45 protein-coding genes (1 of these 45 cut by a window edge) are annotated in these 45,395 nt (G+C 72.7%); 9 read left to right on the top strand and 36 right to left on the bottom strand.

What is annotated here, in order from left to right; all coding sequences use genetic code 11:
- Window positions 1–95: 95 nt before the first annotated feature.
- A complete protein-coding gene (locus tag VR894_RS06420) occupies window positions 96–812 on the top strand; it encodes a response regulator transcription factor (protein ID WP_324650513.1) in 717 nt (238 codons plus the stop codon).
- Window positions 809–2,227 carry a HAMP domain-containing sensor histidine kinase gene (locus tag VR894_RS06415; protein ID WP_324650512.1) on the top strand — a complete coding sequence of 473 codons (1,419 nt, stop codon included), beginning with the start codon at window positions 809–811 and terminating at the stop codon, window positions 2,225–2,227. The genes VR894_RS06420 and VR894_RS06415 overlap by 4 nt, the downstream gene beginning before the upstream one ends.
- A 9-nt stretch (window positions 2,228–2,236) precedes the next feature.
- On the opposite strand, the gene VR894_RS06410 is transcribed toward VR894_RS06415, so the two are convergent.
- The 13 genes from VR894_RS06410 to VR894_RS06350 all read right to left on the bottom strand — a co-directional run bounded on the left by VR894_RS06410 (window position 2,237) and on the right by VR894_RS06350 (window position 18,557).
- Window positions 2,237–3,790 carry an FMN-binding glutamate synthase family protein gene (locus VR894_RS06410; protein ID WP_324650511.1) on the bottom strand — a complete coding sequence of 518 codons (1,554 nt, stop codon included), beginning with the start codon at window positions 3,788–3,790 and terminating at the stop codon, window positions 2,237–2,239.
- Between the two features lie 64 nt (window positions 3,791–3,854).
- Window positions 3,855–4,916, bottom strand: a complete 1,062-nt coding sequence (locus VR894_RS06405; protein WP_324650510.1) for an ABC transporter ATP-binding protein — start codon at window positions 4,914–4,916, stop codon at window positions 3,855–3,857.
- On the bottom strand, window positions 4,913–5,713 hold the full coding sequence (locus VR894_RS06400) for an ABC transporter permease (RefSeq protein WP_324650509.1): 801 nt from the start codon (window positions 5,711–5,713) through the stop codon (window positions 4,913–4,915). Before VR894_RS06400 ends, VR894_RS06405 begins: the two co-directional genes overlap by 4 nt.
- Window positions 5,710–6,462 (bottom strand): molybdate ABC transporter substrate-binding protein, encoded by a 753-nt coding sequence (gene modA / locus VR894_RS06395; protein ID WP_324650508.1) that lies wholly within the window; start codon window positions 6,460–6,462, stop codon window positions 5,710–5,712. The genes VR894_RS06400 and modA overlap by 4 nt, the downstream gene beginning before the upstream one ends.
- Window positions 6,459–6,869, bottom strand: a complete 411-nt coding sequence (locus tag VR894_RS06390; RefSeq protein WP_324650507.1) for a TOBE domain-containing protein — start codon at window positions 6,867–6,869, stop codon at window positions 6,459–6,461. Before VR894_RS06390 ends, modA begins: the two co-directional genes overlap by 4 nt.
- A gap of 176 nt (window positions 6,870–7,045) precedes the next feature.
- Window positions 7,046–7,831 (bottom strand): respiratory nitrate reductase subunit gamma, encoded by a 786-nt coding sequence (narI, locus tag VR894_RS06385; protein WP_324650506.1) that lies wholly within the window; start codon window positions 7,829–7,831, stop codon window positions 7,046–7,048.
- A complete protein-coding gene (narJ, locus tag VR894_RS06380) occupies window positions 7,828–8,526 on the bottom strand; it encodes a nitrate reductase molybdenum cofactor assembly chaperone (RefSeq protein WP_324650505.1) in 699 nt (232 codons plus the stop codon). Before narJ ends, narI begins: the two co-directional genes overlap by 4 nt.
- Complete coding sequence (gene narH, locus VR894_RS06375; protein ID WP_324650504.1) at window positions 8,523–10,388, bottom strand: nitrate reductase subunit beta; 1,866 nt, start codon at window positions 10,386–10,388, stop codon at window positions 8,523–8,525. Before narH ends, narJ begins: the two co-directional genes overlap by 4 nt.
- Window positions 10,388–14,125 (bottom strand): nitrate reductase subunit alpha, encoded by a 3,738-nt coding sequence (locus tag VR894_RS06370; RefSeq protein ID WP_324650503.1) that lies wholly within the window; start codon window positions 14,123–14,125, stop codon window positions 10,388–10,390. The genes narH and VR894_RS06370 overlap by 1 nt, the downstream gene beginning before the upstream one ends.
- Window positions 14,122–15,354 (bottom strand): MFS transporter, encoded by a 1,233-nt coding sequence (locus VR894_RS06365; RefSeq protein ID WP_324650502.1) that lies wholly within the window; start codon window positions 15,352–15,354, stop codon window positions 14,122–14,124. The genes VR894_RS06370 and VR894_RS06365 overlap by 4 nt, the downstream gene beginning before the upstream one ends.
- A 149-nt stretch (window positions 15,355–15,503) precedes the next feature.
- The gene (gene mobA, locus VR894_RS06360) at window positions 15,504–16,082 is read right to left on the bottom strand and encodes a molybdenum cofactor guanylyltransferase (protein WP_324650501.1); all 579 of its coding nucleotides are present in this window, start codon (window positions 16,080–16,082) and stop codon (window positions 15,504–15,506) included.
- Complete coding sequence (gene glp / locus VR894_RS06355; RefSeq protein ID WP_324650500.1) at window positions 16,076–17,299, bottom strand: gephyrin-like molybdotransferase Glp; 1,224 nt, start codon at window positions 17,297–17,299, stop codon at window positions 16,076–16,078. Before glp ends, mobA begins: the two co-directional genes overlap by 7 nt.
- Before the next feature lie 10 nt (window positions 17,300–17,309).
- Complete coding sequence (locus tag VR894_RS06350; protein WP_324650499.1) at window positions 17,310–18,557, bottom strand: ThiF family adenylyltransferase; 1,248 nt, start codon at window positions 18,555–18,557, stop codon at window positions 17,310–17,312.
- A 122-nt stretch (window positions 18,558–18,679) separates the two neighbouring features.
- Between VR894_RS06350 and moaC the strand changes: the two genes are divergently transcribed.
- Together moaC and VR894_RS06340 are read left to right on the top strand one after the other, a co-directional pair.
- Complete coding sequence (gene moaC / locus VR894_RS06345; protein ID WP_324650498.1) at window positions 18,680–19,165, top strand: cyclic pyranopterin monophosphate synthase MoaC; 486 nt, start codon at window positions 18,680–18,682, stop codon at window positions 19,163–19,165.
- Complete coding sequence (locus VR894_RS06340) at window positions 19,162–19,398, top strand: MoaD/ThiS family protein (RefSeq protein WP_324650497.1); 237 nt, start codon at window positions 19,162–19,164, stop codon at window positions 19,396–19,398. Before moaC ends, VR894_RS06340 begins: the two co-directional genes overlap by 4 nt.
- 60 nt (window positions 19,399–19,458) lie before the next feature.
- On the opposite strand, the gene moaA is transcribed toward VR894_RS06340, so the two are convergent.
- The 3 genes from moaA to VR894_RS06325 are packed head-to-tail and all read right to left on the bottom strand — an operon-like array spanning window position 19,459 to window position 21,382.
- On the bottom strand, window positions 19,459–20,481 hold the full coding sequence (gene moaA / locus VR894_RS06335) for a GTP 3',8-cyclase MoaA (RefSeq protein ID WP_324650496.1): 1,023 nt from the start codon (window positions 20,479–20,481) through the stop codon (window positions 19,459–19,461).
- Window positions 20,478–20,906 carry a molybdenum cofactor biosynthesis protein MoaE gene (locus VR894_RS06330; RefSeq protein ID WP_324650495.1) on the bottom strand — a complete coding sequence of 143 codons (429 nt, stop codon included), beginning with the start codon at window positions 20,904–20,906 and terminating at the stop codon, window positions 20,478–20,480. The genes moaA and VR894_RS06330 overlap by 4 nt, the downstream gene beginning before the upstream one ends.
- On the bottom strand, window positions 20,906–21,382 hold the full coding sequence (locus tag VR894_RS06325) for a MogA/MoaB family molybdenum cofactor biosynthesis protein (protein WP_324650494.1): 477 nt from the start codon (window positions 21,380–21,382) through the stop codon (window positions 20,906–20,908). Before VR894_RS06325 ends, VR894_RS06330 begins: the two co-directional genes overlap by 1 nt.
- Before the next feature lie 91 nt (window positions 21,383–21,473).
- Between VR894_RS06325 and VR894_RS06320 the strand changes: the two genes are divergently transcribed.
- Both VR894_RS06320 and VR894_RS06315 read left to right on the top strand, forming a co-directional pair.
- Window positions 21,474–22,697: a hypothetical protein gene (locus tag VR894_RS06320; RefSeq protein ID WP_324650493.1), complete on the top strand. Its 1,224-nt coding sequence runs from the start codon at window positions 21,474–21,476 to the stop codon at window positions 22,695–22,697.
- A gap of 52 nt (window positions 22,698–22,749) precedes the next feature.
- Window positions 22,750–23,037, top strand: coding sequence for a WXG100 family type VII secretion target (locus VR894_RS06315; protein WP_324650492.1), 288 nt, complete (start codon window positions 22,750–22,752; stop codon window positions 23,035–23,037).
- Window positions 23,038–23,070: 33 nt separating this feature from the next.
- Here VR894_RS06315 and VR894_RS06310 read toward each other — a convergent pair whose 3' ends face one another.
- Both VR894_RS06310 and VR894_RS06305 read right to left on the bottom strand, forming a co-directional pair.
- Window positions 23,071–23,946: a DUF4031 domain-containing protein gene (locus VR894_RS06310; RefSeq protein WP_324650491.1), complete on the bottom strand. Its 876-nt coding sequence runs from the start codon at window positions 23,944–23,946 to the stop codon at window positions 23,071–23,073.
- Window positions 23,947–23,950: 4 nt separating this feature from the next.
- Window positions 23,951–24,628, bottom strand: coding sequence for an MgtC/SapB family protein (locus VR894_RS06305; protein WP_416380818.1), 678 nt, complete (start codon window positions 24,626–24,628; stop codon window positions 23,951–23,953).
- A gap of 202 nt (window positions 24,629–24,830) precedes the next feature.
- Here VR894_RS06305 and VR894_RS06300 point away from each other — a divergent pair, with 202 nt between their 5' ends.
- On the top strand, window positions 24,831–25,277 hold the full coding sequence (locus tag VR894_RS06300; RefSeq protein WP_324650489.1) for a hypothetical protein: 447 nt from the start codon (window positions 24,831–24,833) through the stop codon (window positions 25,275–25,277).
- A 96-nt stretch (window positions 25,278–25,373) separates the two neighbouring features.
- On the opposite strand, the gene groL is transcribed toward VR894_RS06300, so the two are convergent.
- The 3 genes from groL to VR894_RS06285 all read right to left on the bottom strand — a co-directional run bounded on the left by groL (window position 25,374) and on the right by VR894_RS06285 (window position 28,274).
- Window positions 25,374–27,002, bottom strand: coding sequence for a chaperonin GroEL (gene groL, locus VR894_RS06295; protein WP_324650488.1), 1,629 nt, complete (start codon window positions 27,000–27,002; stop codon window positions 25,374–25,376).
- Between the two features lie 316 nt (window positions 27,003–27,318).
- A complete protein-coding gene (locus VR894_RS06290; RefSeq protein ID WP_324650487.1) occupies window positions 27,319–27,948 on the bottom strand; it encodes a LytR C-terminal domain-containing protein in 630 nt (209 codons plus the stop codon).
- A 44-nt stretch (window positions 27,949–27,992) separates the two neighbouring features.
- The gene (locus tag VR894_RS06285; protein ID WP_324650486.1) at window positions 27,993–28,274 is read right to left on the bottom strand and encodes a DUF3263 domain-containing protein; all 282 of its coding nucleotides are present in this window, start codon (window positions 28,272–28,274) and stop codon (window positions 27,993–27,995) included.
- Between the two features lie 110 nt (window positions 28,275–28,384).
- Between VR894_RS06285 and VR894_RS06280 the strand changes: the two genes are divergently transcribed.
- Both VR894_RS06280 and VR894_RS06275 read left to right on the top strand, forming a co-directional pair.
- Entirely contained in the window at window positions 28,385–29,056 is a 672-nt protein-coding gene (locus VR894_RS06280; RefSeq protein WP_324650485.1) for a uracil-DNA glycosylase, read from the top strand.
- Between the two features lie 27 nt (window positions 29,057–29,083).
- On the top strand, window positions 29,084–29,899 hold the full coding sequence (locus tag VR894_RS06275; RefSeq protein WP_324650484.1) for an SGNH/GDSL hydrolase family protein: 816 nt from the start codon (window positions 29,084–29,086) through the stop codon (window positions 29,897–29,899).
- Between the two features lie 2 nt (window positions 29,900–29,901).
- On the opposite strand, the gene VR894_RS06270 is transcribed toward VR894_RS06275, so the two are convergent.
- The 15 genes from VR894_RS06270 to VR894_RS06200 all read right to left on the bottom strand — a co-directional run.
- The gene (locus tag VR894_RS06270; protein ID WP_324650483.1) at window positions 29,902–30,390 is read right to left on the bottom strand and encodes a hypothetical protein; all 489 of its coding nucleotides are present in this window, start codon (window positions 30,388–30,390) and stop codon (window positions 29,902–29,904) included.
- On the bottom strand, window positions 30,387–30,749 hold the full coding sequence (locus tag VR894_RS06265; RefSeq protein ID WP_324650531.1) for a response regulator: 363 nt from the start codon (window positions 30,747–30,749) through the stop codon (window positions 30,387–30,389). The genes VR894_RS06270 and VR894_RS06265 overlap by 4 nt, the downstream gene beginning before the upstream one ends.
- A gap of 2 nt (window positions 30,750–30,751) precedes the next feature.
- Window positions 30,752–31,228: a chemotaxis protein CheX gene (locus tag VR894_RS06260; RefSeq protein ID WP_324650482.1), complete on the bottom strand. Its 477-nt coding sequence runs from the start codon at window positions 31,226–31,228 to the stop codon at window positions 30,752–30,754.
- Complete coding sequence (locus VR894_RS06255) at window positions 31,225–31,608, bottom strand: response regulator (RefSeq protein WP_324650481.1); 384 nt, start codon at window positions 31,606–31,608, stop codon at window positions 31,225–31,227. Before VR894_RS06255 ends, VR894_RS06260 begins: the two co-directional genes overlap by 4 nt.
- Window positions 31,605–32,426: a protein-glutamate O-methyltransferase CheR gene (locus tag VR894_RS06250; RefSeq protein ID WP_324650480.1), complete on the bottom strand. Its 822-nt coding sequence runs from the start codon at window positions 32,424–32,426 to the stop codon at window positions 31,605–31,607. The genes VR894_RS06255 and VR894_RS06250 overlap by 4 nt, the downstream gene beginning before the upstream one ends.
- Complete coding sequence (gene cheB, locus VR894_RS06245) at window positions 32,423–33,529, bottom strand: chemotaxis-specific protein-glutamate methyltransferase CheB (protein ID WP_324650479.1); 1,107 nt, start codon at window positions 33,527–33,529, stop codon at window positions 32,423–32,425. The genes VR894_RS06250 and cheB overlap by 4 nt, the downstream gene beginning before the upstream one ends.
- Window positions 33,530–33,604: 75 nt before the next feature.
- Window positions 33,605–35,206 carry a methyl-accepting chemotaxis protein gene (locus VR894_RS06240; protein WP_324650478.1) on the bottom strand — a complete coding sequence of 534 codons (1,602 nt, stop codon included), beginning with the start codon at window positions 35,204–35,206 and terminating at the stop codon, window positions 33,605–33,607.
- Window positions 35,207–35,216: 10 nt separating this feature from the next.
- A complete protein-coding gene (locus VR894_RS06235; RefSeq protein WP_324650477.1) occupies window positions 35,217–36,920 on the bottom strand; it encodes a methyl-accepting chemotaxis protein in 1,704 nt (567 codons plus the stop codon).
- A gap of 12 nt (window positions 36,921–36,932) precedes the next feature.
- Window positions 36,933–38,618, bottom strand: coding sequence for a methyl-accepting chemotaxis protein (locus VR894_RS06230; protein WP_324650476.1), 1,686 nt, complete (start codon window positions 38,616–38,618; stop codon window positions 36,933–36,935).
- A gap of 31 nt (window positions 38,619–38,649) precedes the next feature.
- Window positions 38,650–39,066, bottom strand: coding sequence for a chemotaxis protein CheW (locus VR894_RS06225; protein WP_324650475.1), 417 nt, complete (start codon window positions 39,064–39,066; stop codon window positions 38,650–38,652).
- Complete coding sequence (locus VR894_RS06220; protein ID WP_324650474.1) at window positions 39,066–41,366, bottom strand: chemotaxis protein CheA; 2,301 nt, start codon at window positions 41,364–41,366, stop codon at window positions 39,066–39,068. The genes VR894_RS06225 and VR894_RS06220 overlap by 1 nt, the downstream gene beginning before the upstream one ends.
- Window positions 41,367–41,526: 160 nt before the next feature.
- A complete protein-coding gene (locus tag VR894_RS06215) occupies window positions 41,527–43,065 on the bottom strand; it encodes a methyl-accepting chemotaxis protein (RefSeq protein ID WP_324650473.1) in 1,539 nt (512 codons plus the stop codon).
- A 277-nt stretch (window positions 43,066–43,342) separates the two neighbouring features.
- Window positions 43,343–44,953, bottom strand: a complete 1,611-nt coding sequence (locus tag VR894_RS06210; protein WP_324650472.1) for a methyl-accepting chemotaxis protein — start codon at window positions 44,951–44,953, stop codon at window positions 43,343–43,345.
- A gap of 187 nt (window positions 44,954–45,140) precedes the next feature.
- A complete protein-coding gene (gene csrA / locus VR894_RS06205; RefSeq protein WP_324650471.1) occupies window positions 45,141–45,374 on the bottom strand; it encodes a carbon storage regulator CsrA in 234 nt (77 codons plus the stop codon).
- 10 nt (window positions 45,375–45,384) lie between these two features.
- Window positions 45,385–45,395, bottom strand: the 3' portion of a protein-coding gene (locus tag VR894_RS06200; protein WP_324650470.1) for a hypothetical protein. Its footprint extends 325 nt past the window's final position; only the last 11 of its 336 coding nucleotides appear in the window; the start codon falls outside the window, past its right edge; the stop codon is at window positions 45,385–45,387.

Here is a 45,395-nt window from a genome sequence, read left to right as displayed (position 1 = left end):
GGCGCGCCCGCAACAACTCCGCTCTCGCCGCGAGAGGGGTGGGGCGTTGCGGGGGTTCTCAGGAAACGTTCAGGGTGGAGGCTCAGACTTGGACCATGACGGAGCCATCTGCGCGGCTGCTCGTGGTCGACGACGAGCCCAACATCCGCGAGCTGCTCACCACCTCCCTGCGGTTCGCGGGCTTCGACGTCGTCGCCGCCGCGGACGGGAACGAGGCGATCCGCCAGGCGGTCGACGCGGAGCCGGACCTCATCGTGCTCGACGTCATGCTGCCGGACATGGACGGCTTCACCGTCACCCGGCGGCTGCGCGAGAGCGGCCACCACACGCCGGTCCTCTTCCTCACCGCGCGCGACGACATGTCCGACAAGGTCACCGGCCTCACCGTCGGCGGCGACGACTACGTGACCAAACCGTTCAGCCTCGAGGAGGTCGTCGCCCGGATCCGCGCGATCCTCCGCCGCACGCAGGCGCAGGACCTCGACGACGCGGTGCTGCGGTACGCCGACCTCGAGCTCGACGAGGACGCGCACGAGGTCCGCCGCGCCGGCCGCGTCATCGAGCTGTCCCCCACCGAGTTCAAGCTGCTGCGCTACCTCATGGTCAACGCCGGCCGGGTGCTGTCCAAGGCACAGATCCTCGACCACGTCTGGGAGTACGACTGGGGCGGTGACGGCGCGATCGTCGAGTCCTACATCTCCTACCTGCGCCGCAAGGTCGACGGTCGCGGCAGCGACGGAGACAAGCCGGCCCCTCTCATCCACACCCGCCGCGGTGTCGGCTACATGCTCCGGGACCCCTCGATCACATGAGCCTGCGCGAACGCTGGGTCGCGGTCCCGCTGCGCGGCCGGCTCGTCCTGCTCTTCGTCGTCCTGCTCGGCCTGGGCCTCACCGTCGCGGGCGCGACGACGGCGACGCTCCTGCGTAGCTACCTCCTGTCCCAGGCCGACGAGCAGATCGCCACGGCGGCCCGGAACATCGACGTCGAGACCCTTCGGCGGCTGGACAGCACCGAGGTGCCGGACGCCGGGATGCCGAGCGACTACTACCTGAGGCTGCGGTTCCCCGGCGGTGAGGCCTTCAACGTCGCGGTCGCGTGGACGGTGCAGAGCTTCGGCACCCCGGCTCTGCCCGCCACGGTCGAACGGCCGGGGGACGGGTACACGGTGGGCAGCGACGTCCCCGGCCAGCGGTGGCGCGCGATCACCTACCGCGTCCAGGACGCCCCCGAGGGGACGACGATGACGGTGGCCCTCCCCCTCGCCGGCGCCGACGAGACGCTCGGGCAGGTGGGGGTCGCCATCGTCGTCAGCGGGATCGCGATCGTCCTCCTCGGTGCCCTCCTCAGCTGGTACGCGGTCCGACGGGCACTGCGGCCGCTGCGGGAGATCGAGGACACCGCCGGCGCGATCGCCGCCGGGGACCTGTCCCGGCGGGTCCCGGCGTCCAGCCCGCACACGGAGGTCGGCCGCCTCTCGCACTCCCTCAACACGATGCTCGCCCAGATCGAGCGGGCCTTCGCCGCGCAGGCAGCCTCGGAGAGCCGCATGCGGCGCTTCGTCTCCGACGCGAGCCACGAGCTACGCACACCGCTCGCCACGGTCCGTGGCTACGGCGAGCTCTACCGCATGGGCGCCATCCCCGACGACGAGCTCCCCACCGCCATGGCCCGCATCGAGGGGGAGGCCCGCCGCATGGGCGGGCTCGTCAGCGACCTGCTCCAGCTCGCCCGGCTCGACGAGGGTCGCCGCCTCGCTCGCGAACCCGTCGACCTCGCCGTTCTCGCCCACGACGCCGTCACCGACCTCCGCGCCCTCGCCCCGCAACGGCCGGCGACGCTCGTCCCGCTGGCCGGTGCCGGTCCGGGCGCGACCACGGTGATCGGCGACGAGAACGCCCTGCGCCAGGTGCTGTCGAACCTCACGGGCAACGTCGTCCAGCACACCCCGGACGGGACCCCCGTGGAGGTGGCCGTCGGACGGGTCGCAGGGGACGTCGTCGTCGAGGTCCGTGACCACGGAGCGGGGATCTCCCCCGAGCACGCCGACCGGGTGTTCGAACGGTTCTACCGGCTCGACGACTCCCGTGCCCGCACCTCGGGTGGCTCCGGGCTCGGCCTGGCGATCGTCGCCGCGCTCGTCGCCGCGCACGGCGGCACGGCCCGGGTCCTCCCGACCCCGGGCGGCGGCACGACGGTCCAGCTCACCCTCCCCGCGGCTCGCTGACCGCGCGCCTCACCGCGACGGCGGCGCCGACCCGCCCTGCGGGGCGCCGGACATCAGCACAGCGAGCTCCTCCTGCTGGGCGGCCGACGGCTGCCCCCACCCGGGCCGGTACCCGACGACGTCGCGCAGCGGGTGACCGAGCTGGTTGCCCTGCATCAGCTCCACGTCGTCGACGTCGATGAGCCCCGGGTGCAGGGTGCCGCACGACTCCGCGATCTTGAGCAGGTCACGCCGCAGCGTGCGGATGTACCCGGCTGCGCGCACCGACTTCACGGCCGGGTCCAGCCCGTGCGCCAGCCACGGGTCCTGCGTCGCCACGCCGACCGGACAGCGGTCGGTGTGGCACTTGAGGGTCTGGATGCAGCCGATGGACAGCATCGCCTCGCGGGCCACGGCGAGCAGGTCGCAGCCAAGGGCGAGGGCGACGACGGCGTTGTCGGCGAGCCCGAGCTTGCCCGAGCCGATGAACACGATCCGGTCGGTGAGACCCGCCTCGGCGAAGATCGAGTACACCCGCGGGAAGCCCACCCGGAACGGCAGCGACACCGAGTCGCTGAACGTCAGCGGGGCGGCACCGGTGCCGCCTTCACCACCGTCGACGGTGATGAAGTCCACCCCGCGCTGGCCGTCGGCCATCGCGGCGGCCAGGTCGCGCCAGAACTGCAGGTCACCCACCGCGGACTTGATCCCCACCGGCAGCCCCGTGGCCTGCGCGAGCAGCTCGACCCAGTCCAGCATGCTGTCGACGTCGTCGAACTCCGCGTGCCGGGACGGGCTGATGCAGTCACGGTCCATGGCCACGCCGCGGATCTCGGCGATCTCGGCGGAGACCTTCGCCGCAGGCAGCACACCGCCGAGGCCGGGCTTGGCGCCCTGGCTCAGCTTGACCTCCAGGGCGCGCACGGGCGCACCGGCCACCAGGTCGGTCAGCCGGGACAGGTCGAAGGCGCCCTCCAGGTCGCGGCACCCGAAGTACGCGGTGCCGATCTGGAACACCAGGTCCCCGCCGTGCCGGTGGTGTCTGGACAGGCCGCCCTCGCCGGTGTTGTGCAGCACCCCGGTGCTCGCGGACGCCTCGTTGAGGGCCCGGACGGCGGGTGCGGACAGGGAACCGAAGCTCATCGCCGAGATGTTCACCAGGGACTCCGGGCGGAAGGCCTTGGCGCGTCCACGAGCGGCACCCATGACCTTCGCGCACGGCATCGTGACGTTCTCCCCCGCCGTCGGGTGCGACGCGGGCGCCACCGTGGCGAAGGTCCGGTGCTTGATGATGGGGTAGCCGTCGGTGTGCTCGACGTCGTTGTCGGTACCGAAGCCGAAGTAGTTGTTCTCGCCCTTCGCCGAGGCGTAGATCCACCGGCGTTGGTCCCGGGTGAACGGCCGCTCCTCGTCGTTGCCCGCGACGATGTACTGCCGCAGCTCGGGGCCGATCGTCTCGATCGCGTACCGGGCGTGCCCGATGACCGGGTAGTTGCGCAGGAGCGTCCGGCGGCGCTGCAGCAGGTCGTGCGCCGCGAGCCCGGCGAGGCCGGCGAGCGGCACCAGCGCCCTCGTCCATCTCATGACCACCAGTGTGCTCCGGTCCGCAGGTGCACGCGCGGGCTGCCGCCCCGGGTCGGCCTCCGGGTCACGTCTCGTAGATGTCCACCTCGGCCGCCTTGACGACGAACAGGACGTCCTGACCCACCGCCACGCCGAGGGCGGCCAGCGACGCCGGTGTCACGTCAGCGGCCAGTCGGGTCCCCGAGGCGGTCGCCGCCCGGACGCGCACGAGTGCCCCCTGCTGCTCGAGACCCGTGACCCGCACCGGGAGCACGTTGCGCGGACTGCCGCCGGGAGCGTCGAGGTGGACGGCGACGGCGCGTGGGGAGAACGTGGCGGCCGCGCGGCCCCTCGTCGCCTCCTCGCCACCCGCCAGGCCGTGGAGGACGTCGGCACCGGCGCGGACACCGTCCGGGCCCTCCCGCTCGCCGAGCACGAGGTTGACACCGGCGAGCCGCGCGCCGAACCCCGACCGCGGCCGGCTGAGCACCTCCGTCGTCGTGCCCTGCTCCACGATCCGGCCCGCCTCGAGGACGACGACGTCGTCGGCCAGGGCGAGCACGTCCAGGAGCTCGTGGGTCACGACGACGGCGGTCCGGCCCGCCTCCCGGAGCGTGGTCCGCAGGACCTGGCGGAGCTCGGCCGCGGCGTCGACGTCGAGCGCCGAGAGCGGCTCGTCGAGCAGCAGCAGGTGCGGGTCCGGGGCCAGCGCCCGGGCGAGCGCCACCCGCTGGGCCTGCCCGCCGGAGAGACGCTGGGGGCGGCGGGCGGCGAGCCCGGCGGCGCCGACCTCCTCGAGCCGGGCCTGCGCGACCTCCTGCGCCGCTCGTCGTCCCGCGCCGCGGGCGCGAGGGCCGAAGGCGACGTTGGCGAGGACGTCGAGGTGCGGCAGGAGGAGCGGCTCCTGCGCGAGCAGGGAGATCCGCCGCTCGTGCGGCGGCACCCAGGCCCCCTCGCCGGCGACCCTCCGCCCGGCGACGTGGACCTGCCCGCTGCCCGGCCGCAGCGTTCCCGCGGCGAGGCCGAGCGCCGTCGACTTGCCCGCTCCGTTCGGCCCGACGAGCGCGACGACGCGCCCCTCCCGGACCTCCAGGTCGAGCTCGACGCCGCGCTGGGGGACGCCCGCGCGCAGGACGAGGGCGCTCATCGTGACGCACCCGCCCGGCGCTGGGTGAGGAGGACGATGACGGCCGCGAGCGCCACGAGCACGAGGGACAGTGCGATGGCGGCGTCCGGGTCGGTCTCCCGCTGGAGGTAGATCTCCAGCGGGAGGGTCCGGGTGACGCCCTGGAGCGACCCGGCGAAGGTCAGCGTGGCGCCGAACTCACCGAGGCAGCGGGCGAAGGCGAGCGCGATCCCCGACCCGAGGGCGGGAGCGAGCAGCGGGAGCGTCACCCGGCGCAGCACCGTCGTCGGCCCGGCGCCGAGCGTCGCGGCGACCACCTCGTGCCGGCGGCCGGCCGTCCGCGCCGCGCCCTCGACCGTCAGGACGAGGAACGGCAGGGCGACGAAGGCCTGGGCGAGCACCACCGCCGTCGTCGTGAAGGCGATGTCGACACCGAGCACGTCGAGGTGCCGGCCGAGGAGCCCGCGACGTCCGAGGGTGGTGAGGAGGGCGAGCCCGGAGACGACGGGCGGCAGCACGAGCGGCAACAGGACGACGGTGCGGACCACCCGCGCACCCGGGACACGGGACCACGCCAGCGCGAGGGCGAGCGGCACCCCCACCACGACCGCGAGCACCGTGGCCGCCACCGAGGTCCGCAGGCTCAGCCCGAGCGCCGCCCGCGAGGCCTCGGAGGTGAGCAGGGCGGGGACCTCGCCCCAGGGCACCCGCAGCACAAGTCCGAGGACCGGGACCGCGACGAGGAGCACCCCGAGGGCGGCCGGCACCAGGACCCACCGCGGCAGACCGGCGAGCCGGTCCTCCGACCGGAGCGTCACGGCGCACCGAACCCGGCCACGCGCAGCACCTGCTGTCCCTCCCGGCTGCCGAGGTGCTCCACCCACGCCCGCGCGAGACCGGGAGAGTCGCCGTCGGTGGTGACCGCGACGGGGTACCGGTTGACGACGTCCTCGGCGCCAGGGACGGCGACGACGTCGACCGCGTCACCGGCCCGGGCGGCGTCGGTCGCGTACACGACACCGGCGTCGGCCTGGCCCGAGGTGACCTTGCCGAGCACGTCGGTGACACTACCCTCCTCGCTCACCGGGGACAGGGTCACGCCCAGCCGCTCGGCCAGCACGGCGGTCGCCGCACCGCACGGCACCTGGGGCGCGCACACGACGAGGGCCGCGCCGTCGAGGCTCTCGTCCAGGCCGGTGACCCCGGCGGGGTTCCCGCGGGGCGTGACGAGGGTGAGGACGTTACGCGCCACCACCTCCGGATTCCCCTTCACGGCGCCCGCCGCCACGGCGTCGGCCATGGTGGTCTCGTCGGCGGTGGCGAGCACGTCGGCCGGGGCGCCGGCCACGACCTGGGCGACGAGGTCGGCGGAGCCCGCGAAGGAGAAGCTCACCTCGGTCCCGGGGTGCTCCTCGACGAAGTCGGCGGCGAGCTGCTCGTACACCTCCCCGAGCGAGGCGGCCGCGAAGACGGTCAGCTCCCCCGCGTCCGCGGAGGCGTCCCCGCCCGTCCCGCACCCACCGACCACGACGGCGAGCAGCAGGCTGCCGACGAGGCGGCGGGTCACGCCGTCTCCCGGGGAGCCTCGACGACGACGGTGGTGGCCTTGACGACGGCGCTCGCCAGCGAGCCGGGCTCGAGCCCGAGATCCTCGACCGCCTCGGCGCTCATGAGCGACACGACACGGAAAGGGCCGCACTGGAGGTCGACCTGCGCCATGACCCCGTCGCGCAGCACCCGGGTGACGAGCCCGGTGAACCGATTGCGCGCCGAGCTGGCGACGCCACCGACCTCGGGCGCATGGTGACGCTCGGCGAGCTCCTGCGCGTAACGGGCGAGGTCGGCACCGTCGAGCACCATGCGGCCGGCGTCGTCCCGCTCGGCGGCCAGGCGACCGTCGTCGACCCACCGGCGCACCGTGTCGTCACTGACGCCGAGCAGCGACGCCGCCTGTCCAATCCGAAAGTGCGGCATGAGAGCGAGATTAGCACCGCATCTGCGGGTACCCGTGGGGTGCGCCCAGGACACAACTCCGCTGTCGGCGAGAGAGGGGGTGGGGTGCGCCCGGGACACAACTCCGCTGTGGGCGCCAGAAGGGGTGGGGTGCGCCCGGGACACAACTCCGCTGTCGGCGCCAGAGGGGGTGGGGGTTACAGCTCGGTGCTGGTGGGGCTGCGGCGGCGCTTGCGCTCCTGCGGGGTACCGGCCGGCTCCCAGCCACGGCCCGGCTCACGGGTGCCCCGCGAGACGGACCCGCGCGACCGGTAGACGACCAGGGGCCGCGTCGAGTAGCCGACGGGCGCGGAGAACGCGTGGACCAGCCGGGTGAAGGGCCACACGAGGAAGAGCAGGAACGCGGCGACGATGTGCAGCTTGAACTGGTAGGGCACGTCGGCCATGAGCTCGGGCTGCGGCTGGAGGTAGAACAGCGAGCGCAGCCAGGGGGAGATCGTCTCGCGGTAGTCGTACCCGTGGCCGCCGGCGATGATCTGGTTCTGCACGGTCGCCCACATGCCCAGCAGGATCGGCAGGCCGAGCAGGACGTACATGAACTTGTCCATGCGGGTCGTCGCGAGGAACACCGGGCCCGTCTTGCGGCGTCGGTAGATGAGGATCGCCAGGCCGACGATCGTCATGAGCCCGGCCAGCGAGCCCATGTACGTCGCGATGAGGTGGTAGAAGTCCTGCCCGATCCCCACGGCCTCGGTCCAGCTCTTCGGGATGAGCAGGCCCATGAAGTGGCCGGCCGCGACGAACAGGATCCCGAAGTGGAACAGCGGGGAGCCCAGCCGCAGCAACGCGTGCTCGTAGAGCTCGGAGGAGCGGGTGGTCCAGCCGAACTTGTCGTACCGGTAGCGCCAGAAGAGTCCGACGACGAACACCGCCATCGACACGTACGGGAAGATGACCCACGCCAGCGTGTCCACCGCGTTCATGCCCTGACCTCCGTCTGTGCCGTGCCGCCGGGTGCGTAGGGCTCCAGCGGCCCCAGGGCGTTGAGCCCGACCATCTCGGTCGGCGGCCCGGCCGTGATGAGCTCGAGGTACCGGTCGCGGACCTCGTCGGTCACGGGCGGCAGGGTGAGGCACACGGCCTCGACGACGCCCGCCCACGGGCTGCCCATCGAGGTGAGCGCGGAGCGCAGCACCTCGATGCCCTGCCGGTGGGAGCCCAGCAGCCCGCCCGCGATCTCGGCGTCCCCCCGGGCGGAGAACTCCAGGACGATCGGCAGGAAGTCGGGCAGCTCGGGGCGGTCCACCTCCCAGCCGGCGGCACGATAGGCCTCGACGAAGCGCACGAGCGCCGTCCCCCGCTTCCGGGTGTCTCCGGTGAGGAAGTAGGACAGGTACATCGAGCACTTGCGCTTGAGGTCGAAGGTCGCGACGTAGTCCTGCGCGAGCGCCTCGTCCCCGACTGCCGCGGCGTGGTCGAGGAAGTCCCACAGCCGCTCCCGGACCGCCCCCGGCAGGTCGGCGACGGCCTCGCGCACGATGCGGTACGCGGCCAGCCGCTCCGCCGTCGGGTAGTCAAGCAGGACCGAGGCCGCCATGTGCGCGACGGCCCGGTCTCGCTCGTGCAGCCGTACGGGGGCGAGCGGGGTGAGCTCCGGTGCCCGGATGAAGCCGCTCATCGTCGGTCCTCCTCCCCCACGGGTGGCTCGTCGCCCGGGGACCGGTCGCGCACCCGGCCGGTGCCGCCGGCCTCCGGGCCGGGGTCGCCCGCCGGGTAGGGGTCGTAGTCGTAGACGGCGGGCCCGGAGTCGATGTCGCCGGAGTGGTACTCCTCGCCGCCCTCGGAGGGAGCGGCGTCGAGGGCGACGGCGACGCCCGCGCTCCCGCTCGCCTCGTCGTCACTCTCGTCGGGGCGCGGTGGGAACAGCCCGCTCGCGCCGCGCCCGTCCCAGTTGAGCAGGTTCGTGCGTCCTGGCGTCGACGGCGAGTACGGCGAGGTCTGGCGGTCCTTGAGCGCGTGGAAGTTCTCCACCGTGGCCGGCACGTCGGGTCCGGAACCGGTGCCGAACGGTCCGCCGCCACCCATCCCGGGGCCGCCGTGGACGTCGAGCGAGCAGGCCATCTCCTCGAGCTCGCGGCTGATCTCGGCGTGGGCCGATGGGATGACGTAACGGTCCTCGTACTTGGCGATCGCCAGCAGCCGGTACATCTCCTCGATCTCCTCCCCCGTCATCCCGACGGCGGCGGCGATCTCCTCCTGCGGCTCCTCCCCCAGGTTGATGTCGCGCATGTAGGAGCGCATGGCCGCCAGGCGGCGGAGCACCCGCTCCACCGGCGCGGTGTCACCGGCCGTGAACAGCTCCGCGAGGTACTCCAGCGGGATCCGCATCGTCGACAGCGCCGTGAGCAGCGTCTTGGCGTCCTCACCGTCGTTCCCGGAGGCGGTGACGGTGTCGACGACGGGGCTCAGCGGCGGGATGTACCAGACCATCGGCAGCGTCCGGTACTCCGGGTGGAGCGGCAGCGCGACCTCGTAGTCGGTGATGAGCTTCCAGATCGGGGAGTTCTGCGCCGCCTCGACCCAGTCCTCCGGCATGCCCTCACGGCGGGCCGCGGCGACGACCTCGGGGTCGAAGGGGTCGAGGAAGACGCTGCGCTGCGCGGCGAGGAGGTCGTGCTCGTTCGGCGTGGCGGCCGCCTCCGCGACGCGGTCGGCGTCGTAGAGGACCAGGCCGATGTACCGCAGCCGCCCCACGCAGGTCTCCGCGCACACGGTCGGCAGCCCGGCCTCGATGCGCGGGTAGCACATCGTGCACTTCTCGGCCTTGCCGGTCTGGTGGTTGAAGTAGACCTTCTTGTACGGGCAGCCGGTCACGCACATGCGCCAGCCGCGGCACTGGTCCTGGTCGACGAGCACGATGCCGTCCTCGGCCCGCTTGTACATCGCACCCGACGGGCAGGAGGCGACGCACGAGGGGTTGAGGCAGTGCTCGCAGATCCGCGGCAGGTAGAACATGAAGGTCTCTTCGAACTCGGCCTTGACCTGCGTGTTCATCTTCCTCAGGACCGGGTCGTCGGCCATCGTCTCGGTCGAGCCACCGAGCATGTCGTCCCAGTTGGCCGACCACTTGATCTGCATGTTCTCGCCGGTGAGCAGCGACTTGGGCCGCGCCACGGGGGTATGACGCTGGTCCGCCGGCGCGTTGAGCAGCATGTCGTACTCGTAGGTCCACGGCTCGTAGTAGTCGTGGATGGTCGGCATCTTCGGGTTGGAGAAGATGGTCGCGAGCTTCTTCGCCCGGCCCCCCGCCTTGAGCTTGAGCTTGCCGCGCCGGTTGAGCGTCCAGCCGCCCTCCCAGACCTCCTGGTCCTCGTACGTGCGCGGGTAGCCGAGCCCCGGCCGGGTCTCGACGTTGTTGAACCACACGTACTCGGTGCCGGTCCGGTTCGTCCACGCCTGCTTGCACGTGACCGAGCACGTGTGGCACCCGATGCACTTGTCGAGGTTCATCACCATCGACATCTGGGCCATGACCCTCATCAGTACTGCACCTCCTGGCTGCGACGGCGGATGACCGTGACTTCGTCCCGTTGGTTCCCGGTGGGTCCGATGTAGTTGAAGGCATAGCTCAGGTGGGCGTAACCACCGACGAGGTGGCTGGGCTTCATCAGCACGCGGGTCAGGGAGTTGTGGATCCCGCCGCGCTGCCCGGACGTCTCCGTGACCGGCACGTCCACCACGCGTTCGGTGGCGTGGTACATGAACACGGTCCCCTCCGGCATGCGGTGGGAGACGATGGCGCGCGCGACGACGACGCCGTTGCGGTTGTAGGCCTCGATCCACTCGTTGTCCCGCACACCGATCTTCGCGGCGTCCTGCGGGGACATCCACACGTTCGACCCGCCCCGGGACAGGGACAGCATGAACAGGTTGTCCTGGTACTCGGAGTGGATCGACCACTTGGAGTGCGGGGTGAGGTAGCGGACGGCGACCTCCGCGTGCCCTGCCGCCGCCGGGTCACCGGTGGGGGTGGTGTCCCCGGGGACCGGGCTCCCGTAGAGCCGGTGCATGTCGAGGGGCGGGCGGTAGACGGGCAGCGTCTCGCCCATCTCCTCCATCCAGTCGTGGTCGAGGTAGAAGTGCATGCGCCCGGTGAGCGTGTGCCACGGCTTGAGCCGCTCGACGTTGGTGGAGAAGGCGGTGTACCGCCGCCCGCCGGTCTCCGAGCCGGACCACTCCGGGGACGTCACCACGCTCGTCGGACGGGACTGGGTGTCGGCGAAGGTCACCCGGACCGACTCCGACTCCGCGGCGAGATCCGCCAGCCGCGTGCCGGTGCGCTCCTCCACGTGCTCGAAGCCCTGCGTGGCCAGGCGCCCGTTCGTCGTACCGGACAGCGCGAGGATCATCTCGATCGCCTTGGTGTCCTTGTCCAGCGACGGCCGGCCCTTGGCGATCCCGGAGACCACCCGTCCGTTGCGGGCGGCCAGCTCGGCGACCTCGCGGTCGGGCATGAAGCTCACGCCCTTGGTCGTCATGCCGAGGGTGTCGGTGAGCGGGCCGAGGGCGTTGAACTTCGCCAGGGTCTTGGTGTAGTCGCGCTCGATGGTGATGAGCTTGGGCATCGTCACCCCCGGGACCAGCGGGGTCTCCTCCAACGGCGCGACGGCACCGTGCGGCGTGGCCAGCGCGTCGGCCGTGTCGTGCTGGAGCGGGCCGGCGATGACGTCGCGCCGCACCCCGAGGTGCCCGATGCTGAGCTCGGAGACCTTGGCGGCGAGGTCCTGGAAGATGCGGAAGTCGGTCCGGGTCTGCCACGGCGGCGGGATCGCCGGGTTGAAGGAGTTGACGAAGGGGTGCATGTCCGTCGTGGAGATGTCGTGCTTCTCGTACCAGGTGGCGGCCGGCAGCACGATGTCGGAGTAGATCGTCGTCGAGGTGTTGCGGAAGTCGATGGTGGTGAGCAGGTCGACCTTCCCCTCCGCGGCCTCCTCCCGCCACACCATCGACCGGGGCCGGCGCTCGGGCGGCGACTCCCCACCCCGGATGGCGGACTCCGTCCCGAGCAGGTGCTTGAGGAAGTACTCGTTGCCCTTGGAGGAGGAGCCGAGGATGTTCGAGCGCCACACGGTGAGCACGCGCGGGAAGTTCTCCGGTGCGCCGGGGTCCTCGACGGCGTACCTCAGCCGGCCCGCCCGCAGCTCGTCGACGATGTGCTCGGCCACCTCCTTCCCGGCGGCCTGCGCCTCGTCGGTGAGGTCGAGCGGGTTGCGGTTGAACGTCGGGAAGCTCGGCATCCATCCGCGCTTGGCGGACTCGACGAGGGTGTCGGCGGTGGTCATCCCGGAGAACTTCCCGGAGGCCAGCGGTGAGGTGAGGGTCTCCGCGGGGAGCCCGTCGTAGCGCCACTGCTCGGTGCCGAGGTACCAGAACGCGGTGGCGATCATCTGGCGGGAGGGCCGCTGCCAGTCGAGGCCGAAGGCGTACTGCTGGAAGCCGGTGATCGGCCGGACCTTCTCCTGCCCGACGTAGTGCGCCCAGCCGCCGCCGTTGACCCCCTGACAGCCGGTGAGCTGGACGAGCGCGATCATCGCGCGGTAGATGGTGTCGGAGTGGAAGTAGTGGTTCGTTCCCGCGCCCATGACGATCATCGAGCGGCCCTTGGAGCGGCGCGCGTTGTCCGCGAACTCCCGGCCGATGCGGATGATCGCGGAGATCGGTACGCCGGAGTGCTCCGCCGCCCACGCCGGCGTGCCGGGATGGCTCGCGTCCTCGTACCCGGCGGGCCACTCACCGGGCAGCCCGGGCCGGGCGACGCCGTACTGGGCGAGCAGGAGGTCGAAGACGGTGGTGACGAGCCGGCCGGCCACCCGGCGGACCGGCACACCGCGGCGCAGCACGCCCGCACCGCCCACGTGCTGACCGACGTCGCCCTCCTCCAGGCCCGGGGTGACGTCGAAACGCGGGAGCAGGACCTCGACCGACTCCTCGCCCGCCACCGTGAGCAGCGGGTCGCGCCCCTGCAGGTCGAGGTTCCAGCGGCCCTTGCCCGCCTCCCCGAAGCGGTCACCCAGGGTGCCGTTCGGGACGAAGGGGGCGCCGTCGTCGTCGAGCATGACCGTCTTGAAGGCGGCGTTCTCGCTGGCTGCGTGCTCGGGAAGGTCGGCGGCGGTGAGGAACTTGCCCGGGACGTAGGCGCCGTCGCGCTCCTCGAGGGAGACGAGGAACGGGGAGTCGGTGTAGCGCTTGACGTAGTCGGTGAAGTACGGCTCGGGCCGGTCGACGTGGAACTCGCGCAGGATCACGTGGCCCATGCCCATCGCCAGCGCCCCGTCGGTGCCGGGGTGCACGGCGAGCCACTCGTCGGCGAACTTCGTGTTGTCCGCGTAGTCGGGGGAGATCCCCACGACCTTCTGGCCCTTGTACCGGGCCTCGACCATGAAGTGGGCGTCCGGGGTGCGGGTCACCGGGATGTTCGAGCCCCACATGATGAGGTAGCCGGCGTTGAACCAGTCGGCGGACTCGGGGACGTCGGTCTGGTCCCCGAAGATCTGCGGGGAGGCCATCGGCAGGTCGGCGTACCAGTCGTAGAAGGACAGCACGTTGCCGCCCATGAGGGACAGGAACCGGGTGCCCGCGCCGTAGGAGACCTGGGACATCGCCGGGATGACGGTGAAGCCGGCCAGCCGGTCGGGACCGTACTGCTTGGTCGTGTACACGTGGGCGGCGGCCATGATCTCCATGACCTCCTCCCACTGCGCGCGGACGAGCCCGCCCTTGCCCCGTGCCCGCTTGTAGTGGCGGGAGCGCTCGGGGTCCTCGACGACGTCGGCCCAGGCCAGCACCGGGTCGCCGAGACGCTGCTTGGCCTCGCGGTACATGCCGAGCAGCGCGCCGCGGACGTAGGGGTAGCGCACTCGGGTCGGTGAGTACGTGTACCAGCTGAAGGCCGCGCCGCGCGGGCAGCCGCGGGGCTCGTACTCCGGGGAGTCCGGGCCGGTCGTGGGGTAGTCGGTCTGCTGGGCCTCCCAGGTGATGATCCCGTCCTTGACGTAGACCTTCCACGAGCAGGAGCCGGTGCAGTTGACGCCGTGGGTGGAGCGGACGACCTTGTCGTGGCTCCAGCGGTCGCGGTAGAACGCGTCGCCCTCCCGGCCGCCGCGCAGGAAGAGCCGGGACAGGTCCTCCGACGCCTCGCCGCGCCGCAGGAACGTCCCGAGCTTGAGGAGCGCGTCCGACGCCGCCGACTGCGACTTCTCCGGCCTCGTCGTCGTCATGGCTGTCCTTTCGCTGTCGGGGCGTGGTCGCGTGATGCCCGGCGCACCGGCCACCAGGTGAAGGCCGCCACCCCGAGCGCGCTGAGCGCGAGGAGGAGGAAGCCGATGGTGTAGGCGCCCGTGGCGCCGTAGACGGCCCCCATGACGAGGGGCGGGAAGAAGCCACCGAGTCCGCCGGCGGCCCCGACGATGCCGGTGACCGAGCCGACGGTGCCGGGCGGCGCCACCCGCGCGACGAGGGCGAAGCAGGCGCCCGAGGCGGCCCCCAGGGTGGCGGCCATGGCCAGGAAGGCGACCGTGCCGGCCGGGAGCAGCTCGAGGCGCAGCGCCGCGAGCACCGCCATCGCGCCGGCGGTGACGAAGCACGCCGTGAGGACGGGGATCGGGTGGAAGCGGTCGGAGAGCCAGCCGCCGACCGGCCGGGCGACGACCGCGAGCACGATGAACCCCGCGGTGCGCAGGGACGCGTCCGTGCGTGTGAGGTCGAAGTCGTTGATGAGGTAGGTCGGCAGGTAGACGCTGAAGGCGACGAAGCCGCCGAACCCCATCGCGTAGATGAGCGACAGCTGCAGCGTCACCGGGATCTTCACCGTCTGCCACGTGCGCTGGAGCATCGACCCGGTGGCGGCCGGTGGCCGGTCGGGCGAGTCACGCAGCGCCACCCAGGCGACGACGGCGTAGATCGCCAGGACCACCGAGACGAGGACGAAGGGTGCCGGACGCCCGTACGCGTCGGCGATCGCGACCGTCGTGAAGGCCGCGACCGCGGTGCCCGCGGTGCCCATCCCGAAGATCCCGAGCGCCAGGCCCCGCCGTGCCGGCGGGTACCAGGCGTTGACGAAGGGAATGCCGACCGCGAAGGTCGTGCCGCCGATCCCCAGGAAGAACCCTCCGATGACGAGGAGCGCGAAGCTGTTGGCGACGAAGCCCACGAAGAGCGTGGGGAGGATCGTGACGACGCTGACCGCCGGGAACATCACCCGTGCGCCCAGCCGGTCGGTGAGCGCGCCGATCGGGATCCGTCCGACCGACCCGACGATGACCGGGACGGCCACCACCGCGGACACCTGGAAGGCGGTGAGATCGAGCTCCGTGCCGTAGGTGCTGCCCAGCGGCGCGACGAGGTTCCACGCCCAGAAGTTGACGAGGAACCCGACGGTGGCGAGCGTGAGCATGAGCCCCGGTGAGCGCGCCGCGCTGCGGTCGGTGTGCTGTCCTGCCTGACTCACGCAACCTCCCCCGCGGGCCCTCGGCGCGGACCCGACACGGCGATTATGCACACGTTGAGGGAATAGCGCAGAACAACACTATTAACGTCACGGGGGAATGGCTTTAATGTTCACGCCGGGGAATTCCGACTGGTATTTGCCCGGTATTTTCACGGTGCGATGGCGTCGCGGTCCTCCCACGTGTCGACGTCCCGCGCCTCCCCGCCCCGGGCGTCGACCGTGCGCAGGTCCAGCGGGCGGACGAGCTCGCGGACCGAGCCTCCGCGCAGGCGGCCGGAGGTGGCGAGCACGTCGATGCGCGACCGGAGCGCACCGCTGGAGTAGACGCCGAGCAGCCACTGCTCCCGTCCCTCCGCGTCCCGCAGGACGACGCCGTCCGCGCCCGTCCCGTCGCGCACCGTCGCGAGCAGCCGGGGCACCGCCGCCGCGGCGCCCGGGAGGTCGCACGCGAGCAGCAGGACCAGCGGGGCCGGCTCCCCCAGCGCCCGCACGCCGGCGGCGATCCCGGCGACCGGTCCACCGTGGGGTGGGTCCTCGAGGGTGCGGATGACACCGTCGGGCACGGGGACCGTCCCCGGGGCGACGACGACGACGCGCCGCGCCCCCGCCGTCGCGTCCAGGACGTGGTCGAGCAGTCGCCGTCCGTGGACAGCGACCTGCGGCTTGAGCACCCCACCCATCCGCCGGCCGGTCCCCCCGGCCAGCACGACGGCGTCGTGGGCTACCACCGGAGCAGCCCCACCTCGTCCCCCGGGGCGACGGCGTCGACGTCCTCGGGGACGACCGCCAGCGCCTGCGCGAGCGCCAGCGAGGCGACGAGGTGAGAGCCGGACCCACCCGCCGAGGCGGGGCGGACCGACGGCAGCGGTGCCCCATCGTCCTCGACGAGGACGGGCAGGTACTGGCGCCGGCCTGGCGGGCAACGCCAGGCGACACCGGCCCGCGCGGCCCCCAGGGGCCGGCGGGCGGGCAGTCCGAGCATCCGGCGCAGGCCCGGCGCCACATGGACGTGGAAGGAGACCATGACGCTCACCGGGTTCCCGGGCAGCGCGAAGACGGGCACGCCGCCGGCGAGCACGCCGAACCCCTGCGGCTTGCCCGGCTGCATCGCCACCGACTCGAACCCGAGCTGCTCGGCGAAGGCGGCCTTGACGACGTCCTTCGTGCCGACGCTCACGCCGCCGGAGGTGACGAGCACGTCGATACGGTCGAGCGCGGAGCCGACGGCGGCCCGCAGCTGGGCCGGGTCGTCGCCGACGGTCCCGAGCGGTACCGGCTCACCGCCCGCCTCCCGGACGAGGGCGACGAGGAGCAGGCTGTTTGAGTCGGGGATGCGACCGGGCCCGGGGTCGGTCCCGGGGGCACACAGCTCGTCACCGGTGGCGAGCACGCCCACCCGTGGCCGCGGATGGACGGGAAGCTCCCCGTGACCGGCGGAGACGGCGGCGGACAGGTGGGTCGCGGCGAGCGTGGTCCCGGCGTGCAGCACGGTGTCGCCGGGCCGGATGTCGTCCCCCTCGCCGCGCACGTGCCGTCCGGCGGGGACGGCCTCGCGGACGACAACGTGCGTCGGCAGCTCGGCCGCACCCGGCGGCTGGTCGGTGAGCTCCACCGGCACGACGGCGTCCGCGCCCGGCGGGAGCGGCCCACCCGTCATCACCCTCACCGCGCTGCCGGGCACGACCGTGGCGGGGTGGCTGGTCCCGGCCGGGACGTCCCCGACGACGGGCAGGGTGAGCGGGGCAGCCGCGGTGGCACCCGCGACGTCGGCGGCACGGACCGCGTAGCCGTCCATCGCAGAGTTCGCGAAGGGCGGCACGGCAAGCACCGCGTGCACGTCCTCGGCCAGTCGCAGGCCGTGGGCCTCGGTGACCTGGACGCGGCGCGTGGGGAGCGGCGCGACGTGCGCGAGGACCGACTCCTGGTACTGCTCGACGGTGATCACGGGCTCCCTCTCAGTAGACCGGCAGGCTGGGATCGACGTCGGCCACCCAGGCACGGACGCCGCCGGCGAGGTTCGTGACGTCGCTGTACCCGGCGGCCCGCAGGATCTGCTGGGCCTGGGCCGAGCGTCCCCCGGACAGGCAGTGGACGACGACGGCGGTCCCGGGCTCGGCCCCCGCCTCCACCGCGGCGAGCGGGTCGGCGACGAGTCGCTCGAGCGGCACCGCCCGCGCCCCGGGGATCGCGACGATCGCGCGCTCGGTCGGCTCCCGCACGTCGATGAGCACGAAGGAGTCCTCCCCGCGCTCGCGGGCAGCAAGACGCTCGGCGAGCTCCCGCGCGGTGAGGCTGGGGCCGGCGGGACCGGCGTCCGGGGCTGGATCGTTGGCGAGCACGGCCGCGGCGTTGCGCGTCACCGGGACGCCGAGCGGGTCGTAGCCCAGCTCGGCACGCGAGGTCGGCCTGGCCTGCTCCGGGTTGCGGCGCAGCGGCAGCTCGCTCCACCGGGCGGCGAGCACGTCGAGCACGGCCACCCGCCCGAGGAGGGGCTCCCCGACACCGGTGATGAGCTTGACCGCCTCGGCCGCCATGAGTGAGCCCACCTGCCCGCACATGGCCCCCAGCACACCGGCCTGCCCGCACGAGGGCGTCGCCCCCGGCGGCGGCGGAGCGGGGAAGAGGTCGCGGAGCGTCACGGCCGGGTAGCCGGGTCCGCGGGTGGGCTCCGGGGGTGCCGACCAGAAGACCGCCACCTGGGCGTCGAACCGGAGGATGGAGCCCCACACGAGGGGCAGGCCGAGGTCCGTGCACACGTCGGCGACGAGGTAGCGCGTGGGGAAGTTGTCGGTGCCGTCGAGCACGAGGTCGTAACCGCCGATGATCTCCCGTGCGTTCGTCGCGTCCAGCCGCAGGTGGTGCTGGGTCACCGCCACCTCGTCGTTGAGTGCGGCGACGTGCTCCGCCGCCGACGCGACCTTCGGGCGTCCGACGTCCGCCGTCGTGTGGAGCACCTGCCGCTGGAGGTTGGTGGCCTCCACGACGTCGTCGTCCACGATGCCCACGTGGCCGACGCCCGCCGCGGCCAGGTAGTGAAGGATCGGTGAGCCCAGTCCCCCGGCACCCATGACGAGCACGCGGGCGGCCCGCAGGCGACGCTGACCGAGGTCACCGAGCTGCTCGAGGAGCAGGTGGCGCGAGTAGCGCAGCACCTGGGCGCGGTCCAGCGGTGGTCCGGGGTCGCACAGCGGGGGCAGGGGCATGCGCCCACTGTAGGAGGACGGGCCGGGACGCGGGCCGCCGAACGTCCCGGCCGGGGCCGACCCAGGCCCGTCCCCAGACCATGGTCCGCCCCGCACCCCGCGAACGATGAGACGCTGGGCTCATGAGCTTCACCCACCTCGACCGGCGCGGGCACGCGCGGATGGTCGACGTCACCGAGAAGTCACCGACCGTCCGCAGCGCGACCGCCACCGGCCGCGTGCGCTGCTCCCCCGAGCTCGTCCTCGCCCTGCGTGAGGGCGAGGTCCCCAAGGGCGACGTGCTCGCCGTCGCGCGGGTGGCCGGCATCGCCGCGGCCAAGCGCACGCCGGAGCTGCTGCCGCTGGCGCACGTCATCGGCGTGCACGGGGTGAGCGTCGACGTCGTCGTTGAGGACGACGGCGTGGCCATCACCGCGACCGTCCGCACCGCGGACCGGACCGGGGTGGAGATGGAGGCGTTGACCGCGGTGAGCGTCGCGGCACTCAACGTCGTCGACATGGTCAAGGGCCTGGACCGCTCGGTGACGATCACCGACGTCGAGCTGGTGGCCAAGTCCGGTGGCCGCTCGGGTGAGTGGCGCCGGCCAGGACGGGAGGAGACCCGATGAGCACGGTGCGGTACTTCGCGGCAGCCGCGGAGGCGGCGGGACGCGAGCAGGAGACGGTGACACCGGCAAGCGTGGGCGAGCTGCGTGCCGCCCTCGCCGAGCGGCACGGCGAGCAGCTCGCGCGGGTGCTCCAGCGCTGCTCGGTGCTCGTCAACGGCGTCCGCAGCGAGGACGACGCGCGCGTGGCCGAGGGCGACGTCGTCGACGTCCTCCCTCCCTTCGCCGGCGGCTGAGGCCGGCGCCACGAGCGCACCCGCGCAGACCCCCAGCGGCTGGGCGGCCGGGCGCTGGCGCTAGCCGCCGATGGCGCTCATCGGGCGGTCCGGCTGGAGGAAGCCGGGGTCGTTGATGCCGTGGCCCGGGAGCTTGCCGGCGATGCACCTGTGCAGCACGCGGGCGAGCTCGTCGTCGGTGCCGCCCTCGCGCAGCGGGGTGAGGAGGTCGGACTCCTCTCGGGAGAAGAGGCAGTTGCGCAGCTGCCCGTCCGCGGTGATCCGCACCCGGTCGCACGTGCCGCAGAACGGCTTCGTGACCGACCGGATGACGCCCACCGTCGTGGGGCCGTCGTCCACACGGAAGCGTTCGGCGGGGGCCGAGGCCCGCCCCGGCAACGGCGTGAGGCGGAACTGCTCCCCCAGCTGCTCGAGAATCTCCTCGCCCGTCACCATGCGCACCCGGGACCAGATGTGCCCGGCGTCCAGCGGCATCTGCTCGATGAACCGGACCTCCAGACCTCGGTCGGCGGCGAAGCGGACGAGGTCGACGATCTCGTCGTCGTTGACGTCACGCATCGCCACGACGTTGATCTTGATCGGGGACATGCCCGAGGCCTGCGCGGCCTCGATCCCCGCGAGCACCTCGGCGAACTTGTCCCGCCGCGTCAGCTCCTTGAACCGGTCGGCGCGGAGCGTGTCGAGGCTGATGTTGGCGCGCTGCAGGCCGGCCGCCGCGAGATCGCGGGCCAGCTTGGGCAGGAGGATCCCGTTGGTCGTCATCGAGAGCTCGAGCGGCCCGTCCGGCCCCTCGAGCCGGGACATGCGGGAGACGACGTCGACGACGTCCTTGCGCAGCAGCGGCTCCCCGCCGGTGAGACGCACCGTGGCGATGCCGAGCGCCGCCGCGACCTCCGCGACCCGGACGAGCTCGTCGGTGGTGAGGATCATGTCGCGTTGCAGCCACGGCACGCCCTCGGCGGGCATGCAGTACGTGCAGCGCAGGGAGCACTTGTCGGTGAGCGAGATGCGCAGGTCGGTGTGGACGCGGCCGTACCGGTCGACCAGCGGCCGCCGGAGCTCCGGGGAAAGCGTGACGCTCATGCCGATCCCACCCACGTGTGGCTGCCGTCGGACAGGACCTGCTTCTTCCACACGGGCAGCCGCTCCTTGACCGTCTCGACGAGCTCACGGCACACGGTGAAGGCGAGGTCACGGTGCGCACTGCCGGCGCAGGCGACGATCGCGACGTCCCCGATGTCCAGGACCCCGACCCGGTGGCTCACCGCGACGCGGACGCCGTCGTACGCGTCCGCGACCTCGGCCGCGATGGCGGACAGGGCGTCGGCAGCATCGGGATGGGCGCTGTACTCGAGCCGCACGACGGTGCCGTCGGCGTCGGGGCTGTGGTCCCGGACCTGTCCGACGAAGGTGGCGACGGCGCCCGTCGCGGACGTCGACACGGCGGCGACGTGAGCGGCCAGGTCGAGCGGGGCGTCGCTCATCGCGGTGTGGGTCACCTCGCCCATCAGTGGTCACCCCCGGCGAGCTGGTCGAGCAGGTGCGGAAGGAGCGGGCCGACGACGGCGATCGTCTCCTCCACGCCTCTGGTGCTACCCGGCGCGTTGACGACGACGGCGGACCCGGCAGTCCCGGCGAGGGCGCGGCTGAGCACGGCAGTGGGAACATCGCTGCGGCGGCGCACCGCCTCGATGACACCCGGGAGCTGCAGCTCGAGCACCTCGGCGGTCGCGTCGGGAGTGCGGTCGGTGGGGCTCACGCCCGTCCCGCCGGTCGTGAGGACGACGCGGGCACCGTCGGCGAGCGCCGACCGGAGGGCCTGGCTGACCGGTTCCACACCGTCGGGGACCACGCGCACCGGCGCGACGTCGAGCCCGAGGCTCGCGAGCAGGCTCGCCGCGAGCGGGCCGGAGACGTCCTCGCGCTCCCCACGGCTGCACCGGGTGGAGACGGTGAGGACCGTCGCGGGCACGTTGTCGAGCATCATGCCAGGCTACGTGATTCCTTCACGGGAGCATTCCTACCGAGGTCCCGGCCGGCGGGTCTACGATGACCGTCGAAGAGGGGAGGGCCTGTTGAGCCTCGCCGACGCGCCACAGTGGCTCGTCTCCGCGTTCGTACGCAGTGCAGTCGCCGTCGGGGCGACCGCCGACCGTACGGAGATCCAACGCACCGCCAGCACCCTGGTGGAGCGCTGGCAGCAGCCGGAGCGCCGCTTCCACAACCTGCGTCACCTCACCGACGTCCTCGCTCGCGTCGAGGAGCTCGCCGAGGAGACGCACGACCCCGACGTCGTGCGCCTGGCCGCCTGGTACCACGGGGCGGCGTTCAACGCGTCGGCCGCGGAGGCGTACGCGCGCCGCGGCGGTGAGGACGAGGTGGGCAGTGCCGCGCTCGCCCGGGAGGAGCTCACCGCGCTGGGGGTGCCCGACGCCGTCGCCGACCGGGTCAGCGAGCTCATCCTCAACCTCGCCCGGCACGACGCCGACGAGCACGACGTCGACGCGCTCGCCCTGTGCGACGCCGACCTCGGCACGCTGGCCGTCGAGCCGCAGAAGTACGCCGCCTACCGCAAGGCGATCCGGGAGGAGTACGCGCACATCCCCGAGCTGGACTACGTCGGCTCGCGCGTCGCGATCCTCGCCCGCCTGCTCCAGCGGCGCCGGCTGTTCGTCAGCCCCTTCAGCCTCGCGTGGGAGGAGCCGGCCCGGGAGAACCTCACCGCGGAGCTCAGCCACCTCCGCTCGAAGCTCGCGAAGCTCGGCGGCACGGAGGCCCCGCGGGAGGAGCGGCCTGGCCGCCCGGCAGCGGCGAGCTGGCCGAGCCGCCGCTCCCCCGCCCGGGCGGACGGCCCGGGGCCGGCCTCGGCGCCCGTGGGCGACGACGCCGCCACCCGGTCGTCCGGCGCTCGCGCCGCTGCTGCTGCCGACGCCCGAGCCACCCGGTCCCCGGCGGCCCCGGCCGGCGGTGCAGGCCAGTCCGCGGCGACGCTGTCCGACGCCGACGCCGACGCCGGCGCCACCGACGCCGTTGCACGGCCGTCCGCCGCCGTCAGTGCGACGACCCCACCGTCCGGCGCGACCCCCGACGAGCCGGCCCGTCTCCGCGAGCGCCGTGAGCAGCCGCCCCCCGGCGTGGCGGAGTCCCTGTCGGGGATCGAGCGCGACCCGGACTTCGAGGTACGCCGCCGCGCCCGCGCCAAGCGTCGGCGGGACCGGTCTGCCGCACAGCTCGCGGACGCGTCCGAGCAGTCCCCAGGCTCGCTCTTCCGCCCGCCTCCGAAGATGCCCCGCTCCTAGCGTCGACCTCAGCACTGTGCCACCGGGGTGCAGGTGACGGAGGGAGACGACGATGAGGTTCGAGGTCGACAGCTCGGAGGTGGAGTCGGCCGCCGCCCGGGCCCGCACCAGTGCTGCGGTGATCCACACCGAGGTGGCCGGGATGATGACCCAGCTCCTCGACCTGCAGACCACGTGGAGCGGCGCCGCCGCCGAGAGCTTCGCGGCTGTGGCGCAGGAGTGGCGCGCCACCCAGCAGGTCGTGGAGCACTCGCTGACGCAGATCACCGAGGCGCTGGACCTGGCGGCCCGGACGTACGCGGACGCGGAGTCCAGCGCGCACGGCCTGTTCGTGCGATGACGCGCAGCAGCGCGCGCACGCGCGCCCCGCCGGTCAGGCCTCGAGCGCCCGGAGCTCTGCCGCCACGTTGCGCCGGGCGGCCGCCTCCCAGAGCTGCCGGCCCGTCGTGGTCCTGAAGAGTGCGCGGCGCCCGAGCAGGCGCCGGAGGATCGCCGCGCGGCCGAGGCGGAAGTCCGGCTCGGGCACGTGACGGTACTCGGCGCGCACCTGGTCGGTGTAGACCCGGTAGCTCTCGGCGTCACCGCCGAGCACGCCGAGGTCCGCGTCACACAGTGCCCGGCCGCCGGCGTCGTCGGCGGCGGGGTCGTGCGAGGCGGTGAGGCGGACCAGCCGGGCCACCTCGTTCGCCTCGACCCGGCCGACGACGGGCTCGAGCGCAGCGGTGGCGAGATCCGCGGAGGCGGTCTCGTCCGCGGGGCTGGAGCCGAGGTGGACGGCGTCGTGGAACCACGCGGCGAGCACCACCGGCCGTGTCACCTGTTCGCCGCCGGCGGCGAGCAGGTCGAGCCGGTCGAGGACGTCCCGCAGGTGGCGCGCAGCATGGTAGACCCGGTGCGGCTCGCTCCACCGCGCAGCGAGCCCGTCGCCGAGCTCGGGATTGTCGGGCAGCACCGCCTCCCAGCGGCGTGCCAGTGCGGCACGGGCCGGGCGGTCGACCGCGCGGACACGGAGCCCGCTGGCCCGCAGCCGGCGGACGAGCTCGTGGCCGTCGACGTGCTCGGCGCCGGCCGCGACCAGCTCCTCGTGGCGCTCGGCGGGAACGTCGTAGTGGTCGAGGTCGAAGGCCCGGCGGGGCACGCCGCACGACGCCGCGAAGGCGTGCAGCTCCGCGAGGTCGGCGTCGGAGACGAGGTGTGCCCACAGGGTGCCGTGCGCGGGCCAGCGCGGGTCGTCGACGAGGACCGCCACCGGCCTACCCCTCCCCGACGGCGGCGACCCGCTCGACGCCGTCGAGGGCGCTCAGGGTGGTGATGAGCTCGTGCTGGTCGGGCTTCCCGGTGAACCTGGCACGCACCTCGACCGTGTGCTCTGCGGTCTCCGTGACGTCGAGCACGGCGGCGCGGAACCCGAGGTCGGTCGCGGTGGAGAGGATCGACCGGAGGACGCCCTGACCGTCGCGGTACCGCAGCGCGAGGACGCTGTCCGCGTGTGCCTTCGGCATCCGCGCGGTGAGCGTGCCGAGCAGCGGGATGAGCACGAGGTAGCCGAGCGTCACCGCGGTGGCGACGAGCGGCAGCTGCGCCCCGCAGGCCATCCCGACCGCGGCGACGAGCCAGATCGTGGCGGCCGTCGTGAGCCCGTGGACGACGTTGCTCCGGGTGAAGATCACGCCCGCGCCGAGGAAGCCGATGCCGGTGACGACCTGTGCCGCGATCCGGCCCGGGTCCGCGGGCCGGTCCCCGATGAGCTCGGCGAAGCCGTACGCGGAGACGACGGTGAACAGCGCCGACCCGAGGCCGACGAGGATGTGGGTACGCAGCCCGGCATCCTTGTGGTGGTACTCGCGCTCGGCGCCGATCACGGCGGAGAGCACGAAGGACAGGCCGAGCATCTGCAGCGAATCGGCGATGTCCGGCGTCACGCCCCACATCTCGTCCTCACCTCTCTGCCCCGGGACGCACGTTGCGTCACCCGCCATTGTCGTCGCTGCCGGCACCCGGCGCAGCGTCCCGTGCGGGCGTCGTCGCGGGGCTCCTGTCGTCGGTAAGCGACACGACCCGCGTCGGGAGGCGGCAGCCGGGGACGCCCACGCACCGATGTCCCGCTCCGGCACCGTCCCTAGCGTGGCTGCCATGACCGACCCCACACCGCAGCGCCCACGACCCGTCGATCCGCGAGGCGACACACGCCTAGCAGGGCTGAGCTGGCCCGCCGTCATCTCCCTCGGGCTCCTTGCGCTCGCCCGGCCGCTCGCCCGCATCACGGGGGCCGACGAGGTCCTCGGGACCCCGGGCGGCCCGCTCCTGCTCACGCTCGCGGTGACGGCCGCGTGGGTGCTGGTCGTCGGCCTCGGGCGGGTGCCGCGGCCCGTGCTGACCCTGACGCTCGCCGGGGTCACGTACGCACTCGCCACCCTGCCGCTCAGCGCCGTGCTCAGCACCGTCATCGACGGCGTCCCGGCCGGTCCGCTGGTCAACCCGGTCGCCATCGTCCCGGTGCTGCTCCTCAACGCGGGCTGGGGTGCACTGGCGGGTGTGCTCGCCCTGGGCGTGCAGCGCCTGCGCGGTGGCCACGGGTAGCACTCCGGGCATGCCGACGGGGCGGCACCGGTGCGGTGCCGCCCCGTCGGGACGTGCTGGGACTGCCCGGAGTGTCCGGTCAGTCACCGGGTCGGGTCAGAACCCGCCCATGCCACCCATGTCGTCGCCACCGCCGGCCGGGGCCGGGTGCTTCTCGGGCTTGTCGGCCACGATGGCCTCGGTGGTGAGGAACAGGCCGGCGATCGAGGCGGCGTTCTCCAGGGCGGAGCGCGTCACCTTGACCGGGTCGGCGATGCCGGCGGCCAGCAGGTCCTCGTACTCGCCGGTGGCGGCGTTGAGTCCCTGACCCGCGGGGAGGTTGCGGACCTTCTCCGCGACAACGCCACCCTCGAGGCCGGCGTTGATCGCGATCTGCTTGAGGGGGGCGTCCACGGCGACCTTGACGATGTTCGCGCCGGTGGCCTCGTCACCCTCGAGCTCGAGGTTGCCGAACGCGTCCTTGGCTGCCTGGATGAGGGCGACGCCACCACCGGCGACGATGCCCTCCTCCTGGGCGGCCTTGGCGTTGCGGACCGCGTCCTCGATGCGGTGCTTCCGCTCCTTGAGCTCGACCTCGGTGGCCGCGCCCGCCTTGAGGACGGCGACGCCGCCGGCGAGCTTGGCGAGACGCTCCTGGAGCTTCTCGCGGTCGTAGTCCGAGTCGGAGTTCTCGATCTCGGCGCGGATCTGGGCGACCCGACCCTCGATCTGCTCGGGGTTGCCGGCGCCCTCGACGATGGTGGTCTCGTCCTTGGTGACGACGACCTTGCGCGCCTGGCCCAGGAGGTCGAGCTCGGCGTTCTCGAGCTTGAGGCCCACCGTCTCGGAGATGACCTGGCCGCCGGTGAGGATGGCCATGTCCTGGAGCATCGCCTTGCGGCGGTCACCGAAGCCCGGTGCCTTGACGGCGACGGACTTGAAGGTGCCGCGGATCTTGTTGACGACGAGCGTGGCCAGGGCCTCGCCCTCGACGTCCTCGGAGATGATCGCCAGCGGCTTGCCGGACTGGATGACCTTCTCCAGCAGCGGGAGCAGGTCCTTGACGTTGGAGATCTTTGACTCGACGAGCAGGACGTAGGCGTCCTCGAGGACGGCCTCCTGGCGCTCCGCGTCGGTGACGAAGTAGGGCGAGATGTAGCCCTTGTCGAAGCGCATGCCCTCGGTGAGCTCGAGCTCGAGGCCGAAGGTCTGGGACTCCTCGACGGTGATGACGCCCTCGGCGCCCACCTTGTCGATGGCCTCGGCGATGAGGTCGCCGATGGCCGGGTCCCCCGCGGAGATCGCGGCCGTGGACGCGATCTGCTTCTTGGTCTCGACCGGCGTGGCCTGCGCGAAGAGCTGCTCGGTCACGGCCGCGACGGCCTTCTCGATGCCGCGGCGCAGCGCGATCGGGTTCGCACCGGCGGCCACGTTGCGCAGGCCCTCGCGGACGAGCGCCTGGGCGAGGACGGTCGCCGTCGTCGTGCCGTCACCGGCGACGTCGTCGGTCTTCTTCGCGACCTCCTTGACCAGCTCGGCGCCGATCTTCTCGAAGGGGTCCTCGAGCTCGATCTCCTTGGCGATGGACACGCCGTCGTTGGTGATCGTGGGGGCGCCCCACTTCTTCTCCAGGACGACGTTGCGGCCCCGGGGGCCGAGGGTGACCTTCACGGTGTCGGCGAGCTGGTTGAGCCCGCGCTCCATACCGCGACGGGCCTCCTCGTCAAAGGCAATCATCTTTGCCATTGGGTAGATCCTCCGCTTGTAGCGTGGCTGGGTCGGCCAGTGCCCGCGACGGACGATCCACACCCCGACGGTCACGTCCCGCCGGGGCCTGGACCTCACTGGGTCGACTCAAGAGTGTTGTCACTCTCAGCACGAGAGTGCTAACCCCGATCTTGGCACTCTCCATCCGAGAGTGCAAGCAGCCGGCGACGGTGGGAACGAGCCGGGCCGACGGCCACGAGGACCGCCGGCCCGACACACCCCACGGCGCTGTGGAGGGACGTCTCCACCCTAGGTGTGAGGCACCTCACGGGTCAACGTCCCCCGGACCCGCTGGTCACCGATCGGCGAAGTCCGCCCTGAGGACGATCGCGATCTCGACGTTCTGCGTCGCCGAGGGCGCCTCGACGAGGTTGCTGATGCCGAGGAGCTCGCCGATGGCCTCCGCGGTCGGCGCGAGCTCGGCGTTCCGGTAGTAGAGCGTGGTGGCGGTCGGCTCGGCCGCGCCGTAGTCGGCGGCCCCCACGCTGGTGAAGCCCTCCGCGGTGAGCTGGGACGCGGCGTCACCGGCGATCCCCGAGATACCGGCACCGTTGAGCACGGAGACCGACGTGGTGAGGATGACGTCCTCCCCCGCTCCCGGCTCTGTGGTCTCCTCGTCCGCCGTCGGCTCCTCCTCGGCCGGGGTGGTGCCCTCGTCCGGCGGCTCCGTGGTGGCCGGCTCGCCGGTCGGGTCCCCGGTGGGGTCCACGGTCGCCTCGGCCGTGGGCGTCGCGGCCGGCTCCCCGCCGTTGCCGCCGTCGTCACCGATGAGGCTGACCACGCCCCAGGCGAGGAGCGGGACGATGATGATGACGGCGATGAAGGGCGCGAGGCTGCGCAGCAACGACGGCGGCTCGCGGTGGACGCCCTGGGGGCCACGCTCGCGGCCGGCGACGTCGAACTCGTCCTCGGGATACTGACTCACGCGAGCAGGCTAGCCGCTAGGGGGCCCTGGCTGCGGCGGGACGCTCAGTGGGTGGTGCTCAGGCGACGGCCCGAGCGCTCACGCTGGCGGGCGTCACGCATGCGACGCAGCCGCTTGACGAGCATGGGGTCGGCCGCGAGAGCGGCCTCGGTGTCGATGAGGGAGTTGAGCACCTGGTAGTAGCGGGTGGCGCTCATCCCGAACAGGTCACGGATCGCCGTCTCCTTGGCGCCGCCGTACTTCCACCACTGCCGCTCGAAGGCGAGGATCTCGCGCTCGGTGTCACCGAGCACGGCCTGCGGACCCAGCGCGTAAGCAGTGTCCATGTCTCCTCCTCGGGTCGAGCGCGTGACGACCCGCCCATGCTACGGGCGAATGACACGCGTGTCATTCCTCCGCCACCATGATGCCGGGCACGGCGCACTAGGCTGCGGCCGTGACTCCCCTCGCCGAGCTCGTCGACCCAGGCTGGGCCCGTGCCCTCGCCCCGGTGGAGGACCGGATCCACGCGATGGGCGACTTCCTCCGGGCGGAGGTCGCCGCCGGACGGGGTTACCTGCCCGGTGGCGCGGACGTGCTGCGGGCGTTCACCCGTCCTTTCGGTGACGTCCGCGTGATCATCGTGGGACAGGACCCCTACCCCACGCCCGGTCATCCCATGGGGCTGTCCTTCTCCGTGCAGCCCGACGTGCGCCCCATCCCCCGCAGCCTCGTCAACGTCTTCCGCGAGCTCGTCGACGACGTCGGCACCCACCCGCCGTCGACCGGGGACCTCTCGTCGTGGGCGGACGACGGCGTGCTGCTGCTCAACCGGGTGCTCACGGTGGCCCCGGGGCAGCCCGCGTCGCACCGTGGCAAGGGGTGGGAGGTGGTGACCGAGCACGCGATCCGCTCGCTCGTGGAGCGCGGCGGCCCGCTCGTGGCGATCCTGTGGGGCAACCAGGCGCAGACGCTGCGCCCGCTCCTCGGGGACGTCCCGGTCGTCGCGTCGGCGCACCCGAGCCCCCTGTCGGCCTCCCGTGGCTTCTTCGGCTCCCGTCCGTTCTCCCGCGCCAACACCCTGCTCACCGAGCAGGGTGGGCGCCCGGTTCGCTGGGCGCTGCCCTGAGGCACGCCGGGTTGGCACAATCGTCCGGTGAGCACCGACACCACCCCCACCGCGCCCCGCTGGACCCGCTACGTCGCGCTGGGTGACTCGCTGACCGAGGGCATGGTCGATCCCGACCCCACCGACCCGGACCGCTTCCGCGGCTGGGCCGACCTGCTCGCCGAGACCCTCTCGCGCCGGCGGGTGGAGGCGGGGCTCGGCCCGCTCGAGTACGCGAACCTCGCCGTCCGTGGCCGGCTGCTCGGCGAGATCCTCACCGAGCAGCTGCCCGCCGCCCGCGACCTCGGGCCGGAGCTCGTGTCGCTCATCGGTGGCGGCAACGACATCCTGCGCCCGGGTGCGGACGTGGCGCGGCTGCTCGCGGAGCTCGAGGACGCGGTGGCGGGGCTGCGGGCCGAGGGCGTCGACGTGCTCATGGGGACGGGCTTCGACCCCGCGGGCTCCCCCCTCGTCAGCCTCACCAGGCCCAAGGTCGCGGTCTACAACGCGGGCCTGTGGTCGATCGCGCACCGGCACGGCGCCCACATGCTCGACGCGTGGGGGATGCGGTCGCTGCGGGACTGGCGCATGTGGGCGGAGGACCGCATCCACCTCTCGACGGCGGGGCACGAGCGGGTGGCGCAGGCGGCCCTCGTCGGTCTCGGGCTCACACCCGACGACGCTGCCTGGGACGACCCGCTCGTGCCGCTCCCCCCGGTCGCGCGGGCCGACCGCTGGCGCGGCAACGTGCAGTGGGCGCGGACCCACGTCTACCCGTGGGTCCAGCGCCGGCTGCGCCGCCGGTCCTCGGGCGACCGGCGGCGGGCCAAGTACCCGTCGCCGGTGCCGCTCGAGCCGCGGTAGGACTACCGCAGGACGACGGAGAGCAGTCCCCGGCCGTACCCGTGCACGTCCACGGCCACGTCGAGCCGCGGGCCGTAGCTGCGCAGCCAGGTCGCGATGTCGGCGGGCAGCGGACCGCTTCCCGAGTCGTGGATGGACTCGAGCCGCAGGTGCGGCGCGTCACCCACGTTGAACAGCGACGCGGTGACGTTGAGCACCTCCGACGCGTTCTCCAGCAGGGTCTCGTCGAGCGGGCCCGGGCCGACGGACGCCAGCGCCGTCGGGGCCGGGATGAGGGCGATGGCCCCGCCGAGGCAGGCGGCGAGGACGGTGTCCAGGGCCACGAGTGCCTCACCACGGAGGAACTCGGTGACGTAGACGCCGACGACGACGCCCGGCTCCGTCGCGGGGGTGACCGACTCGTCGGCCAGGGAGACCTCGCAGTCGCGTCCCACGAGCATGGCGAGGAGGTCGCGGACCTCCATGAGTGCGGGGAGGGGGGTGGCGCTCATGCGAGGAAGGGGTCGATGGTCGTGCGGAACGCGTCCGGGGTGAACGGCTTGGCGATGAGGAACAGCGCACCCTCGCTCTCGGCGAGCTCCCGCATCTGCGGGGAGCCCTCGGAGGTGACGAAGCCCAGCGGGACGTCGGAGCCGGCCGCGTTGAGCCCGCGGAGCAGCTCGATCCCCGTCATCTCGGGCATGTTCCAGTCCGACAGCACGAGGTCGGGCTGCTGGGCCAGGGCCATCTCCAGGGCCTCGGCGCCGTTGGTCGCCTCGGTCACCACCCAGTCGCCGTAGCCGGCCTGCCGGAGGGTCCTGATGACGATCTGGCGCATCACCTTGCTGTCGTCGGCGACGATCACTCGCAGGCTCACAGCGTGTCTTCCTTTCGGTTGTGTGTCGGGTCCAGGCCCCACATGGAGATCACCACGGGGTCCTGGCACCACAGGAGGGGGCGCTCCCACAGGAGGGCACCCTCGGGTGCCTGGCCGTCGAGCTCGACGACCGGCAGGGTCAGGGAACCGGGCTGAGGCATCAGCCCCTTGATGTTGCCGCCGATGACGTTGGCGACCTCGCCCAGCGCGTCGCGGACGTCGTCCGGGGCGACCGCGTCCTGCGGCTGGAGGGCGAGCAGGGCACGGGCCATCCGGTCAGCGGTCTCACGTCCGGTCATCACCAGGGTGCGGAACGGTTCCTCCCCCCGGATCTCCACCCACGCGTGGACGGGCTCGGTGAGGGTGACGATGCCGTCGGGCCCCTCGGTGAGCAGGCCGGGCTCGCCGTCGATCATGGCGGTGAACATGTCCTGGGCGATGGCGACGACGTGGTCTGCCATGGTGGCGATCATGCGTTCTCCCTGGCGGGGAGCAGCCCGAGCAGGTCGAGCTTTCCCCTGAGTGCGTCCGGCGTGAAGGGTTTGATGAGGTACTCGTGGGCGCCCGCGGCGAGCGCCCGCACGATCTGCTCGTGCTCCGACTCGGTGGTGACCATCATGAGCGTGATCCGCCGCCACTCGCGGCGCTGCCGCACCGCGTAGACGAAGGTCAGCCCGTCCACGACGGGCATGTTCCAGTCGACGCACGCGAGGTCGTAGTCGTTGTCGGCCTCGAGGAGCGCGATGGCCTCGGCGCCGTCCGCGGCCTCGTCGGTGGTGTACCCGAGGTCCTGCAGCAGCCGCGAGACGATCCGGCGCATGGTGCGCGAGTCGTCGATGACGAGAGCTCTCATGAGGTGCCTCCTGGCACTCGGTAGACGGATCCGTACGGGGTGGCGACGCGCTCCCACGCGTCGGTGATGCCGACGGTGGACTCCGCGGCACCGAGGATGAGGAACGCACCGGGACGCATCACCCGGCGGATCCGCGTGAAGATGTCCCGCTTGGTGGCGGCGTCGAAGTAGATGAGCACGTTGCGCAGGAACACGACGTCGAAAGGACCACCGGAGGGTGGGGGGCTGAGCAGGTTGTGCTGGGTGAAGGTGACGGTGCGGCGCAGCTCGTCCTTGACGGCCCACCCCGCGCCGGAGCGCGCGAAGTAGCGGATCAGCATCGCGGCGGGCAGCCCGCGGTTCATCTCCAGCTGGCTGTACTCGCCTCGTCTCGCCTGCGCGAGCACCGCGGTCGACAGGTCCGTCGCGAGCACCGAGAAGCGGCTCTCGCCCGTCTCGAGCAGGGTCATCGCGATGCTGTAGGGCTCCTGGCCGGTCGAGCACGCCGCCGACCAGATGCGGACCGGACCGGGATGCAGGGACTGCACAGCGGGGACCACGTGCCGGCGGAACACGACGAACGGTGAGTTGTCCCGGAACCAGGAGGTCTCGTTGGTCGTCAGCGCCTCGACGACACGGGTCACCTCACTGCGGTCCGCACGCCGCCGCATCTCACGGACGTAGGACTCGACCGCGGTCGGGCCGCTGAGGCCCTTCTCCCGGGCGAGGGGCATGAGCCGGCTCTCGACGAGGTACTCCTTCCCCGGCGTCAGCTGGATGGCGCTGTGGGTGCGGACCAGGTCGGCGACGTACCCGAAGGCCTCGGCGGACACGCTCATCGACGGACTTCCTTCATCATTCGTTCCATGGCGCCGGCGATCTCCGGCAGCGGGAGGACGGCGTGGGCGTGCCCGGCTGCAGCGGTCGCTCCCGGCATTCCCCAGACGACGGACGTCGCCTCGTCCTGCACGAGGACGAGGCCTCCCGCGTCGGCGACCTGCCCCGCCCCGGCCGCGCCGTCGGCGCCCATGCCGGTGAGGACGACGGCGAGCAGGGCACCGCCCACGGCGGTGACGGCGGACCGGAAGAGCACGTCGACGGAGGGTCGGCTGTAGTTCACCGGCGGCGTGTCGGTGAGCCGCCCGCGCAGGCCGGTTCGCTCCGCGGTCATCGTGAGGTGCCGCCCTCCCGGGGCGACGTAGATGTGCCCTGCCTCCAGCGCGACGCCGTCCTGCGCCTCCACCACCGTCGCCCGGCCGAGCCGGTCGAGGCGCTCGGCGAGCTGCCGGGTGAACACGGCCGGCATGTGCTGGACGACGACCACCGGGACCGGGAGCGGGGCGGTGAGGCCGCCGACCACCTCCGCGAGGGCCGCGGGACCACCGGTGGAGGAGCCGAGCACGACTGCACGCACGGGGGCGGTGCGGTGCTCCAGGGTCCGGAGCCGGACCGGTCCGCGGCTCCCGGGGCGGGCCGCCGCGGGTGCGGGCGCGGCGACCGTGTCGCCGTGGACCCGGGTCGTCGGTCGCGCTCGGTGACCCGGGACGAGGGCATGGATCTTGGGGACGAGCTCCTGCGCCACCCGCCGCAAGGCCTCGTGGACGTTCCCGGCGCCGGTCGGCTTGGCCACGTAGTCGGTGGCTCCGGCGGACAGCGCCTCGAGGGTGGCCGCGGCCCCCCGCTCGGTGAGCGTGGAGAACATGACGATCGGCATCCGGTGACCGGCGGACCGCAACGCACGGACGGTGGCGATGCCGTCGAGCTCGGGCATCTCGATGTCCATGGTCACGAGGTCGGGCGCCAGCTGCTCCACCTTGCCCAGGGCGAGCCGCCCGTTGGCGGCGACTCCCACGACCTCGATCGAGGGGTCCTCGGCGAGGGCCTGGGTCACGAGTCGGCGGATGACGACGGAGTCGTCGACGACGAGGACGCGCACGCTCACGTGGTCGCCCTCCTCTCTGGCGTGGTGGCCGCCCCAGGGGCGGTGGCGGATGGACAGGTGCTCAGCACGGGGGCCTCAGTAGACGAAGCGGGCGCACAGCTCCCGCAGGTCCGTCGACATGCTGTCCAGCTCGCTCAGGGACGTGCCGATCTGGTCGAGGGCGAGGCTGGACTCGTTGCTCGTCGTGGCGAGCTGGGTGACGGTGCCGGCGATCTCGCCGGAGCCGGTGGCGGCCTCGCGGACGGACCGCGACATCTCGTTGGTGGTGGCGGTCTGCTGCTCGACGGCGGAGGCGATGGAGGTCTGGTAGTCGTTGATCGAGGCGATGATCGTCGAGATCTTGCCGATGGCCGCGACCGCTCCGGTGGTGTCGACCTGGATGGCGGACACGCGCGCGGCGATGTCCTCGGTGGCCTTCGCGGTCTCCTGGGCGAGCTCCTTGACCTCGCCCGCGACGACCGCGAACCCCTTGCCCGCCGCTCCTGCGCGGGCGGCCTCGATGGTCGCGTTGAGCGCCAGCAGGTTGGTCTGCTCGGCGATGCTCGTGATGACCCGCACGACGTCGCCGATCTCCTGCGAGCTGGTGCCGAGCTTGGTCACCGTGTCGGTCGTGGACGCGGCCACCGTGGTGGCCTCCGACGCCACCCGTGCGGCCTCGTTGGCGTTCTGGGCGATCTCCCGGATCGAGGCGCCCATCTGCTCGGCGCCCGTCGCGACCACCTGGATGCTCTGCGAGACCTCCTCCGCGGAGGCTGCCATCGTGTCGGCGTGCGCGCTGCTCTCCTGCGCCTGGGCGCCGACCTGCGCGGAGGCGGTCGCCACCTCCGCGGTAGCCCCGGCCACGCGGGTGGAGGTCGCGGCGACCGAGCCGACGAGCTCGCTCAGGCCGCGGCGGGCGTCGTTGAGCTCGTCGGCCAGCTGGCCGATCTCGTCCCGGCTGCGCACCTCGGCCGGCACCGTGAAGTCACCTCCGGCCAGGGCCGCGAGGGAGCCGCGGACGCTCTCCACCGACCGGCGGATGGACCGTGCGAGGACGACGCCTGCCGTCCCCGCTCCGCCGATCGCGACGACGATCGCCGCGATGAGCACGATGCGGCCGCGGGCGGCGTTCCGCTCGATCTGGGCGGCCTCCTCGGCGACGAGGTCGTCGACCCGTGCGTCGAGGGCCGCGAGGTCGCTGTCGACGCGCTCGGTGAGGCGACCGCCGTCCGTGCGCGCCAGCCCGGAGTACCGCGCGCTGTTGCTCTCCCGGGCAGCGGGGACGAGGCGGCTGTCGCGGAAGTCGGTCCACTCCTGCCACCCGGTAAGGAAGGAGTCCCACTCGGGCCATCCGCCGACCTCGCCGGCGCTGGTCCCGGTGATGAGTGCGGCGATGTCGGCGTCCTTCTCGGCCAGGGCGGCCACCCACTCGTCCTTGGCGTCGCGGCCGACGGCCGCGGCGATCTGCGAGACGGTGAGCTGGGCGTCCTGGTGGGTGGCACGCAGCTCGTCGAGGGCCCCACCGACGTCCCGCTGGAGGCTCACCATGGCCGTCGCCCGGTCGGTGGTCCGGGCGCTGGAGATGGTGGAGTAGACCCCGCCCGCGCCGGCGATGACGACGAGCAGCAGCACCAGGGCGAGGATCTTGGTCTGGACCGACGTGCGGGCACGCGGCGCCGGCGAGCCGGTGGTGGTCATGGTCGTGTCCTCAGTAGACGAAGCGGGCGACGCGGTCGCGCAGCTCGGTGGACAGGTCAGCGAGCCCGGTGACGTCGGTGCTCATCTCGCCGAGCACGCCGTCCAGCGTGCTGGCGGCCGTGGCGAGGGACGTGACGTTCTCGGCGATCTCGCCCGAGCCGGTGGCGGCCTCGGCCAGTCCCCGGCTCATCTCGTTGGTCGTGGCCGTCTGCTCCTCCACCGCCGAGGCGATGGTGAGCTGGAGGTCGTTGATGGTCCCGACGATCTGGGAGATCTCCCCGATCGCACCGACCGCCGCGCCGGCGTCACCCTGGATCGACTCGACCCGGCGGGCGATGTCCTCGGTGGCGCGGGCCGTCTCCTGGGCGAGGTCCTTGACCTCCCCGGCGACGACGGCGAAGCCCTTCCCGGCCTCCCCGGCGCGAGCGGCCTCGATGGTCGCGTTGAGCGCGAGCAGGTTGGTCTGCTCGGCGATCGAGGTGATGACCTTGATGACGTCACCGATCTCCTGGGAGGAGGTCCCCAGCTTGGCCACGGTGGCGTTCGTCGACTGCGCGACCGTGGTGGCGCGGGTGGCGACGGCGGCGGCCTCACCGGCGTTGCGGGCGATCTCCCGGATCGACGCACCCATCTCCTCCGCGCCGGCCGCGACCGTCTGCACGCTCGCGGAGACCTGCTCCGCGGCGGCTGCGGCGGCCGTGCTCTGGGCCGAGGTCTGCGCGACCTCGCCGGCGACCCGTGCGGTGCGTGCCTCGAGGCCGTCGGCCGAGCCCGCCACGCGCTGGGCGGAGTCGCCGACGGCGTCCACGAGCTCGCGGACCGCTCCCACGCCGTCGTCGAGCGCGATCCCCACATCGCCGAGCTCGTCGGTTGCGGTGAGGTCGACGCGCGCCGTGAGGTCGCCGGAGCGCAGCCGCTCGGCGACATGACGCAGGCGGGTGATCCGCCGCAGGATCACCCGGGTGGTCCGGATGGCCAGGACGACGGCGAGCAGCGTGCCGATGACCCCGGTGGCCACGAGACGTAGCGTGGCGGTCTCCTGAGCCTCGGCCTGGGCCGTCTGCGTGGCCGAGATCTGCTCGGTGGCCAGGGCCTGCGCCTCGTCGGCGATGTCGAGCACCTCCCCGTAGGCGGCGCCGGCGTCCCCGTCGTTGATCGACTCCAGGGCGGTGCGGCGCCCCTCCGGGGTGTCGAGGGCCAGCCATTCCATGACCTGTGCGTCCCACGCGTAGAAGTCCTCCCAGGCCGGACGCAGCCGGTCGAAGACCGCGGCCTCCTCGGGACGCATGTCGACGCTGTCGAGCTCGTCCAGCCAGGCCTCGACGGCCTGTCGCGCCTCGGCCATGCCGACGAGGTTGTAGGAGTCGGGCGCCAGGCCCGCGTCGGTGCCGAGGACGGCGACGTCGGAGAGGTACAGCCCTTGCCACCCGGTGGCGTCGGCGATCTGGAAGCGCGCCTCCTCGGCGAGCTGGGCGATCGTGTCCGCGCGCTGCAGCTCCGCGGTGAAGGTGCGCTGCTGCGCGATGGCGGTGGTGCCCAGCCCGGCCGCGACGAGGACGAACGCCGCCACGGCTGCGAAGGCGAGGAGGAGCCTGCGTCCGACGCCGAGCCGCCTGAGGCGGGTCGGTCGGCTGTCAGTGCTGTTGCTGTGCTGGTCGCGTTGTACGGGCGCCGGCGTGGGTGCCGGACGAGGCGGCGCGAGGGTCGTGGTCATGGTGGTCTCCGGTCAGATGCTGAACTGCGCGAGGCGGGTCTGGAGGCTCGCGGCCATGCCGGCGAGCTCCCCGGTTGCCGCGTTGAGCTGGGCGAGGGTGTCGGTGGCGGCGGCGCTGGTCGTCGCGACCGCCGTGATGTTGGTGGCGATCTCACCGGAACCGGTCGCGGCCTCGGTGACGCTGCGGGCCATCTCGTTCGTCGTCGCGTTCTGCTCCTCGACGGCGGACGCGATCGTCAGCTGGTAGTCGTTGATCGCGGCGATGATCCGGGAGATCTCGGCGATGGCCTCCACGGCTCCTGCGGTGTCGACCTGGATCGCGTCGACGCGGCGCGCGATGTCCTCGGTCGCCTTGGCCGTCTCCTGCGCGAGCTCCTTGACCTCCCCGGCGACAACGGCGAAGCCCTTCCCGGCCTCACCGGCGCGAGCGGCCTCGATGGTCGCGTTGAGCGCGAGCAGGTTGGTCTGCTCGGCGATCGTGGTGATGACCTTGACGACCTCCCCGATCTCCTGGGAGCTCGTTCCCAGCTTCGCCACGGTCTCGTTCGTCACGACGACGACGTCGGTCGCCTGGGCGGCGACCTTCGCGGCCTCGCTGGCGTTCTGCGCGATCTCGCGGATCGAGGCGCCCATCTGCTCGGCGCCGGCCGCGACGGTCTGGACGTTGCCCGAGACCTGCTCGGCTGCCGCGGCGACGACGCTCGCCTGCGTCGAGGACTCCTCCGTGGCGGCCATGAGCGAGCCGCCGCTGGAGGTGAGCTCCTCCGAGGCCGCGGCGACGGCCTGCGCCGTGCTCGTGGCGTCGCCGATGAGCAGCCGGAGGTGCGCCTGCGCCTCGTCGAGCGACTGGGCGATCCGACCCAGCTCGTCGCGGTCGGTGACGTCGGTCCGGCTCGTGAGGTCCCCGGCGGCCATCGCGGTGCTGGTGGCGACGAGGCGAGCCGCGTTGCGTGCGACGCGGCGGCCGATGAGCACACCGCCCGCGACCATGACGACCGCGCCGAGGACGGACCACAGGACGGCGGTGATGACGGCGGTGGTCGCGGAGGCACGCATCTCCTCCAGGCCAGAGGTGGCCTCGTCGTCGTGGATCTGTGCGATGCGGGCCAGGTTGTCGGAGATCGTCGTGGCGGGGACGTCCAGCTCGGCGACCTTGGCGGTGACCTCGTCGGCGCTGCCGCCCGAGAGGATCAGGTCACCGGTCTCCTCGGTGACCACGAGAAACTCTGCCGCCGCCGCCTCGACGCCGGCCGCCAGCGTGGCGGCCTCCTCGTCGGGGGCGAGCTCGGCGCGGTACTCCTCGGTCAGCGCCGCGAGGTCGTCGAGCACCGCGTCGCGCTCCTGGAGCACCCCGGGGACCATCTCCGCTGGTGCGACCACGCTCGCGGTCGAGAGGTACTGCGCCTGGGAGAAGGCGTGGCGCATCTCGCCCACCGCCTGGGCGGAGCGCACGTCGTGCTCCATGGTCTCCGCTGCGAAGTCGGCGGCGCTGGTGGTCCCCCAGACCGCCACCCCCGCCATCGCGAGCAGGAGCGCGGCGGCCCCGACGGAGCTTCCGGTGATCTTCCTGCGCAGCGAGACGTCCGCCAGGCGCCGCCTCCTGCGCGCGGGGGCGACGGGCGCCGGGCCGGGTCGGGTGGGGGCCGGCCGTGCCGGCTCGTGCGTGGTGCGGGTCCGCTCGGGGGCCAACGTGGCCATGGGGTGCTCCTGGTGGCGGTGGGAAGGGATGTCAGGCGGCGGTGACGGCGTCGACGTCGAGCGCGAGCAGCAGCTGTCCGTCGAGCTTGTAGGCGCCCCGGATGACCTCGCGCAGCTCGGCGGCGAGGGTCTGGGGTGGCGCCTCGAACTGCGCGTCGTCGACCTCGGCGACGTCACCGATGGCGTCGACGAGCAGGGAGACCGGCTCCTGCCCGAGCTTGACGACGACCATCATCGGCTCGGCGCCGTCACGGCCCGGTAGACCGAGCCGGGTCCGCAGGTCGAGCGCGAGCACGACCTGCCCCCGGAGGTTGACGAGCCCGGCGACGTCGGCCGGGGCGAGCGGGACACCGGCGGTGGCCCGGAAGGGCAGGACCTCCTGGACCCGGCCGACGCCGATGCCGTAGAGGTTCTCGCCGAGCGTGAAGGTCACGTACTGGGTTGCCATCAGATCCTCACCAGGTCCTCGTCGAGAGCGGAGACGTCGAACGGGGTCAGCCCCACGGCGTGGAGCAGCTCGGAGACGTCGAGCAGCTCGGTCACGCGGTCCTTGATGACCGTGGACCCGGTCAGCCCGGTGTCCTCCAGCTCGCTGCGGGTGGTCGGGTCGTCGGTGACGATGTCGACGATCTCGCCGACGACGACGGCGACCGTCACGCCGCGGCACGTGAGCACGGTGACGAGCAGCTCCTCCGGCTGGTCGAAGCTCGTGGCACCGAGGACGTTGTCCAGTCGCGCCACGGGGAGCAGGTCGCCGCGGTACTGGACGACCTCACGGTTGCCGACACGTTCGATCCGTTCCGCGGGCATCCGTTCGAGGCGGGTGACGTCCGCGAGCGGGATCGCGACCCTCCGGTCCTCCCCGATCGCGACGACGAGCAGCTGCTGGTCGTCGCGGTCACGCAGTGACCCGGCGCCGGAGTCGGCGCGGACGAGCTCGCCGATCTCACCGACGAGGGCGCGGCGGGCGATGGCCTGGACGTCGAGGATGAGGGCGACGTCGCCGTCACCGAGCACCGTGGCCCCGGAGTACAGCCCGATCTGCTTGATGCGGGAGGAGATGGCCTTGACGACGATCTCCTCGTTGTTGAGCACGCGGTCGACGAGCAGCCCGAACCGCTGGTCGTCCGCCTGGAGGACGGCGATGGTGCACGACGACTGTGCCTGCGCCTCCAGCCCGAGCACCTCGGCGAGCGAGACGAGCGGCAGGAGCGCGCCCCTGAGCCGGTACACGGGTGCGGTGCCGACGTACTCCAGCTGGGTGGACTCGACCGCGACGAGCTCGAGGAGGTTGGTCTGGGCGATGGCGAAGGTGCGGGACACGCACTGCACGGTGAGGGCCGGCATGATCGCCAGGGTCAGCGGGATGCGCAGCCGCCACGTCGTGCCCAGGCCCAGCTGGGACTCGACGTCGACGGAGCCGCCGATGGCCTCGATCTTCGTGCGGACGACGTCCATGCCCACGCCCCGGCCGGACACGTTCGTCACGGCCTTGGCGGTGGAGAACCCGGGCAGGAAGAGCAGCCCGAAGATCTCCTGGGCGCTCATCGTCCGCACCTGCTCCTCGGTGCGCAGTCCCTTGGCCACGGCACTGGCCGCGACGGCGTCGGCGTCGATGCCGTGCCCGTCGTCGGCGATCTCGACGATGACCTGCCCACCCGCGTGGTAAGCCCGCAGGGTGACATGGCCCTGCTCCCGCTTGCCTGCCGCGACGCGCTCCTCGGGGGACTCGATGCCGTGGTCGACGGCGTTGCGCACGAGGTGGGTCAGCGGGTCCTTGACGGCCTCGAGCAGTGACCGGTCCAGCTCGGTCTCCCCGCCCAGCATGGACAGGGACACCTTCCGGCCGAGCATCGAGGCGAGGTCCCGCACGACGCGCGGCATCTTGTTCCACACGTGCTCGATGGGCTGCATGCGCGTCTTCATGACGCCCTCCTGCAGCTCGGTGGCGATGAGGCTCAGACGTTGGGCCGAGCGGGAGAGCTCGGGGTCGTCCGCACGGTCGGAGAGCCGGTCGAACTGGTTCCGGACGAGGACGAGCTCCCCGACCTGGCGCATGAGCGTGTCGAGCAGGTCGATGTCCACCCGGATGGAGCTGTCTGCCGCGTTCCGGACGTGGTCGGGCTCTCGCGAGGTCTCGGCGGCGGGCTCCGCGTCCTCACGGGCGGGCGCCTCGGCGGGCGGGGACGGCGGCTCGACGGCCACCGGACGACGGACGATCTTGCGGGCCGGCTCCTCGTGCTGGACGGCCTGCGGGGCGGTCGGCTCGGGTCCGGTGGTGGCGGGTGGCGCCGACGGCGCGGTCCCGGTCTCGGTCGCCGACGGGCCCGGCACGGTCTCCGTGGCCGGGGCCTCCGTGGCGACCGGGCTCTGCTCCCCCTGCTGGAGGGCGAGGATGCGGGAGATGGTCGGCTCGACGTCGTACGCGTCCCCGCGGCCCGCCTCGATGGAGGCGAGGATCGCGCGCAACGTGTCGACGAGGGCCAGCAGGACGTCGGTCGTCGCCTGGTCGACCAGTCGCACACCGTCACGCAGCTCGGAGAGCAGGCCCTCACCCGTGTGCGACACCCGCTCGAGGCTCGCGTACCCGAGGAAGCCGCTCGTGCCCTTGATCGTGTGCACGGTGCGGAAGATGCTGCTCAGCAGCTCGCGTGAGGTCGGCGCGCTCTCCAGAGCCACCAGGTCCTGGTCGAGCTGGTCGAGGTTCTCGTAGCTCTCCACGAGGAACTCGTGGACGATCTCATCCATGCCATCCACCGGCGGGCCTCCATGCGTGCGTCGCGTGCGCTTCCTGCGCACGCCCTGCTCATCGGCCGGGCTCGCGCCCTTGTGAGAATTTCCGGCCGGACGTGCGTGGACGGGCGGGCCCGTCGAAGCGGACCCGCCCGTCGTGTCGCCGACGCAGCCCTCAGTGGGTGAACTGCGCGACCCGGGTCTGCAGGTCCGCGGACATCCGGGCCAGCTCGCCGGCCGCACCGTTGAGCTGGGTGAGGACGTCGGCCGTCGAGGCGGCCGCGGTCGCCACCCCGGTGATGTTCGCCGCGATCTCCCCCGAGCCGGTGGCGGCCTCGGTCACGCTGCGCGACATCTCGTTCGTCGTGGCCGTCTGCTCCTCCACCGCCGAGGCGATGGTCAGCTGGTAGTCGTTGATCTGCCCCACGATCCGGGAGATCTCCCCGATGGCCTCGACCGCGCCGGTGGTGTCCACCTGGATCGCGGACACCCGCCGGGCGATGTCCTCCGTGGCTCGGGCGGTCTCCTGGGCCAGCTCCTTGACCTCGCCGGCCACCACCGCGAAGCCCTTGCCCGCCTCACCGGCCCGCGCGGCCTCGATCGTGGCGTTCAGCGCCAGGAGGTTGGTCTGCTCGGCGATCGAGGTGATGACCTTGACCACGTCCCCGATCTCCTGGGAGCTCACGCCCAGCTTGGCCACCGTCTCGTTCGTGGTCGCCGCCACCCCGGTCGCCCGGTTCGCGACCCTGGCGGCGTCGTTCGCGTTCTGCGCGATCTCCCGGATCGAGGCACCCATCTGCTCGGCCCCCGCCGCCACCGTCTGCACGTTGCTCGACACCTGCTCGGCAGCCGCGGCCACCACGCTCGCCTGCGTCGAGGTCTCCTCCGAGGAGGCACCGAGCTGGCTCCCACTGGCCGACAGCTCCTCCGACGCCGCCGCCACGGCCTGGGCCGTGCCGGACACCTCGGCGACGAGCGCTCGCAGGTTCGTCTGCGCCGTGTCCAGTGCCTGCGCCATCTGGCCGACCTCGTCGGCGCTGTCCACGTCCGCCCGCACGGTGAGGTCACCGGCGGCCATGGCCTGGAGCGCGGTGCGCATCCGGCCGACCGGGCGGGTCACCGAGCGCTGCGTGAGCAGGCTGATGCCCAGGACGAGGACCAGGCCGGCCAGGGCCGCGGCGAGGCTGACCGACTCCGACACCGTGATCGCCCGTGCGAGGGCCGTCTCCGCGGCGTCGGTGGCAGCCTCGGTCTGGTCGGCCACCACGTCCACGGCATCGTCGGTGAGCGCGTTGGCGTCCTGGACCTCCTCCCAGCGGGAGACGGTGCCGGCGCGATCGGTGATGGCGTCGTCGATGAACGCCGCCGTCGTCACGAGGTACTCGCGGAACGTGGTGTCCAGGCTCGCCACGTCGGCGGCGAGGGACCCCTCGAGCGGCAACGCGGTCAGCTCACCGAGGAGCTCCTCCACGGTGGCGGTGTCCTCCTCCAGGGCGAGGAGCTGCTCCTCGGGGTCCTCGCGGAGCAGCGCCATGTAGGCGCTCACCTTGAGCTCGCTCGCCCGGGTGCCGAGCAGCAGCACGAGCTCCTGGGCGCTCTCCTGGCGGTGGACCTCCTCGCTGGCACGCTGGACGCTGCCGTTGCCGACGAACATTGCGGCGAAGAGGCCGCCGAGCGAGACGACGACCACCCCGACGAGGATCCCGAACTTCACGCCGAGACGGCTGTCCGCGAAGCTCCGCCGTCGACGAGGGCGCGGCGGCGTCGGCCCCTCGCCCGGGTCAGGGAGCGGGGGGTGGGGGCTGAGGTCGGGTGTGCTCGGTCGTGCTGGGGCCATCGTGACCATGGGGCTTCTCTGCTTCCGGTGACGGAGGGACGGGTCTCCCGCACTGGGCCTGTCGCGCGCCCCGCGCTGTGGTGTTCCATCGGCCGGTGGGTGGCGGTGCTGAGCACTTCACCGCCACCACGTCAGGGCGCTGCCGTCCGTCCCGTCAGACGCGGAACTGGGCGACCTGCGCCCGGAGCCCCTCCGAGATCGTCGCGAGCTCACCGACGGCACCGCCCATCTGGGCCATCGTCACGCTGTTGTCCTGCGCGGCGGTGGCGATGCCGGTGATGTTGCCGGCGATCTCTGTCGAGCCGGTGGCCGCCTCCGTCACGCTGCGCGACATCTCGTTCGTCGTAGCCGTCTGCTGCTCCACCGCCGAGGCGATGGTCAGCTGGTAGTCGTTGATCCGCCCGATGATGTCGGTGATCTCCGCGATCGCCCCCACGGCGCCGTCGGTGTCCTGCTGGATGGTCTCGATCCGGCGGGCGATGTCCTCGGTGGCCTTGGCCGTCTCCTGGGCGAGGTCCTTGACCTCGCTCGCCACGACCGCGAAGCCCTTGCCGGCCTCGCCGGCCCGGGCTGCCTCGATCGTCGCGTTGAGGGCGAGCAGGTTGGTCTGCTCGGCGATGGAGGTGATGACCTTGACGACGTTGCCGATCTCGAGGGAGGAGGCACCGAGCTTCTGCACGGTGTCGTTGGTCGCCGCGGCCTGCTTGGTCGCCAGCCGGGCGACCTCCGCGGCCTCGTTCGAGCTCTGCGCGATCTCTCGGATCGAGGCGCCCATCTGCTCCGCGCCTGCGGCCACGGTGCTGACGTTCTGGCTCACCTGCTCGGCGGCGGAGGCCACGACGCCGGACTGCGCGGAGGTCTCCTCGCTGGCGGCGACGACCTGCGTGGTCGCGGCCGAGAGCTCCTCGGCGCCGGAGGCGATCGTGACGGCGGCCTCGTTGACCGCGCCGACCGTGCCGCGCAGCTGCTCCATCGACCGCGCGAGGTGCGCCGCCATCTGGCCGAGCTCGTCCCCGCTCGTCACCTGCGGGGCTGCGGTGAGATCCCCGTTGCCGAGTGCCTCCACCGCCGCGCGGACGGTCTCGACGGTCCGCATGATCTGCCGGACGACGACGACGGCGACGACGATCCCCACCGCGAGCCCGACGAGCAGGACGACGACGAGCAGCACCTGGGTGCTCACCGCCTCGCGCTCCGCGGCCGCGTTGTCCGCGGCGGCGCGCTCCACCTGAGTGGTCACCCCGGACGCGATGAGGTCGGCGGCGTCCTGCCCCATGACGGCGACGGTCTCGTTGTAGAAGGTCTCCATCTCGTCGACGTCACCGGTCCGCACGACGTCAGCCCACGGCCCGCCGACGACCTCGTGGTACCCGGTCACCGCGTCGATGACCACCTCGAGGGTGCTGTGGTCGTCGGAGTACTGGCGGTAGGCCTCGATCATCTCCACGACCTGCGCCTCGCGGTCCACCAGCTCGGCGAGGAAGGTGTCGAGCTCGTCCGCGGAGCGCAGTGGCAGCGCGTTGGCGCGCAGGCGGCTGCCCTGGAACATGCTTTGCGCGTCCGCCAGCTCGACGAGCGGCGTCACGCGCTGGTGGTACATCTCGTTCTGTGAGTCGGCAAGAGCGCGTACCTGGAAGATGCCGACGATGCCGATCAGCGCAGCGACGAGCGCGACGACGCCCACGGCCGCGCCGATCTTCACACGGAGGGAGAGGGTGCGCAGCGAGGCGCGGCGCGCGGCGGGGAGCTGGGTGTCTGGTGACATGGCACTTCCTGTGGGTTCCGTGCGAGACCCGGGGCGTGCGAGGTGGCGGCGACCGGGCACGTGCACCCGGCTGCCGGTCTGTCCGCGGACGGACCCGGCCGTGCGCGTCCTGCGCACATCCCACCCATCGGACGGGCCGGACGGGTTCTAAGGCCCGTCGGCGATGGCCTGGGTCACACGCCGCGTGTCAGGTCGTCGGCGGCCGGAGGTGACGCAGCGCGTCGAGCTCGTCGTCACCGGCGCGTGCAGCGGCGCGGTTGGCCTCCTCGACGGCCTGCAGCACCTCTGCCCGGTTCACGGCCACGTGGCGGGGGGCGTCGATGCCCAGCCGCACCGTGTCGTTGCGCACCTCGACGACGGTGAGGACGATGTCCTCCCCGATGACGATCCGCTCCCCGACGCGGCGGCTCAGTACCAGCACGCCCACGACCCTACCTGCCGC

The organism is Georgenia sp. H159 (assembly GCF_035607575.1).
Lineage (GTDB): Bacteria > Actinomycetota > Actinomycetes > Actinomycetales > Actinomycetaceae > Oceanitalea.
Note: the sequence above shows the minus strand (reverse complement) of the source record. Positions and strands in the feature narration are given on the sequence as shown.

What these genes read in the sequence shown, in the direction of transcription:
- VR894_RS06420 (WP_324650513.1), top strand. Translation starts at nt 96, where the DNA reads ATGACGGAGCCATCTGCGCGGCTGCTCGTGGTCGACGACGAGCCCAAC.
- VR894_RS06415 (WP_324650512.1), top strand. Translation starts at nt 809, where the DNA reads ATGAGCCTGCGCGAACGCTGGGTCGCGGTCCCGCTGCGCGGCCGGCTC.
- VR894_RS06410 (WP_324650511.1), bottom strand. Translation starts at nt 3,790, where the DNA reads ATGAGATGGACGAGGGCGCTGGTGCCGCTCGCCGGCCTCGCCGGGCTC.
- VR894_RS06405 (WP_324650510.1), bottom strand. Translation starts at nt 4,916, where the DNA reads ATGAGCGCCCTCGTCCTGCGCGCGGGCGTCCCCCAGCGCGGCGTCGAG.
- VR894_RS06390 (WP_324650507.1), bottom strand. Translation starts at nt 6,869, where the DNA reads ATGCCGCACTTTCGGATTGGACAGGCGGCGTCGCTGCTCGGCGTCAGT.
- narI (WP_324650506.1), bottom strand. Translation starts at nt 7,831, where the DNA reads ATGAACGCGGTGGACACGCTGGCGTGGGTCATCTTCCCGTACGTGTCG.
- narJ (WP_324650505.1), bottom strand. Translation starts at nt 8,526, where the DNA reads ATGAGCGGCTTCATCCGGGCACCGGAGCTCACCCCGCTCGCCCCCGTA.
- narH (WP_324650504.1), bottom strand. Translation starts at nt 10,388, where the DNA reads ATGAGGGTCATGGCCCAGATGTCGATGGTGATGAACCTCGACAAGTGC.
- VR894_RS06370 (WP_324650503.1), bottom strand. Translation starts at nt 14,125, where the DNA reads ATGACGACGACGAGGCCGGAGAAGTCGCAGTCGGCGGCGTCGGACGCG.
- VR894_RS06350 (WP_324650499.1), bottom strand. Translation starts at nt 18,557, where the DNA reads ATGCCCCTGCCCCCGCTGTGCGACCCCGGACCACCGCTGGACCGCGCC.
- moaC (WP_324650498.1), top strand. Translation starts at nt 18,680, where the DNA reads ATGAGCTTCACCCACCTCGACCGGCGCGGGCACGCGCGGATGGTCGAC.
- VR894_RS06340 (WP_324650497.1), top strand. Translation starts at nt 19,162, where the DNA reads ATGAGCACGGTGCGGTACTTCGCGGCAGCCGCGGAGGCGGCGGGACGC.
- moaA (WP_324650496.1), bottom strand. Translation starts at nt 20,481, where the DNA reads ATGAGCGTCACGCTTTCCCCGGAGCTCCGGCGGCCGCTGGTCGACCGG.
- VR894_RS06330 (WP_324650495.1), bottom strand. Translation starts at nt 20,906, where the DNA reads ATGGGCGAGGTGACCCACACCGCGATGAGCGACGCCCCGCTCGACCTG.
- VR894_RS06325 (WP_324650494.1), bottom strand. Translation starts at nt 21,382, where the DNA reads ATGCTCGACAACGTGCCCGCGACGGTCCTCACCGTCTCCACCCGGTGC.
- VR894_RS06315 (WP_324650492.1), top strand. Translation starts at nt 22,750, where the DNA reads ATGAGGTTCGAGGTCGACAGCTCGGAGGTGGAGTCGGCCGCCGCCCGG.
- VR894_RS06305 (WP_416380818.1), bottom strand. Translation starts at nt 24,628, where the DNA reads ATGTGGGGCGTGACGCCGGACATCGCCGATTCGCTGCAGATGCTCGGC.
- VR894_RS06300 (WP_324650489.1), top strand. Translation starts at nt 24,831, where the DNA reads ATGACCGACCCCACACCGCAGCGCCCACGACCCGTCGATCCGCGAGGC.
- groL (WP_324650488.1), bottom strand. Translation starts at nt 27,002, where the DNA reads ATGGCAAAGATGATTGCCTTTGACGAGGAGGCCCGTCGCGGTATGGAG.
- VR894_RS06285 (WP_324650486.1), bottom strand. Translation starts at nt 28,274, where the DNA reads ATGGACACTGCTTACGCGCTGGGTCCGCAGGCCGTGCTCGGTGACACC.
- VR894_RS06270 (WP_324650483.1), bottom strand. Translation starts at nt 30,390, where the DNA reads ATGAGCGCCACCCCCCTCCCCGCACTCATGGAGGTCCGCGACCTCCTC.
- VR894_RS06260 (WP_324650482.1), bottom strand. Translation starts at nt 31,228, where the DNA reads ATGATCGCCACCATGGCAGACCACGTCGTCGCCATCGCCCAGGACATG.
- VR894_RS06255 (WP_324650481.1), bottom strand. Translation starts at nt 31,608, where the DNA reads ATGAGAGCTCTCGTCATCGACGACTCGCGCACCATGCGCCGGATCGTC.
- VR894_RS06250 (WP_324650480.1), bottom strand. Translation starts at nt 32,426, where the DNA reads ATGAGCGTGTCCGCCGAGGCCTTCGGGTACGTCGCCGACCTGGTCCGC.
- VR894_RS06240 (WP_324650478.1), bottom strand. Translation starts at nt 35,206, where the DNA reads ATGACCACCACCGGCTCGCCGGCGCCGCGTGCCCGCACGTCGGTCCAG.
- VR894_RS06235 (WP_324650477.1), bottom strand. Translation starts at nt 36,920, where the DNA reads ATGACCACGACCCTCGCGCCGCCTCGTCCGGCACCCACGCCGGCGCCC.
- VR894_RS06230 (WP_324650476.1), bottom strand. Translation starts at nt 38,618, where the DNA reads ATGGCCACGTTGGCCCCCGAGCGGACCCGCACCACGCACGAGCCGGCA.
- VR894_RS06225 (WP_324650475.1), bottom strand. Translation starts at nt 39,066, where the DNA reads ATGGCAACCCAGTACGTGACCTTCACGCTCGGCGAGAACCTCTACGGC.
- VR894_RS06220 (WP_324650474.1), bottom strand. Translation starts at nt 41,366, where the DNA reads ATGGATGAGATCGTCCACGAGTTCCTCGTGGAGAGCTACGAGAACCTC.
- VR894_RS06210 (WP_324650472.1), bottom strand. Translation starts at nt 44,953, where the DNA reads ATGTCACCAGACACCCAGCTCCCCGCCGCGCGCCGCGCCTCGCTGCGC.